Genomic DNA, 49,534 nt, shown 5'->3' with positions numbered 1-49,534 from the left:
TGGAGAAACCATCGCCATAAACGATATTTGAGTCAATTCACACAAAAACCTCTTCTAAACTTGTTGTTCAGAAGAGGTTTGTCTGCAGTCTGAAATAATCACCACCCTTAGGATAAGCGGTGGTGATTATTATTCTTAATCTGATTCACATTAGAATGATGAAGAGATTTTAGATGTTTTCATTTGGATTAGATATCCCACACACTCGAATTCGCAACCACAAAATCCCTGAGCGAACGCGGAGCACGACCCGTCACCCGTTCTACCGTATCCGTAACCCGATCTTCCAAGCCATTCCTAATTCCTTCCTCCATACCAGCCAAAATCGAAGCATAATCCTCCGGCATACCAACTCCGACCATCATATCCCGGAGTTTCTCTGTAGAAATATCCACATGTTTGATTTCTCGTGCCACAATAGATCCGATTATATCTGCCACCTCCGAGTAGCTAAGCGCCTCCGGACCCGTAATCACATGACTCGTATTATGAGGCTTTTTATCAGTCAAGGAACACACAGCAACCTCAGCGATATCATCAGCGTCCACAAACCCAACTCGAGCATTTCCTCCTGTAGCTGTAATCATAACTCCATCATGATTGATCATAGCAGCATGTGTCTGGATAAAATTCTGCATGAACCAAGAAGGATGTAAGATCGCCCACTCTGGAGCACGTTCACGTATCGCACGCTGTACCTTACCGAACACAGGACCATCATCCTCTAGCACTGCGGAAGAACTGAGCAGAACCACACGGCGCACTCCTGATTTGAGAGCCAGATCTAAGAAAGCCATCATCTGAGAAGTAGGATCAGCTACTAGAACCGGGGCCACTAGATATACCTTTTCAACATCCTCCAATGCTGGCCCATACGTAGTCTCATCATTCCAATCAAAGCGCACATGTTCGATTGAAGTGCCTTCTAAAGGAATAATCTTTCGGCTAGCGGTACGAACGGGATAACCAAGGTGAGTCAATCTTCTAGCTATACGCTCTCCCGTCTGACCAGTCCCTCCTGTTACAAGAATCATTTTTTGTTTTGTCGTCATCATAAAAATCAGCTCCTTTTCTTTTACAGCTTCTATTCTAGATCAAACAGTCCGATATGATTAAAAGAGAATGGAGCACTTGGTATGCTCCATTAACAATCTACTTTATTACCTTAGCATTTATAGATCGATCAGTCAATAAAGAATTTTGAGATCGGTAAGAAATCCCTAGATCACCTTGGTAAGTATTTCACAAAATCTCGGCATATTCGCAGTGCTAAGACTAGCAATACACATCCGACCGGTATCAAGAAGATAGACTCCATATGCATCTCGGAGCAAACCGATCTTTTCCTCTGATAGATTCAGACAAACAAACATCCCTTGCTGCTTCCGATAAGACAAAACTTGATCCGCTATCCCAATTCGATCTAACTCGGAGAAAAACGCACCACGGCGCCGATGAAGATCATTACACATCCCTGTAAGCTCTTGCTCCCAACGAGAAAAACGAACGGGATCATTTATAATATGACTCACAATAAAACTACCGTGTACCGGCGGCATCGAATAGGTGTTTCGAATCAAGCCTTTCACTGTTTTATGCCAATCTGCTCGTTTCGTTTCATCCTTAAAAACCAGTGTTAGCGCCCCAGTGCGTTCGTCATAAATGCCCATGTTTTTTGAGAATGAATTACACACCATGAACGTATCTAAACGCTCACTAAAGGGAACTAAAAACTCTGCATCCTGTTCGATGGAGTGAGCAAATCCTTGATACGCAAAGTCGAATAAAGGAATAAGCTCTCGTTCTGCACAAAACTCAGCTAGCATCCTCCACCCGGCTAGGTTAGGGTCCATTCCCGTTGGATTGTGGCAACAGGCGTGTAGCAACACAAAGTCGCCGGGTTGCGCAAACTGTAGATCCTCTAGCATGGTATCGATACACAACTCCTCTTGGTTAGCAGGTTGATAACGATAATGGCGAATGTGATCTACGTTACTATTTAAAAGCGCTGTATGATTTTCCCATGTAGGGGAGCTCAGCCAGATACTTGATGTGGGAGCATAGTATTTGATTAATTGCCCCGCTAGATATAAAGCGCCACTACACCCTATAGTTTGGATCACTTCTACATGATCCTCCAAACTATTTCCCGTAGAGGAGAAAAGCACCTTGCGAACGGCTTGATGAAATTCCGGTGCGCCAGCAAGATGAAAGGAGGCTTTATGGGTCTGGTTGCTTACACGGTAATACTCAGCATCTCGCACAGAATCCAGAATCGGGCAACATCCAGACTCATCCGTATAAACACCTACAGTCAAATTAAGCTTATCTGTGCGGGTGTCTTGATTATAACGTTCCAGTAGCTGCATAATGCTGTTTTTCGGCTTGGTTGGGATCATGCTTTTCTCCTCTTCCTTGGATCATATCTGTGGCGATCGCATCCGCATCAATCATGAAGTCGATCCATTTATGCGGCCGGCTACTTCCTGACTGCATGAACCAGCGTGTGTGCTCCGTTGGAATTCCCAGTACATATAGTCTGTCAGCGATCGTTTGATCCGCTCGAATCGGATGGAACGGGGATGCGGTGACGGAAACTCCACCCGTTTCAAAGACAGCATCCCTTTTCCGATTCACAAAAGGGGTATAAATCCCTTTTTCAAGGAGTGACTGGGTTAAGCTTGAGCGGTCTCGGGTAATGTCGGTGGTAGGAATTCGCCCATCAATCACTACTTTCACAGCGACCGTTGAGTCCTCTACGCTCGGGGAGGACATGTAAATACCACTTTCATGTTCGTTGGCAACTGGTTCAAACTTCACGGATGGGCCTATTACCGTCACAATCCCTGCTTTGATCAAGGCTTGTAGTTGAAGGACTCGAAAGGCAGGAGGTCCAGCAGAAAGAAATCCACTGACAGGCGAAAATCTTCTCAAAAACTCATTTTGATGGGAATGGGGATGTAGTCCACCAAAATCAACAAATACACGAATGACGGACCTCGAATTGCGGATCACATCCAATGCCGCCTTAATCGGCGAATCAACATTTCCACGCATCGCTTCTTCATAGTCAGCCGCAAGCAAGGAGGACAAGACTTCATTGAATGAATCTAGAGATGGGAATGTACATCCACGAAATGGATTGGCGAGTTTATAGAGATCAATCGTCATCGGATGGGAGAGTCCGAGTATATGAGCAAAGGTGCTAACTCCTTCTACAGAGTCTACTTGATGGATGATCACATACTCACGTAATTGACGGGCCTGATCCTCACCCTTCTCGTGGCGTAATTTCGTTTCAGCATAAACGAGACCAATTTCTGCTTCTAGTAGAGGGAGGACATCCCGGTCAAAGTGCACCTCTCCCTTTTGAATCATGCAAAAAGCTCGCTCACGAGTGAAGATCGCTGGATGGTACTCGTAATCAGATGGTTTTTGATTGAACCCTCGCGCTGGTACCGGCACCCCACTGCGACTGCCTACAAAGATACGTGGCTCACAGCCTGATGATTCATACCGCATCGAACCATCTTGCTCCGTAATAAATTCTCCACCGCGCCCCATCGTCAGCTCGGCTAATAGATCATAAAAAGTTAAACCCATCCCGATGATGCCTACATGTTGCTGAGGCCCTATTTCAGAGAGATTCATATCTGCTACTGAATCCCCTGACATAAACATGACATCCTCTGTACGAGCAGCATAATCATGAAGAGTCTTCTCAAATCCTTGTAGACGATTATTCGGGTGACCTGTTGCGAGTACCGTTCGATCCACTTCCAAGATTTCACTATTCAAAAAATACAGTAATTGGGTTCTGCATGTTTCCTCCAAACGTTCTACACGTGCAGAACGTTTACATAAAGTAACATGCGAAGGAAGAGAGCTTTCTACCGCCGATAAAACATATAATAAATACTCTCCATAATAAGCCCGAGGACCGTAACCACCGAATTGTTCGTAATCCTCACGGTACAATTGCCACCACTGGGCAAAGGAAGGACCATTTCCAGGACGTGCCTCTGTACCGTCCCATGGCCCAGAAAAAGCAGATATTTCTTGCGCAACCGTGTTCATGAGTAGATGAGGGGATTGTTCGGTAGACCAGACTCTACCAGTACCAACGTATCCATCATCTATTAAATAGATTTCAACGCTCTCTCTACTCTCTGACTCTATTAACCGAGCTACTAATCGTTCTAGAACGGACATCCCCCGCGGACCACTACCGATGATGGCAACTCTCATCGCACTTCAACTCGATTCAACGTAGTGGCCAAGTGTGGACTTCTCGCCGCTTCATAGGTATCAATGTTTCCCACATCTTCAAGGGTCAACGATATATCATCTAGGTTCAAAATATATTTCTTTTTAAAATGCAGGTCCATCATAGCAGGAGACGTCCCACCTTCAAAGCGAATCACTTCATTTTCCAGATCAATGTGAATAGCTGACTTAGGATTATCATGGAGCGCATCCCATAACGATTCAATGCCCTGCTCCGTTGTCTTGAGTGGGAGCAAATCATTGATAATGGCGTTTTTATAAAAAATATCACCAAAGCTCTGGGCAATCACAACCTGAAAGCCATAATCTTTTATCGCCCAAACGGCATACTCTCGTGAGGATCCCGTGGCAAACTCTCTCCCGGCAACCAGTATCGTAGCATCCGAATAGCGCGGATCATGTAATACAAAAGATGGATCCTGGCGCCAATTCCCAAACAATGATTCGCCATGACCAACCCGCTTCGGTTGATAACAAAAACGAGCAGGGATAATCTGATCTGTATCCACATTGTTTTGTACTAAAGGCATGCCATATCCTTGAATCCGTTCCCTTCCCACACTCTTCATCCTCCATTTCTATAAATCCGAAACCCGGCTAATTCTCCCTGTAATGGCACTAGCCGCCGCGATAGAAGGAGATGCAATATGCGTCATCGCTTCTGTACCTTGTCTGCCTTCGTAATTCCGATTACTAGTCGAAACAGAACGCTGCCCTTTTCTCATGCTGTCTTCATTTAGACCGCAACACATCGAACACCCCGGCAAATGGCGAAAATCAGCTCCAGCTTTTTGGAACACTTCATCCAACCCTTCCCGAATCGCAAGATCACGTACTTGTGTAGATCCGGGAACGATCACCATATGAACATCAGGATGAACCGATCGCCCATCCAAAATCCCCGCCACAATACGTAAATCTTCTATACGCCCATTTGTGCACGAACCCACAAATACTTTATTGATCGAGACATCATATAACGATTGCCCCGGCTGTAGATTCATATATTCTAATGCTCGTTTGGCCGCCTGTTTTTGACTCGGATCATCATAATCGGCACAGCTTGGGATCCGTTCATGAAAGCCAATGGTTTGAGATGGATTGGTACCCCATGTCACACTCTCTTGAATCGTGGCTCCATCGATCACGATTTCTTGGTCAAAAATAGCATCCGAATCACTCACATAGGTGCGCCATCTGTCGATTTCTTCTTCAGCAAGGGATTGTCCATTAGACTTGTACACCTTACGCAAATAATCGATCGTGGTCTCATCAACTCCTATAATCCCCGCACTCGCGCCTGCTTCTACTGACATGTTGCACAGAGTCATACGAGCTTCCATGCTAAGAGACTGGATCGCTGATCCTGCATATTCGATGACGTGGCCGATTCCACCACCAGTACCTAGATGGCGGATGATGGAAAGGGCCAAATCTTTAGAAGAAACATGCTCTGGCAAATGATTTTCGACAGTGACACGCATCGATTTAAACTTTTGAAATCGTAACGTTTGGGTTGCAAGCACGTGCTCCACTTGGCTTGTACCAATCCCAAACGCAAGAGCCGCAAACGCACCATGGGTTGTGGTATGTGAATCACAACAGACCAGTGTGGTTCCTGGAAGAACCAAGCCTTGTTCCGGCGCAATGACGTGGGTAATCCCTTGACCGGGTTCACCCAACTGAAATAAAGGAATATCAAACTCCGAGCAATTGCGACGCAATAAATCAACTTGCCGCCTGCGTACCTCGTCCGATTCCAATGTAGCCACAGAACGGGTTGGCGTATTATGATCTTCCGTCGCGATCGTTAAATCGGGTCTTCGTACCGTCCGATTGGTTTCTCGTAATCGATCAAATGCTTGCGGTGTATTGATCTCATGCAATAAATGCATATCAATATAGATTAAATCCTCTGTATCTCCTATCTGCTTCACACAGTGGGAGTCCCAGATTTTATGAAATAAAGTCTTAGCCAACACTGTCACCTTCTTTTGCAACAAGGTTTTTCTTCATAGGCTGAGCAGATTCAAAAATAAGCGGCAGAGCTAGAAGGGAAGCGATACCGACAAAAATCCACACGCCACTCCATGATGACATTTTTAATATAAATGGAATCATATACGGAATCACAAATGAGACCGCAAATACCGTTGCTCCCATCATCCCAAGTGCTCTACCTGCATAGCGAACACCCGCAGCTACCGCAATCTCCGTATATCCCACACCATGCCAAGCATTTCCGGCTAGTCCTGTAATGATGAGTAAGCCCACTACAAGGAATTCGTTTTGTCCAGAAAGCAAGCCGAGCAAGATCCCTGCTATTCCAGCAATGACAGAGATCCAGCGGAGCATGTTACGACGGTTTTGGTACTTATCCGTAATTCGCCCCGTAACGAGTCGCAAAACCCCGCCACCTAGTTGAATCGAGAAGGCAATAATCGAAACAACGAACAAGCTCATATGGTGTTGGTCTGTTAGAAATACCGAAGCAAAGGTAAGAATCGACATCTGTGGAAATGTTAATGCCGCACCAGCTAGTGCAATTTTCCAAACAGACATGCGCTTCAGTGGCGAAACCCCTTCACCAGATACATTTTGCGTGGATGCTTCGGGTATTTCAAGTTCAACCATCCAAATCCACACAACCAACGTTACGATGAGACTTAGGGCCGCGAGAGTAGAGAAGGCAAGCCCGAATCCGTAAGACGATGCGATAAAGGGAATCGTGATCGAACCAATCGCCGCACCAACAGGGATAGCTGTCTGGCGGATACTCATAGCAAAACCACGTTCATGATCCTGGAACCACGTCATGACCGCACGACCGGAGGAAGAGTTAATACTACCTCCTACAGCCCCTGCTAAAATTAATAATGATCCTAACGCTCGATAGTCCGTGATCCCTCCCGGGACAAAGCCATATGCAATAATCGCATACGTAGCGCCCATGGAGGCAAGCCCAATCATCAGAACCACTTTATCCCCCAGCTTATCGGTCAAGATTCCCCATACGATTTCAGAGATCCCGACACCTAGCCCCATACAACCGAGGACAAAGCCTAGCTCACCCATGGAAAGGTGATAATCACTACGCATAATCACTCCGGATAACGGAATACCAGCAAATCCGATTGCAAATACGATTTGTGCAAGAACACCAATGGATAAAATAAACCATCGATATCGTGTTGAAGAAGAATGTGTTGTTGTCATATTACTCTCCCTTTCACTCTTCGATCGGTTGGGGAGGCTTTTCCCAAATAATTAACGCCAAACAGCCTGCTTCACCACTGCGTGAGCTATGTCTACTGCCTGGTGTAAGTAGCATCATTTCATTCTTTTTAACGGAACCTTGACTCGTGATCATCTCGCCTTCCAACACATAAGCAAGCTCAAATCCGGTATGTAGGTGGGGAGGAGATTCTCCACCTGGTTCATAACGAATAATCGCAGCCCCTGTCCCGCCCGTTTGATCAGGACGGAATAACCAATGAACAGCTGATTTAGAACGTTCAATTGCTTGAAAAGGAGTAAAGGTAATTTCGGTTTCAGCTAGGACACCTGACTCGTTCTCTTGGAGAAGGGTCGGCAATGCCTGCATCAGATTTTTTAAGGTAGCTTCCATGTATCACACCTTGCACGATGCTACTTAGTAGCTCATGCTTTCCCTTCTTTTATTTTTGGTTTATCACTCACACAACCATATACACCATTCACCCAGTAGTCCTCATATGTATCCGCTACTGTATGGTCCCTAAATGTATATGTTTTTAACAGCCAACGCTTAGCCGTATCTTCTGGATTATTCACCTCAATGCGTTCACGATTATGAAGCCCAAATTGATTCGCAAAAACTAACAAATCCCCGTACTCCATGCGATGACGAACTTTTTGTGATTTGGTAATCGCATCCTTAAATGCAAGCAGTGCTTTATATGCCTCGATAGGCGCATCGGCTACCGGTTGCGTAAGCGTATCTTGAAAACAAATCATTCCGTCTTTCAAAATAGCATGTGTACTGGATTTCTCCCAATCCTTTACCTTTTCCTTCGTTAAATCATCCACCTCTGTGAAATACCAATCTTCACTTAGAATCTGAATCTGCTCTGGCGTTAGATGTCCCATCATATCTTGACCGTCTACGTATGTCGTATAAACCAGATCATTAGATGGACAACGCACACCTAGGAGGGTAATATAATCCGCCCTCACCGGGTGACTCGACCGGTCATTATGGAAAATCAAGTCGCCATCTGTAAACCCTGTACGTTTTCCCTTAAATCGATTAATACTAACTACATCCGTAAAGAAATCACCATTATTACGGCTTGCATAAGAGAGCAACGGGGTTTGGAGCAGATAAGCAAAAACACCTAAAAATGCTTCGCCCCGAAAGGTTTTCTTCAAACGATATTTATCATTTACCGGATCATCATGATTCAAATCAGGAATCTCCGAATCAATCGGACAATTCTTCAAAACATGGACATGGAGACCATTTGCTCGGTCCAAACGAATCCGTTCACATAACTCGGTAAAGAACGTGGGTAGAAGGCCGTTTTTTACGCTGTGAATCATAGTTTCTTCAAAACGAGAAGCATCTGTATAGGGTGAAATAGTAGAGAAGCTAGAAAGGGATGAGTTAAGCTCACTCAGTTGTTCATCTGTAAAAATATGATATGGTTTCACAGTTTTACGCCCTCCTCAAGGGTTAATTGTTCCAAACTATATACGTCCGCAAGCTTCTCAATGATGGTCATAGCACATTCATGGCTATGAGCGTCACTTGATGAGATGCAATCTACTAACGGTCTAACCGTATATCCTCGGTCATGTCCACTCATTACCGTGCCCAATACAACGAATTCCGTCGAAACTCCGCACAGATAGAGCGTATCAATTTCCATGGAACGTAAAACTGTTTCTAGATTCGTATTATAGAAAGGATCGATCCGATTTTTGGTAATAATCACTTCGCTTGGTAAAGGCCTAAGTTCCTCATGCACCTGCGTAGCCCATGTCCCTAGTAAAACCTGCTGCTTGCTTGGCACATGACGAAACAGTTTTGAACGTTCGCTCCATTCAGGATATCCTGGACTAAAACCAACGATCACGTAGATCACAGGGATATCGACCTTCCGACAGTACTCAATGGCCTGAGCAGTATGGGCAACGGTTCCCCGTTCCTGTGCCTGTTCATAAAAACCGTCTTTCCCTACGCTACCATCTTCATGAACCAAATCATTTATTAAATCAAGCACAAGCAATGCTTTCCTCATATGGCCCCCACCTCGGCTTTTTGAAGTTCTAATTCGTCCTTTAACTTTTGGGTAAAGGTAGTGAGATCATCACAAAAACTAGATTTATTAATAAATTTCTCGTATAGGTGATTAATCTCATCATCTGTAAACAGTACCCCTTGTTCCTTCAGTAGATGGCGAATAATCGTTCTCCCGGAATGGCGGGTTACCAACAACTGCCTTTCTCTACCTAACGTCACAGGCTTTACGTATTCGTAAGTGTCTGGATCATTTAACATGCCTTGCTGATGAATACCAGCTGCCGTGCTAAACACGTACTTACCAAATAAGGGCTGCATACGCGACTCTTCCAATTCAATGCATTCCTGTAACATGAGATATGTTGTATATAGCTTATCAAGCCGAATGCTCGTCGTAAGCCCATAATCATCTCCCTTGTAATAAAGGATTGCTGCGACTTGCTCTAGGGAAGTATTTCCTGCTCGCTCACCAATCCCGCCCAAGGTTGCTTGGATCTCGTCTGCTCCTGCTAAAATTCCCTCTAACGCATTTGCTACCCCAAGACCAAGATCATTATGGCAATGAGTGGACACCTTAATATCTGGGCCAACGATGCTACGGATAAATTGAATTAAGCTTCCAAATGAGGAAGGGGTAGCATATCCCGTTGTATCGGCGAGAATGATTTGGTTGGCTCCTGCCTCGATAGACACTCGAGTCATCGCTTCCATATAGTCATACTCAGCACGACTAGCATCTTCTATGCCTACCGCTATATTGGTAAGACCTTGTTGTTTTGCATACGTTACTGCTTCTCTTATTTCAGCAAGCCCTTGTTCACGCGTGATGTTTCGTTTATTTTTCAGATGCAAATCACTGCCTGTAGCTACTAACATCACCAGATGTCGATCGCTTACGCCTCCAGCTTCGATCGCGATTTGCACATCTTTAACTTGAGCACGTGAAAACGTGGCAAATGATGCCGTTTGTAGTTTTGCACTAATCATCTGCGTTGCTAAAAAATCAGCATGAGAGGATGCAGGGAAACCCGTCTCAATCGTATCTACTCCCGCCTCTTCTAGCATTAACGCTAGCTCTAATTTCTGATCTGGTGTCATAGCATTCCCAGGTGCTTGTTCTCCGTCTCTAAGCGTAGTATCAAGAAACGTAATCCGCTTTTTCACCCAATAACATCCCCCAATAAAAACATTTTTAAAAATAGAATAATATACATATTTTATAAAATGCAATTATTTTAGAAAATATGCACCCTAGCATTCCCATTCAAGCGTTAAGTCAGACACTCGTATATGGGGGCGTCCGATCTTACCCATATGGTAAATGGCATCACAGAATTAAACAATACTACATATGAGTTATTTCTACTTTTCTATATATTATCACTAGAGAAATCAGGGCTTTGTTGTGTGCCACTATAGACTTCAGACATGATTTTAATCAGAGCATTTGTTTTGGAGTGAACACCTAGTTTCGAATGGATATTTTGGATGTGTTTACGCACGGTATTATTAGACACACCCACTCTTAATGCAATTTCTTTGTAATTGTAGCCTGCAATCCATAAGACCGTTATCTCCTTTTCCCGATGAGTTAGTCCAAAAGAGATAATCGTAGTATGTATTTTCTCTTGTAAAGAGCCCGAAATATTCAAAACCAAACCCCTCCCATACCTTTTCACAATCGGAATTTATGAATACAATTCATTTCATTCTATGAAATAAAAATACTTTTACATTATATCATAGACAAACAAAAAACCCCCTAGCCTAAAAAGACAGGAGATTTTTCACTTATTTCTGCTCTGTATTCGTTGTATGAGAAGAATTCGTTGTCGTTGGTTGTGTTTGTACAGGCGCTGAAGTCTCAGAGGACCCCGACACCTCAGGTTTCTTCTCCTCATCTAACATCCCACTCGTTGCCTTCTTAAATTCACGAATTCCTTTACCAATTGATTTTCCTAGCTCAGGAAGCTTCTTAGGCCCAAACAGTAGTAATGCCGCTACAAAGATGAGAACCCATTCTAAACCAGAAATATTCATCAACAGTCCCTCCTTTTCTCGAGACTAGTCATCATCGCACCTAATTATACACGAGACTAATTTGTTTTCCTTCTCTTATTTATAAACCATTTAATACCAAAGTATAGACCAAGTATAATCACGATTGCAATCATCGCCGTCTGTACATAAGGTCCTGCTACTTCCTTGATCTTCTCTTGATTATCCCCAAGCTTGTAACCTAAGTAGAGGAAAAAAATCGACCACGGAATAGCTGCAAGGGTTGTCAAAATCGTAAAACGCTTCCAAGACATCTTCGCAATTCCCGCTGGAATCGAGATCGCATGCCGGACAACCGGAATAAATCGTGCTCCAAATATCACTCCAGCACCATACTTCTCAAACCATCTCTCTGCTAGATCAAGATGCGAAGGTTTGATCAGCACATATTTTCCGTATTTCTCGATTAATGGACGACCACCGTAGTATCCAGCCCAATATAAAAATAATTGTGCCAGCACACCGCCCACGACACCTGCTATAAGCGCACCAATTGGTTCCACTTTCCCAATTGAAATCAGATAACCACCGTAGGCAAGAACAATTTCACTAGGGATCACTTCAACCATGAGTCCAAGTGCAATGCCAAAGTAGCCAAGCCCTGCTAGCCACTCTAAGAAAGAATGAATAATTTCTGCCATGTTTGCCCTACCTTCGTATACCAGTTTACCTCATCGTATCAATCTATTATCTAGTAAGTCTAGTTCCATAGTCTGATTGTCACACAAATATGCGATTCATGTGAAAAAGATTCTAACAAAATGCATAAAGTCCTCTTCTTTACATAGCTAGAGGTTGGTCCAGAAACTCAGACCAACCTCTATTCGCGTCCTCTATCTCATTTAACCAGCTAGTTTCTTTTCTAGTTGGCGACTTAATAGAGATAAACTATAGTTCACCACAAAGTAAATCACTGCTACCAGTAATAGAATTGGGATCGTAGCATTTACATAGCTTGGGTTAGAGTAAATAAGCTTTGCTTCATGTAGTAATTCAGGCAATGTAATCGCTGCGGCAAGCGATGTATCCTTAATCAAGGTAACAAATTGTCCCACAAGCGGTGGAATCATCCGCTTGAGTGCTTGCGGCAAGATAATGTGAATAAGTGTTTGGATATAACTCATCCCTTGAGCGCGGGCCGCTTCAATCTGACCGATTGGAACCGAGTTTAATCCACTTCGGACAATCTCGGCGATAAGCGCGGATGTAAAGACCGTCATCCCGAAGATCACAATCATCACAAGGGAATCCAATTTATCTAATAGCGTGTTAAATGCAAAGAAGATCACAACTAGCAATGGGATATTCCGTACAATTTCAATATACAAAGTAGCAAGTTGTGAAAGAACAGGTAATTTTGAATATCGTAAAATCCCTAGAACAATCCCGATGATAAAGCTTAAGATAATGGCTATAACGGCAACCTCTAGAGTTACCCACAACCCTTTCATTAAAATTCCCCAAGTATTCCCCTCGAGAAGTTTACTAAAATCCATCTGGTTCGCCTCCTAACGTGTACCTTGTTTCGCCCAACGACGCTCTAGCAAGTTTACCCCTTGCGATAACGGAATCGTAATAATGAGATAGAGTGCCGCTACAAAGATCTCTACAGAAAACGGATCATATTCGGCAATCGCTTGCTCACCCACATACAAGATATCTTGAGCGGCGATAACAGAAAGAATCGATGAGTTCTTAACTAAATTGATAAATTGGTTACACATAGGGGGAATAACCAATTTAAATGCCTGAGGCAATACGACATAGAACATGGTCTGCAAAAAGCTTAAGCCAGATGCCCGAGCCGCCTCCGTTTGACCATGTGGCACAGTTTGAATTCCTGCACGGATAATCTCGGCAATAAAGGCCGCCGTATAAATCGAAAGGGCCAACGCACCGATCCAAAACTCAGTTAATTTATAGCCAATAGAAGCAAGGCCGAAGTAGAAGAAAAAGACTTGTACCATCAAAGGAGTATTTCGGAAAAATTCTACATACGAAGTCCCAAAAGCTCGTAATGCTTTATTACTGGATATTCGAAAGATCGCGATAATCGTCCCGATAATGAGACTCAAGATAAGTGCCGCCATACTTACTTTTAGAGTTAGAAAAAAACCATCGATAAATTCAGTTCTATATTCTTGAATAAATCCAAAATCCCAATTCATATCGCTAAGCTCCTTTACTCATGAAAAAAGAAGGATGGTGCCAAATAGCTCATCCATCCCTCTCCTTTACTAAAATGGTATGAAATTAGCCCTCAACACCTGGTTGCAGTTCAAGTACTGCATCTTTCGGCAGATCTTTTGGTGCATCCTGTCCAAACCACTTCTTGTATAACTGATTGTATGTTCCATCTTGCATCGTCGCATCTAAAAACTTATTCATCGCTTCCAATAAGTCTTTGTTCTTTTTATCAACTGCAACACCGTAAGGCTCTTTACTAAAACGGTTTCCGATTACTTCATAATTTGGATCTTGCTTGGCCATACCCGCTAAGATTCCATCGTCTGTCGTAACCGCATCGATGATTCCACTACGAAGTGCCTGAAATGCTTCCGCATAGTTGCTGTACTCTTTTACAACCGCATCTTTATTGATTGCTTTCAAGTTTTTACCACTTACTGCGCCCTTAGCGGTACCTACTTGTTTTCCATTTAGATCTTTTACATCTTTGATCGGGCTACCTTTTTTCACTAATAGCGCCTGCCCTGCGAGGAAATAAACGCGAGAGAAGTCAGCCGTTTCTTTTCTCTTAGGCGTAATGGTCATCGTTGCCGCAATTACATCGATCTCACCTGATGTCAGCATTTTTTCACGTGTTTTAGAAGTAACTTCCTTCAGTTCAAGCATGTTTACATCGCCAAAAGTACGCTTCGTAAACTCCTTCATCAAGTCTACTTCAAAGCCTTTCACTGTCTGATCGGCAGGATCTTTGAAACCAAATAAATTCGAATCGAATTTTACACCAGCAATAAACTTGCCTCTCTTTTCGATCTTTTCTTTAAATCCAACACCTTTTGCATCCGTAGCAGTACCTTTGTCACTACTACAAGCAGCTAACGAGACAGCGGTAACAATCGATAGGGCCACGATAGCCCATTTTTTCAATCTCATTCCATTCGCCTCCAATTTTAGTGTTTTAGAATACGAGACAAGAAAAGCTTGGTACGTTCATTTTTTGGATTGTTGAAAAACACATCTGGTTCCGCAGCCTCTAGAATTTTTCCTTCATCCATAAAAATGATTCGATCTGCCACTTCTCTTGCAAAGCCCATCTCATGCGTTACAACAACCATCGTCATGCCTTCCTTAGCTAACGTTCTCATGACGTCTAACACTTCGCCAATCATCTCTGGATCTAAAGCCGAAGTAGGTTCATCAAACAACATAATCTGTGGCTTCATCGCGAGTCCTCTAGCAATCGCCACCCTTTGTTGTTGCCCGCCTGATAATTGATTCGGGTAGGAGCCGGCCTTTTCCGGAATTCCTACTTTTTCTAAATATTCAAGGGCCAATTTCTTAGCCTGCTCGCGTTCCAGTTTACGAACCTTTGTCGGTGCTAGTGTAATGTTTTCAAGAGCTGTCTTATGAGGATATAAATTAAAGTGCTGGAATACCATTCCAATCTCTTGACGTAATTGGTTGATATTCGTCTTGCGATCATTCACTTTGACACCGTTTACAACTAACTCGCCTTTTGTAATCGTTTCCAATCGATTGATGCATCGTAGAAGGGTACTTTTACCCGACCCTGAAGGACCCAAGATGACCACAACTTCGCCCTGCTTAATTTCTAAGTCTATCTCTTGGAGAACATGAAAATTTCCATACCACTTATTTACTTTCGAAAAACTGATTATCTTAACCACTCCCTAAGCTATTCCAATCAACGAGTACTTACAAACTTCCTACAAGAAAACCTAAGATCGTTAGGCCAGCTCCTCATCGTATGTAGTAGAAAGTGACACATAAATCTCAGTATTAATCAAACTTCAAATTTTCAACTAACATTTTATAGTAAATATATGATGAACGCCGTAACATGTCAAGGATTCTATTGCATAACAGAATAAATTACTCTATAACAATGAAAAAAATCGAGTGGATGAGGGAGATAGTTCGGCTTTTTTCTAATCAGTTTAGTAATGGGGAGGGAAAGGAGGGTCGGTTAAAATTGATGAACGTAAATGGAATGCAAGTACAGGTATGTACACCTTTCATCTTCGATCCCACAATCACTGCTGGTTAATCAATAAGTGGTCATGGCATAGGAATCATGTACATCTTTCACCTTCGATCCACAACTACACTGTTGATTACTCAATAAGTGGTCATGGGATAGGGGTATATGTGTTTGCTCTCAGCGATGTTAGTGAGCCTACTTAGCGTAGTTGTTCGCAGCTAGGGCGTTTTGTGGCAAATGTTTGAGCGGTTTTTGCGAGTTTTTGCCACTTGCCCGTAGTGGAGAACGACGGAGCGGACTTTCTTTTCACATCTTCGCAGGCTCACTATTTGAGCTGTGAGCAGACACATATACCCCGAGCCATCTATCATCTATTAGACTAATCAACAAAAACCTCCTCCAGCCAACCAGCATACAAAAAACCTCTAGCAAACAATCACTAGAGGTTTAACCAATCAATACCCTATTCATCTAACTCCTTACAAAGCTTCCGAAACCATTTTCGCCTGTGTAAAGAGCAACAAGTAGTCACGTCCACCTGCTTTGGAGTCTGTACCAGACATGTTAAATCCGCCGAATGGATGAACCCCTACAAGAGCTCCTGTACACTTACGGTTAAAGTATAGATTCCCTACATGAAACTCTTCACGAGCTTTTTCTAAGTTCGCACGGCTTCTTGTAAGCACTGCACCTGTTAAACCGTAGTCTGTGTTGTTTGCAATTTCAAGCGCATGATCGAAATCGTTTGCTTTATGGAATGCAACAACGGGTCCAAAGATTTCTTCTTGAGATATACGAGCTTGTGGGTCCACATCTGCAAATACAGTTGGTTGGATGTAGTATCCATTACCTTCTGCTTTGCCGCCGCCTGCCATAAGACGACCTTCTTGCTTCCCAATCTCAATGTATTCCAAGATTTTATTATACGCTTTATCATCTACTACTGGACCTAGATCAACTCCGAGGTCAGTGGTATTCCCTACTTTTAGTTCCTTCGCTTTCGCTACAACACCTTCAAGAACTTGATCATAAACGTCTTGATGGATAATCGCACGAGAACATGCAGAGCATTTTTGTCCAGCAAAGCTAAATGCTGCTTTCACGATGGAATCAACCGCGAGATCTAAATCTGCATCGTTGTTTACGACGATTGCATCTTTACCGCCCATCTCTGCAACCACACGTTTAATCCATTTTTGGCCTGGTACCGTTTTCGCCGCAAGTTCGTTAATACGAAGACCAACTGCACGAGAACCAGTGAAGGAGATGAAACGAGTTTTCGGATGTGTCACCAAGTACTCGCCCACTTCAGCGCCTGGGCCTGGTAGGTAGCTAACTACGCCTGATGGACAGCCAGCTTCTTCGAGGATCTCCATAAATTTAGCCGCAATCACGTTCGTTGGGCTTGCTGGTTTTAGGACAACCGTATTACCTGATACGATCGCCGCTGTGGTCATTCCGACTGTAATCGCAAGTGGGAAGTTCCAAGGCGGGATCACTACACCTACGCCAAGAGGGATATAAGTAAGCTCATTATCTTCACCCGGGATGCGTGTTAACGGTTGGCTTTCGCTAATGCGAATCATTTCACGGCCATAGAACTCCATAAAATCGATTGCTTCTGCTGTATCCGCATCCGCCTCTGCCCAACTTTTTCCTGCTTCTAATACCATCCATGCTGAAAACTCATGTTTTCTACGACGCATGATAGCTGATGTTTTAAATAAAATGCGAGCGCGTGCCGCTGGGCTATATTTTTTCCAAGTATCGAAAGTGGATAAAGCTACTTGCATTGCTTTTTCAGCTAACTCTACGTTTGCTTCATAAGCCACGCCGACTACTTGATCTAGATTAGATGGGTTAAGCGATTTCATAGTACGATCTGTTTTAATACGCTCGTCCCCAATAATAATTTCATATTCTTTACCAAGCTCACTTTGTACTTTATCAAGTGCAGCTTGAAATGCTTTGTAATTTTCTTCCTTCGAGAAGTCTGTGAAAGGTTCATTGCGGTATTCTTGTAACATGAATATTATCCCCCTCAAAAAATCATATTTGCCCCTTTGTCATTGTAACGTAGGTAACAAAGGCATGCAATCGTTTCCATTGATAAGATTTACCAGCTGTTTTCTTAAGAAAAAATGGAGCTTAAAAGCATTTCTTTCCTTTTGTCATTTGAAACATCATTGTATAATGATTATGTAAAGCACTAATTTTATCATTTTATCTATCATTAAAAATTATCATGACACTTGTGGTTGTTGTCGAAAGTGAGGAAATTGTTATGTCTATCAGTCGTAGCCTAGTGCTTACCTTAGCAGGCAATCGAGTTGTTACTTCTTTTGTATCCAAATATGGGATGAAGCTAGGAGCTTCCCGCTTCGTTGCTGGTGAATCGCTGGAAGAGGCCGTTCGTTTCGTCTCGGAGATTAATAAAGAAGGCCTTATTGTTACTCTTGATCACCTCGGGGAAAGCGTTTACACCAAAGAAGAAGCGATCGCGGCTACTGATGAATCGGTTCGTATCTTTGAAGCGATTGCTGAAAGCGGTGTCAACTCCAACGTATCCGTTAAGCTCACTCAACTGGGTCTGGATATCGATCCTGAATTCTGCTTTGAAAACATGGATCGGATTGCCGCTAAAGCCAAAGAGTGTAATAACTTTGTCCGCATTGATATGGAAGACACACCTCGACTTGAGGTTACCATCGATATTTTTAACCGTTTACTTGCTAAGTATGGCAAAGCGCATATTGGATTGGTTATTCAATCTTATCTATATCGGGCTGTCGATGATGTCGCGAAGTTAGGCGAGAATCAAGTCAATCTACGTATCGTAAAAGGGGCTTATAAGGAGCCTGCGGCAGTCGCATTTCCAGAGAAATCCGAAGTAGATGACAACTATGTTCGTCTCGTACAAAATCATCTTCTCAGCGGTTGTTACACGGCAATTGCCACACATGACGAGACAATCATTCATATACTAAAGAAATGGATCAAAGAGAACCACATTGACGACAATCTGTATGAATTCCAGATGTTATACGGAGTGCGTAATGGGTTACAACGCGATCTAGTAAAAGAAGGTTACAAAGTACGCGTTTACACTCCATATGGAAAAGATTGGTATCCATACTTCACACGCAGAATTGCAGAGCGTCCTGCAAATGCACTATTTATCTTAAAGAACTTCTTCAAAAATTAGATCGGGTCCACCACTTTAAAGGAGAGATGGGAGCGAACCATAAGTGATTATCCAGTTTCTATATGAAGATGGTCGTAGCCAAGTTCATGATTTTCTTCAGTCGATTCGCTTTCAAGCAGAGGCTGATTCTGATTATGCTCATACATTTGAGGGCATGATGAAAGTAATTGCTCATCTCCACCAAATGAAATGGCTTCCTTATAATTTGAAGAATTATTGGATCTCGTTGAAAACAACGAATGGATATAAGAAGTTTCATCCACTCCAGTCCATTCCCAGTCCATCCTATCATTTGAAACTGTACGAAATTCGCTATAATCACATTTACTCCACAGACCCTCGCACTTTGCATTGGGGCGCGCGTATTTTTTTCTTTCGGGAGCGGGTTAATAAACAACAAGTCCTCTTCCTTACACGTGCCCTGATGGTATATGATACACTTGACTTAGAACTAAATCGAAAATCCGAAGAACTGTATGAAGTCTGCCGTCAGCTCTCATTTGAAATCTATATCGATTTTCTCGAAAACCCAAGTAAATATTTATTAAGGGGGAAGGACTCGTGAAAGATGAAAAAGAGCTTGATTTAACAGATCATTATGATGAAATACGAAGCATTCTCCAACAGATTCCCAGAATCCGAGAAGCGACCGAATCGTATCGTTTCCAGTCAGGATTAAAATTGCTGGCTTATCGTCAAGAGCAAGATCTTACCTATCTGCAACTGGCAGAAAAAGTAAACGATCAATTAAGCTCTGAGTTAAACGAAAATACCATTGCAATGATGGAATTTGGGGATTCAGCTATAGACGAAACAAAGTATCAAGAGGTTATGAAAGTACTCGGATTAAAAGCAGAGTTAGAGCGAACAGGCAAGGCCATTTAATCCCTTGCGTTATACCGCGCAAAGCAGCTTCAAACTAGCTGCTTTTTTGTTTGGCCAAAAAGATGATATAATAGCGGGCAATAGAGATAATTGATAGAAAAGAATTCGACATTAGGAGGCATAGGATGACTGACTTGCACTTGGAAATACTCTCTTTATTTGAAGAGAATGCACGACTTACCCTCGAGCAGATCGCTCATCTTGTAAACGAGCCTTTAGAAAAAGTCGAAGCGATCGTTCGTCAGCTTGAAGATGAGCAAATCATTTTAAAGCACCGTACGATCATTGATTGGAAAAAAACAGGCAGACCACGGGTCACCGCTCTCATTGATGTAAAAGTTACTCCACAGCATGGATACGGCTTTGATGCTCTCGCACAGAGGATTTATCATTATCCGGAAGTAAAAGATGTGTATCTCATGTCTGGAGCGTATGATCTATCTGTCTCATTAGAAGTTTCTTCCATGGAAGCCGTGGGACAATTTGTAACAGAAAAATTAGCACCTCTTGAATTTGTCGTTAGTACCACAACCCATTTTGTGCTAAAGAAATTTAAAGAAGATGGCGTTATCTTAGATAAACCAAATCAAGACCGTAGGATTTCCATTATTCCTTAGTCGTTTCACAGAAAAAAGGAGGACGGTGCCTTCATCAGTGCACCCAATCAAACACCATGAACCTAGAAGACAAACTATCACCTATCGTACGAAATCTAAAACCGTCAGGAATTCGTCGTTTCTTTGATCTATTAAGCAATGCACCTGATGCGATCAGTCTCGCCGTCGGAGAGCCAGATTTTGTTACCCCATGGCATATTCGCGAGGCCTCAGTCACTTCCCTTGATCTAGGAATGACAGCTTATACTTCTAACCAAGGAACACCCGAGTTACGGAAAGCAGTTAGCCAGTATCTCGAGCAACGTTTTCAGCTTCATTATCAACCTTCTTCAGAAATATTAATTACCTTCGGAGCAAGTGAAGCGATTGATTTAGCATTTCGTGCCCTGTTATCTCCGGGTGATGAAGTCCTCATCCCAGAGCCTTGCTATGTCTCCTATGCTCCTTGTGTGGAGTTAGCCGGCGGAGTTCCTGTAGCGGTTCCAACTCATGCCCGATATGGATTTAAGCTACAGGCAGACGATGTAAAAAAAGCGATTACAACGCGTACCAAGCTCGTAATCCTCTGTTATCCTAACAATCCGACGGGTGCTATTATGACCGAAGAGGAATTAAAACCGGTAGCAGACATGATCAAACGACATGATTTATTAGTTATTTCAGATGAAATTTATGCCGAACTCACTTATCAAGGACAGCATTTCTCGATCGGCGCACTTCCAGAGATGAAAAACCATACCATTCTCATTAGTGGATTCTCAAAAGCATTTGCGATGACAGGGTGGCGTGTTGGTTATGTATGTGCTCCTTCTGCATTGCTTACTGGGATGCTGAAAATCCATCAATACGCGGCTTTATGCGCTCCGATCACGAGCCAAGTAGCAGCACTCGAAGCCCTAGAAAATGGTATACTCGAATGTAGAGCGATGGTATCTCAGTATGATCGTCGACGCCGCTTCATGGTGAAGGCTCTGAACGACGTAGGACTTACTTGTCATGATCCACAGGGCTCATTCTATGTATTTCCATCTATTGAATCCACAGGGATGGACGCTACCACTTTTGCAGAAGAGCTTTTAAAAGAGGAGCAGGTAGCCGTGGTACCTGGAGATGCATTTGGGCCTAGTGGTGCTGGTCATATTCGTTGCTCGTATGCTAGCTCCCTGGAGCAATTAGGCGAAGCGATGATTCGGATCACCCGCTTCGTGAAAAGGAAACAAGCTTCGGTTCCTGTGCTAACGACAAACCAAGTTGGATAGACTTACCAAATAGTGTGTATAAATGGAGGGTATGCAATGAAATTCTTACGGATGCGAGAACCTGTTAATACATGGACTCATTTTGCTTCATTCCTTGCGGGGATTGTGGGTCTTGTCTTTCTCATCGTATTAACCTATCAAAACCCAACCAAACTATTAACCATGATTATCTATGGAGTTAGTCTCATCGTTCTGTTTGGAGCTAGTGCTCTCTATCACTGGTTGCATGTGAAGCCCAAAACTAAGCTAGCCCTGCGTAAATTTGATCATATTGCCATCTACTTCTTTATCGCTGGAACCTACACACCCGTTGTATATGTTGGGCTTGAAGGTGCTTGGCGCTTAACCATGCTCATCTGCGTATGGAGCTTGGCCATTGTTGGCATGGTGATGAAGCTTTGGTTTATGAACGTACCTCGGATGGTTTCGACTATTTTCTATGTCACACTAGGATGGCTAGCCATCTTACCTTTTGGTCAATTTATCGATCACCTGCCTAGTAAAGCGATTATGTTACTCATTGCAGGCGGTGTCGCTTATACCGTCGGTGCTGTCATCTACGCCACCAAGATCTTTGACTTCATCCCAAACAAGTTCGGTTTCCATGAGATCTTTCACATTTTCATTATGCTCGGCTCTCTGGCACACTTCTTGATGATTTCAATGTATATCGTACCTCTATAATAATGCGTAAAGAAAATCCTTCTCCCTATTCGATATCGGGAAGAAGGATTTTTTCTTATTTGAAGGCAATATCAATGAACCATTACACATTGTTGTTTATCTGTGTTATCGGTTCCAAGCAAATAGATTGATTTCTTCAGAGTCACTGGATAGCTGGATAAATTGTTCAAACTTCATCCCTAGCTTCTCGAGGAGCTTGATTGAGTGGACGTTATCCTGTGCAGTGATAGCCACGATACGATCTAATCCTAATGTACCTCTTCCATATGACATGACGGCTGTGGTAGCTTCATAGGCATATCCTTGGCCACGATATTGAGGAAGGAAGGCAAACCCAACGTCGATATCGTCTAAGGATGCTCTTTTCACGAGTCCACAAATCCCTATTGAAGCATGATCTTCTTTACGCTCTACTAAAAGAAATCCCAAACCAAGCTCCTCATACATTCGGATTGGTCCATTTAATATATGATTCTTGGCGTCCTCGATAGTCCGAATGCCTCGGTCCCCTATAAACTTCAACCAAGAGGGATCATTCACAAGTTCTAATATAAAAGTAGCATCATCAAGGGTTTGAAAGCGAAGGATAAGGCGTTCTGTTTCGAGAGTTTTCAATGTAGTTACACCTTCCTTTATGATATTTTTTATATCATAAATTATATCATTACAATATCAGAAGATGGATCAACGTAAAATGAGAGATGGCTTCTATTTAAGAAGGCATCTCTCATTTTACCTAGACTGGAATCCTACGAACCCTTTGGCTTTCTAGGCCAAATAAAGTTGCTAATCGTAATGCTCAAATCAATACCTAGAACTACAGACCAACCTCTCAAAATACCATTAAATGCCTTAGTCTGGGATGGTTCATTTATCCAATAAATCATGCCTACCAATAATCCAGCACCAATCCCATATGCGATAACATGTCTAAACCAGCCTTTTAGATAATGCCTTGCATACTCCATACCAAATCGTTCTACTGGCTTATCTCCTTGTTTCAACACATAATACTGAAAACGCTCATCCGTCCACTGAACCATACTTTTTCCAAATGCGATAGAGATCCCAATATAAACAGCGGCAATCCCATGCGCTACGGTCGCAGTGGCTCCATTGTATAAATCAATCCCCGTAATGACTAGCAAAGCTAGATCAATAACAATCGTTAAGGATAATAAAAATAGACCAAGGCGCTTCATCTTAAGTACGTAACGCGTAACCAATCCTAACCCAATAACAACCCAAAACATCACTTCACATGCGACAATCATCCAAGCAATAAAGTTCAACAGAAATTCCTCTCCTAATGACTATATAATCCTGTTGAGTATATCATATGTGACTTAGTTCATTTCTTCGTATCTCGCAAAAGCCTCATTCGTCTCTTCTACTTCTACCCACTTCATGATCGGACAATTTTCCTTCTTCTCACACAACTGCTTGATACGCTCAAAGAAAACTTCTGCTACTTTTTCCGTTGAAGGAGCGGCACCACCTAGCTCTGGCGAGAACTCAGGGAAATCATTTAAGTAATGATGATCAAATTGCTTTTCGATTGCATGTTTCACTTCTCTAAAGTCAATCAGCATATGGGAAGAGTCTAAACTATTTCCTTGAACACAAAAAGTCACTTTATAGTTATGACCGTGGATCCGCTCACATTTCCCAGCACCTGGAACGCTATGGGCACAGGATATCCAGAAATGCTTCACTAGAGTATACATTCCCTGGCTCAAAGGGATCCTCTCCAATCAATCGGAATTTGATATTCAATCGGATCAGAGGCTTGATTTTTCTTAAACCCTTCGATTCGCAGTAAACAACTATCACATTCACCACAAGCTTTTTCCATTCCCTGATAGCAAGAAGTGGTTAAATGATAAGGGACTCCCAGCTTCATCCCCATCTCCACAATCTCCGCTTTCGTCTTGTGAATAATCGGCGTTTGAATCGATAATTTGTTATCTGTTACACCCGTTTTGGTTGCTAACAAAATCGTTTCATTCATGGATTGGATAAATTCAGGGCGACAATCTGGATATCCACTGTAGTCCAGGGCATTTACTCCTGTAAAGATCGCTTCTGCTCCAATCACCTCTGCATATGCAGTAGCTAACGAGAGAAAAATTAAGTTTCTACCAGGCACATACGTATTGGGGATATCATCTGTTAGACCACTAGTAGGGACGTCAATGGAATGATTCGTTAATGAACTTCCTCCAATGTCTCCTAGAAATTGGACATCTACGATTTTATGATCAGATATCCCGTAGTGTTGTGCGATTAGGCGAGCTTTTTCTACTTCATGTTGATGTCTTTGACCATATAGAAAGGTGATCGGGTATATGTCCCACCCTTCTTTTTTAGCAATTCCTACGCATGTAGCACTATCCAATCCTCCACTAAGAACGACAACGGCTTTCTTCATAAGTATTCTCCTCCTAGACTAGACCCCTCTTTTTTCCGGGTGCCAAATAAATTTATGTGTTTGCAAACTCAACTTAACCGAAGATAACTTATGTTCTAGCATCTTCTCTACCAATTGAGCGGGTTGCATGGTTTCAAATACAGGACTAAACAAGGGAGTACCTTGGTCTACTTTTTTCTCTACCATTTCCTTAGCAACCTCAAAATCCACATCATTTCCAATCACAAACTTGATTTCATCCTGCTTTTCTAGTAGGGCGAAATTGGAATGAATCATTTTATCAAGCTCACCACTAGTAGGAAGTTTAAAATCTAGAACAAAGCGTGTTTTCGCCTTCACGAATGGATTCGTTTCTCTTAGATCTTGAAAAGGTTGTAAGTCAATTGCTCCATTGGTTTCAATATGAATATCTTTGATATAGTCAATCTCAGCTAGCGCAGAAATAAGTTGGCGTGATTTTTCACCATGAATAAGGGGCTCCCCACCGGTCAAGCAGATATATTCATTCGGATATTTCCTTACTTCTTGAACAATTTCTGCTATCGTGGCCTCAAATACAGGCTTGGCAGGAGCATAGCTATACGGAGTATCACACCAAACACAGCGCAGATTACAATGAAATAAACGAATAAACGTCGTAGGAAAGCCAGCAGCAGCCCCTTCTCCTTCTACGGTTGAGAAGATTTCAACCATAGGGAGACGAATTTCATCCCGATCCATTTCTCTTTCCTCCTTACGCACTTTCGACCTTACTTTCTTCGCTTTCTCGTTCCTCACCTAATCCGATTTTTCGTAGTTTCGGATAGTAGGCAAATGTGAGAACGAGAATCGTCACTCCACAAAGAATCAGAGCATAATTAAGATTGAGGTCTGATACATAGCCAATCGCTGGGTTGAGTAAAACGGTAAATAACGTGCCGATTAGGGTTAATAGGGATAACGTAGTGGCTCGTATTTCTGAAGGAACTAACGCATTAGACGCACTCGACATAATAGGTGCACGCAGGGCCACACTTCCTAATAAAATACCAATCGCAATCGTTAATAACACGACATTATGAATCCAAACCATTGCGAAGAAACTACCGGCTAACAATACAGAACATAATAAAATAGATCGAATACTCCCTAGTTTCTTTTGTGAGTACTCAGCACCCCAAGATCCTAACAACGAAATCAAGGTTGCAATCGCCATAATCAAACCGAAATACGTAACAGCCACATCTAAACGTTTAAACAAAATTTGATTTAAATAGTGGATGCTATTGGAAATCACCCATACCGCTGGACCACTTAATGCGAAGAAGATGAGGGATGGCGTTTTCCATATGTGAATCGCGCTCTTCTTCAAGATTTTCCAGCCTGTAGCCGTCATCGATTCACCCTCTTGCACCTCGTCCGGTTTAGCTGGAAATTGACTCGGTAGAAAGAAAGTAAACACCCAGCCAATGGTTAGTGCAAAAGCACTGATCCAAATCGGAAGTGCATAATCCATTTTGGTAGAGGCGATATAGCTACCCATAATGGGGGCCACTAGGGCCGCTAATGTAGTTGCGATATGGAATCGGCTATATATTCTAGTTGCATCCTGATCACGGCCACTCTTCACTAGTTCATCATAGACATAAGCAGACTGGACTCCTGACAGCATTGCGATACTAATCCCATCAAAGGTAAAGGATAAGATGAAATGCCAGTAATCTGACGCTAAAGCCATGGTAAATGCACCCGCTACAGCTAGTCCATTTCCGATAATCAATACTATCTTTCGATTAATCTGATCTGCCCAGATGCTAGCCGGGATATCGCAAAGAAATAACACAATCGCTAGTACTGACTCTAATGCAAAAATCTGTGTTAAATTAAGTCCCTTTGATTGCATGAAAAACGTAGAAATAGAGGTATAAAATAATAAACTCATAAACACAGAGTTCATTAACAGGAATAGATAGACGCGATTCCAACGCTTCTCCATCTGTACTCCCCTTTCGATCTATCAGTCTAAAGCCCAAATACTTCTGCAAACAGAAGGTTCGTTTGCATTCCTCGGTACGAATTCAATCCATATATGCCTTCTTTTAATTTCAATAACTTGAGCTGAGAAGAATAACATTCTAATGACTTTAACTTTAAATCCATAAAGTCTGTAACGTTATTTACCACTTGAAAACTCTTCATCGGTGTCCATACTTCATACTTCAAACAGCATCGTATCGTATCCACCTTCTCACCTAAGAAGCCTGATTGGCAAAGTAAGAGAGACTCCTTCATCAACTCATTTACCACTTGGTGCTCCCGATCCGATTCCTCTCGGTGAGGATAGTAGACAACGGTGGGTTGAAACTGTTGAATCAAGTAAACTAATTGCTCTACTAATCTTCTGCTGTAGACGAGAGAACGATCTGGTTCATCTAAAAAAATCACGTCGTGTACTCCTAAAACCTTACACGCTTCTATACATTCTTGCTTTCGGAGCGCACTCGATTCATCAGGAGAACCGGGTATGCCACTAAAGTCACCTTTTGTTAATATGACGACTTGTACATGCTCTCCGTTTTGAACTGCTTTTGCCATCGTTCCTCCACATCCTAATATTTCATCATCATGATGTGGAGCAATTACCAAGTGACGCGCTTTTTTGCTCATTTTTACGTCTCCTTGCTGTCCGAGTGGGATGCGACGACGATCATAAATTCACTGCCATTTCGGAAGATAGCACGGTTGTAGTTGCCATAGAAATCATTTACACGGTAACCACAGTTTTCTAAAAGATGGTACATTTCCGATGGCATGATGTAGCGGGATAGGAAGCGGAAATTATATTTATCTTGCAACTTTCCTGCTTGATCATAAGCTTCAAAGAAAGAGGAAGTAAAGACAACTTGGCGATAATGATCAAACTTAACTTCATTCCAAGAATGAACCAATTCTTCCGTTGCATTAGGCGTTTTTCCACCGCCATCACCTTGTCTGCTACTGTAAGGGCAGATTTGAGGAGGAGAAATGATATCCATTACGAACTTTCCATTTGGTTTCAATAACGATTTCACTTTATCCAATACTTTTCTCTGTTCTTTGATTGTGAGCAAATACTCAAAAACGCCACCTGTAATAAAGATGAAATCAAACTCATCCTGAATTTGTAGTTCTCGTATATCACTAACTCCAAAAGTCAATTTTCCTGTGAGGTCAGTTCGCTCGTCCAACTTTTTCTGAGCACGCCCAATCATCCCTGGAGAAATATCAAACGCGTGAACTTCATGTCCTTGTTCAGCTAACGCAAACGCTAATCTACCAGATCCACAACCTAGGTCCAAGATTTTACTCTTCTCCTTAGGAATATCTAGGTAAAATTCAATCATACCTGCTGGTTCTGGAATGAACTGATCATATAATTGGGAAATATCATCATATTGTTGTTTGATTGTCAACGTAATCCCCTACCTTATCTAATTAGATTGATTCTGAAACTGTTTTATCTTATTTTGATAGCCTTTATAAAACGACCGTTGCCAAAACATCATATAAATAGCCGTCCATGTTCCATACTTCTTTTTGATCAGTTGAAACATCTGCTTTTTTTGTTTCCAACTATAGGGTAGTACAGGCTTGTACCACTGAATGTTCAGATGTACCCCTTCGGCATGACCTTGCCCATAGTGAAATGAACTTCTTAGGTCTTCTTGAACCGCTAGTTCCGGATGTACAATGCGGGCTGAATCATCATACGCAATCGGTAGCTTCGCCTTTTTGACCCGCGCATCGAAATCAAAGTCCTCTGTCCAAGATAAATAAGAATGGAAAAAATATCCGTCAATATCAGATAAAATTGATTTTCGAAAAGCTAACGGGGGGGAATATGCTTTTTTTCCAGCTGTATGGATATGTCTTACCCGAGCCACGATTTTATGAATAGAAGACTTAAAGTTAAATAACACACGTCCCTTTGCTAAAGGCGCCTCTTCTAGTTTTTCGTATAACTTTCGAATGGTCCCCGGTAAAAACACACAGTCCGAATCCATAATCAACACATTCGGATGACTAGCAAGCTCGATGCCGTGATTATATGCTTGTGGCAGACCTGGTTCAGACAGTCTACCAATAACCACATTCGGATGCTTCTCTGCGATTTCTTCCACTTCTCGAGTTGCTCCATTTAGAACTACGACTACTTCTACCTGTTCGTCTATACTACTTAGGCATTGCTTCAATCTGGGATCACGATATGCTGGTATGATGATTGATATCGGTAACATGTGAACTCACCTGACTTAATAGCATTTTTAAGTCTTCCAACACAGCAGGGTTTGTGAAAAATTCACCTATATCCTGCAATTGTAGGATTTCCTCTTTTAAATTACGGTAAGTAGCTGCGCGTGGAGCAACCATAAATGGCATGCCCAGCTGATTACAAATTTCTTTATATTGAGGGCTCATCATATTGAGACTAGGAATTCCTAGTAATATAACTGCTTGATACGTATCTTTATGAGCGGTCAGGTAATTTTGAAGACGTTGCGTTAATACCTTCCTGTACTCTGCTATAATCTCTTGCTGTTCTTGCTCATCTTGGGTATAATCAAACTTCCAGTCATAAGCACAAAAAGTAGGATTCAATTGGTACTCATAGGGAATAATCCCAGCATTAGATAATACAATCCGATGAACGAGTGGAAATTGATCCGTAATTCCTTTGATTTTATGACCAATATAAGATTGATCATAAGGTTTGCCCCACGTGCAAGTATGGAGAAGTGCAATCTTCTTTCCAACAGGTGGTTGATAACTTTCGCTACAAAAATACTGGTGCCAAGCCGCAAATTCTTCGTGGTGAATATATTCTCGGTTGGCTCCTCGTTTATAAACAACCTTGTCGGAGGGAACGATTTCTTTCAAAATATACTCAGAATAGCCAGGGTACGTTTGTTCACTCATTTCTGACTCCTCCATATATATCTTATTTTCGAACTAAAATAGGTCCTAAAATCAAAGCATCAATACCCGAAGCATAAAATGATTTCAAAGCATGAACGGGCGTACAAACAATAGGTTCTGAGCCTATGTTAAACGACGTATTCATCACAGTAGGGACTCCGCTCATATCCGCAAATGTGGTCAATAAATTCCAGTATCCTTCATTCATACGTTTGTCTACTACTTGGGCACGTGTAGAGTAATCTACATGTACGATTGCTGGCACATGATCTCTTTGTTCAGATCTCACCTCTGAACTGAGAAGCATATGAGGGGAGGCTTCCTGCTCCACTAACACTTGGCCCTTTAATTCCACAGTCATACTCGGAGCGAGTGGACGCCATTGCTCACGCAGTTTGATATGATTCACCCTTTTTAGCATCTCTTTACTACGGGGATTTGATAGAATACTACGGTTTCCAAGAGCTCTTGGGCCCATTTCCATTCTGCCATCAAAGCGAGCAACTACCTTATCATCCATCAGTAGCTTAGCTACTTCCTCTTCTAAGTGGTTCGGTTTCTGATAGGAAAGGCTAAATTGATTCAGTACATCCATAATCTGTTCTTCTGAGAAAGAAGGACCCGAATATACATGGTCAAGCGGTACAGTCACATCAAGTCCACATTGCGCTGAAAGCCATGCCGCCGCACCGATGGAAACTCCTGAATCAGAAGAAGCTGGTTGAATATACAGTCCATTTACTTCAGGCAAGTTGGCAACTTTACGATTCGCCACGCAGTTTAACGCTACGCCACCTGTTAAACAAACCTGATTCATACCCGTTAACTGGATCGCTTCTTTCACAATTTGAACCAAGCCGTCTTCCAAAGATTGTTGTGCTGAAGCTGCGATTGAAGCGTACGATAAGGAATGATCATGCTTCTGTAATGTTCCATAAAGTGGATCAAAGTCATATCCAGGAACTTTCGTTTGCGATTGAAAATGGCTTTGTAAGTAGGTGAGCCATGACTTTAGTACCACATCATCTCGATTTTGATCATCAGTTAGTTGCGGTGGTCCTTCCAAGATAGTAGGAAATTTGTGTACAGGCTCCGCATAAGAAGCAAGTCCCATCGTTTTCCCTTCCCCAAATTTACCCAATCCACAAAAGAGTGTCACTGCTTCATAAAATATACCCAACGAACTACGTAATGGATACGTTTTCAGTATTTCTACAGACTTACTGCTTCGATCGCCACGTGCAATCGAAATCGATTCATTTTCACCTGATCCATCTACCACCACGATCGTAGCCTGATCAAAACCCGATTCATAAAACGCGGCTGATGCATGGGACACATGGTGCGGGATCAAATGGAAATCAGGATCTTTCACTCTAGGAAACATCTGCTGAGGAAATACGATATCTAGCATTTCCTTCTGCTTCATGCCCTCTTTACCGTAATATTGATCTAATTCTGCTAAATCCCAGCCTACTGCGATATGGTCAATATCATCTGCTGTAATCCCTGCTTCCTGTAAACAATAGTTCATCGCCGCGTACGGTAATGAGTTAAACGCATGCTTTCTTCTACTAAAACGTTCCTCCTCTGCTGCCGCAATGAGCTTTCCATTGTAAAACAAAGCAGCACTCGCATCATGTATGCCACGAATCCATCCGTTCACACCTAAAATATACACATCGCTGCACTCCTTAGATGAAGCATCTATTCTGACCTAGTTACACTATAACTGTCTACGGAAATCAATATAATCTTGTGGCCAGAGCCTTTGGCGATCCTGTACCCGTTTAAAAATAAGGAGATCGGTATAGATGACAAGTTTGTCCAATTCAGCCTTATCTACATTTAGTTCTCCTAAACGGTCCGTTAATGGATCCACTTGAAGGTACGGTTCGTCAATCACTGGATATTTGCTAAGCCCATGATGGATATAAGTTAAAGCAAAACCATTTGAAAGCAAGAATTGCTGAAGATCACTTATTCGAGGCCCTAATCTATCCATACTCACATTAAGAAAGATTTGATCTCCAATCTGTCCGGTAAGTAATTCAAATGCACGGGTAAGCCAAGCATCAAGTCCTGACCCATTATCTAACGGATCACAATGAAATGCATGAAAGCGATTTCGTAGTTCAGCGGGGGTTTCCTTTCTAACATCAAAAGAAGTAGATTCAATTGGAAAATGAAATTTTTCGGCTATTTTTTGTATCGTTTGTAGTACTTGCTCATCTACATCACCAACTGTGATCCTTCTCCCATGTTCTGCTGTAGCCAGACTCGTAAAATCATCATCCCCACAAAAAAAGAGTTCCGATTGCCATGGAGATAGTGAATCATGTAGAATTTGTGCTCGATTTAAGGAGCTTTCCCACGTACATCGAAACTGACCAAACTCTCTTTTATTGATAAACGCTTGAATTTCACTTTGCATCAAAGCAGGGTCGAGCGTTTCCTGTTCAGTATGTCCGAGCGGTTGAAGCCAATTCCAACTTCCGTTATCATTCATTTCAATCAAGTCATTCCGTTTTAAAACATGTAAAAAGCGGAGTGTCATATGTAAAGTTCCTATCACACGGATGATATCTTGGATAGTACCGCAGTTCTTCATTTGCCAAATCCAGCTAGAGAATTTGGAAAGATGAATTCGATTCCAAGTCAACCAAATGTTATGGGTAGGAGAATTCCTTTTAAACGGGAGTTTTTTTTGTTCTTCTAATTCATCTAATAGAATAAATTCTTCATACAATTGGGTTATATTCAATTAGAATGACACCTCCACATATTAAAGTGATTTAAAAATGTTCTGCGACATTAAGCCGCAGAACATTTTTTGGTATTAGGAATGCTTTCCACCTTGGATGTCGATAAAGTTAACAACGTCTTGATCTGCCAACTCTAAATCTTCCCAACATAGGTTTTCCAATTCTACTAGGTTGTTTGCTTGCATGTTTTCATCTCCTTTCTGTATTTTGTAATTTGAATTTAACATAAAAAATTTTCTAAGTCAAATATTTTATTTTGTTTATTATCCTTTATACAATATGAAATATACATAAATTAAATATAAGTATTTTATTTGCAAATATATAGTTATATCACTTTCCGACTACCTTTGTCTATAACTATTTCAACTAACTATTCAAAATAGGCGGCAAAAACCCCGGAAAACCCAGATAAATTAATTGAACAATCACATTCATGCAAATAGAGAAAAGATTGCTCCTATAACGAGAAATGAAAAAGCCCTCTGCATTTGGCAGAGGGCTTTTTCATCATGTGTATGAAATTAAACAGTATATTTTTCGGCGTCAAGCACACGTTTTGCGATACGGCGTTTGAGTGCCACTTCGTTTAGTGGTTGAACACGGGTAAACTTTTTCAACATAGAAAGAGTTGTACGGAGTACGTCGCCTTCTTCCATCGCAGCCAAAGTATGGCGTGCAAATGCATCTACTTTCTGGAATGATTCATAAACAAAACCGACAGTAAGGTCGATCTTTGCTTGTTCTTTTTCTTCTCCATTTTTTGCGATCGCTTTTTGAGTACGAAGAAGAGCAGATTCCATCGCAAAAATTTCAATTGCGATATCAGCTAGGTCACGTAAGATTTCTTGTTCACGCTCCAATGCTTGTTCATACTTCTGAACCGCAAGACCTGCTACCATGAGGAAGATTTTCTTCGCATGCGAGACAAGTTTTGTTTCTTCTTCCAGTACAGCTGCATCTTCATCAGGAAGAGATGGCATATATTCAAGAAGTTCTTCTTGTAGTGCCATAGCCGCTTGTAACAGTGGCAGTTCACCCTTCATCGCCATTTTGATGAGCGTACCTGGGATTAAGAGACGATTGATTTCGTTGGTACCTTCAAAGATTCGGTTAATACGGGAATCACGGTATAGATTTTCGATTTCGTACTCACTCATAAAGCCATAGCCACCATGAATTTGCACGCCTTCATCTACTGCATAATCAAGCACTTCGGAGCCAAATACTTTTGCAGCAGAACACTCAATTGCCAAACCGCGTACTGCATCCGCCACGACCGCTCCTTCAGCTTCCTCTACTCCATCTAAGCCAGCATCAAACATACCACCAATACGATATACCAATGATTCATTGGCATATGCTTTGATTGCCATATTTGCTAATTTTTCTTGGATCAAGCCAAATTTTGCGATTGGGATGTTAAATTGCTTCCGTTGATTTGCATATTTCGCTGAAAGCTCAATCGCACGCTTCGAAGAACCAACTGTACCCACTGCCAATTTGTAACGACCAATGTTCAAGATATTGAACGCGATATGATGCCCTTTACCAACTTCGTAAAGAAGGTTTTCAACGGGTACTTTTGCATCTTCTAAAATGAGCGTACGAGTAGAAGATCCTTTGATTCCCATTTTCTTTTCTTCTGGCCCTGTCGATACACCTTCAAATCCTTTTTCTACGATGAAAGCAGAGAATTTATCGCCATCTACTTTTGCGTATACGACAAACACTTCAGCAAAACCAGAGTTCGTGATCCATTGTTTTTCTCCGTTTAAGACATAATGGGTACCATCTGCGGACAATACAGCCGTTGTTTTCGCGCCTAATGCATCGGAACCAGAGCTTGGCTCGGTGAGTGCATATGCAGCAAATTTACGACCTGTAGCGAGGTCTGGTAGATATTTTTTCTTTTGATCATCGTTACCAAATAAAACGATTGGTAGGCAACCGATTCCTACATGTGCACCGTGGGAAAGAGCAAAAGAACGACCTAAAGCCATTTTCTCAGTGATTAAAGAAGAGCTGACTTTATCCAAAGCACTTCCTTCGTACTTTTCAGGTACATCTGCTCCAAGAAGCCCTAGATCCCCTGCTTCTTTTAGCAAACGAACGCTATGTTCAAATTCGTGATTCTCAATTTTTTCAAGTTCTGGCATTACTTTTTCTTTTACAAATTCCTCTGTCATGTTGCCAATCATAATCTGTTCTTCTGTGAAATCCTCAGGAGTGAAAACTTGTTCAGGCTTCACTTCCTCGATTAGGTAAGAACCGCCTTTTACTTTATAAGGGTTGCTTGCGATCATTATTACACTCTCCCTTTTTATATGTTATAGATACTTAAACTCGCTCAATCAATCCTGCGGCGCCCATTCCGCCACCGATACACATCGTGATCACGCCGTATCGTTTTTCTTGGCGAATGAGTTCGTTGATCATAGACACGGTAAGTTTCGCACCTGTACATCCTAGCGGATGCCCTAGAGCGACTGCGCCTCCGTTTACATTTACCTTGGACGGATCAATGCCAAGTTCACGAATAACCGCTACCGCTTGAGAAGCGAATGCCTCGTTTAGCTCAAACAAGTCTACATCTTCCACGTTAAGATTTAACTTGCTAAGAAGCTTTGGAATTGCCTCTACTGGCCCGATTCCCATCACTTCTGGAGCCACTCCGCCCAGCATAAATCCACGGAATACAGCAAGTGGTTTCACACCAAGCTCTTCTGCTTTTTCACGGGACATAATCATGACAGCCGCCGCACCGTCACTGGTTTGAGATGAGTTTCCGGCAGTTACGGTCCCATTTAACTTGAAAGCAGGACGTAATTTTCCTAGAGCTTCCGCATTGGTACCTGCACGTACTCCTTCATCCGTATCAAAGACGACTTCTTTCTTTTGCAACTTGCCTTTTTCATCCACAAAGTGCTCGACTACGGTAACCGGAACGATTTCATCCTTAAACTTTCCAGATTGAATCGCTTCAAATGCTTTGCGATGAGACTCAACCGCAAATGCATCTTGATCTTCACGGGTTACATTGTAGCGTTTGGACACTTCTTCCGCTGTGTGTCCCATCGACATGTACACTTCAGGGGCACTGTCCATTAGAGTCGGGTTTGGAGATGGCTTGTAGCCACCCATTGGCACCATACTCATGCTCTCGACGCCGCCTGCGATAATGATATCCGCAAAGCCGGACATGATACGCTCTGCCGCCATGGAAATGGTTTGTAGGCCAGAGGAACAATACCGGTTTACGGTCATACCTGGCACTTCATGTGGGAGCCCTGCACGGATTCCGATAATCCGTGCAATGTTCATCCCTTGTTCACCTTCTGGAAAAGCACAGCCCATAATCAAATCTTCTACTTGTTTTGGGTCCACTTGTGGTACACGCTTCAATACATCGGAAACCACAGCAGCTCCCAAATCATCTGGACGCGTATTACGGAATGAACCTTTTTTCGCTTTACCGACAGCAGTACGGCTAGCGGCTACAATTACTGCTTCACGCATATGTTCTCCTCCTTAAACGCTTAGTTGCGTAATGGTTTCCCTTTAGCAAGCATGTATTGCATACGTTGTTGAGTTTTCGGTTCACCGATTAGGCTTAAGAATGCTTCACGCTCGAGGTCTAAGAGATATTGCTGGCTAACAAGTGTTCCTTCGGCAACAAGACCACCCGCAAGTACATAGGCCAATTTGCTCGCAATCTTGTAATCATGCTCTGAGATATATCCACCCCACATGAGGTCTTTTGCTCCCAAACGGAGCACGTTGTATCCTGTTTCACCCACCACTGGGATTTTGCGCTCTTTTGGCGCTTTATAGCCTGCGTTATATAGCCCGAGTGCCACTTGTTTCGCATCATGGATGAGGAAATCATTATTCGCTGTAATTCCATCCATTTCTCGCACAAACTTGTATTGACGTGCTTCTTCGCCGCTCGTAGACACTTTTGCCTGAGCAACGGTCATAAACACATGGTTTACAAGCGGTTGCAAGGAAACTTTATCTCCTGGATTTACACCCTCTGTCCAGCGGAGCAACATTTCTTTGTTACCACCACCACCAGGGATGAGTCCAACTCCTACTTCTACTAGACCCATATAGGTTTCCGCAGAAGCTTGAATGCGGTCAGCTGGCAAGGAAACCTCTACCCCACCGCCAAGTGTCATGCCAAATGGAGCTGCGACGACTGGTCGATCCAAGGTACGAAGGGAGCCCATCGCTTTTTGGAATTGACGAACCATCATGTCTAACTCTGGCCAGTTATGATCTTGTGCTTCCATCAACATCAGCATCAAGTTCGCACCAACACAGAAGTTTTGCGATTGATTCCCAATGACAAGCCCTTTATAGTTCGCGCCCACTTCTTTCACCGAGTGATTAATCATGTTAATGATATCTGCACCAATGGCTTGTTTCGGTGAGTGGAACTCTAAAACAGCGATATCATCTCCGATATCAATCAAGCTCGCACCTTTGTTCCCTTTGATCAACTTACCTTCTGCTTTCAACTTAGCTAGGTTGATTTTCTTGACATCTTCTTCAATCGCCGTGAATTTGCCACCAATGCTAAATTGATAATCCGTACTCGCTTCCTGTTTATAGAAAGTTTGATTACCCGTTGCAAGCATCTCTTCGATCCAAGCTGGGATTGTGTCGCCTTCTGCTTTCATCATCGCAATGGACTTCTCAACACCAATCGCATCCCATAGCTCAAATGGACCTAAATCCCAGTTGAAACCCCACTTCATCGCTTGGTCAACGGCTACGATATCGTCGGCAATTTCACCTAGCTTATTAGCGGAGTAGAGCAATACCTTCTTGGTAATCGTCCATGCTAATTCTCCAGCGGTATCTTTCCCATACACAAGCGCCTGTAGACCTTCTGCCTTACTTTTCGCACGCTTAGAAGCTTCCAAAGAGGCAGATTTAAACTTACTCTTTGGCTTATATTCGAATGTCTTTGTATCCAGAACGAGGATTTCTTTTCCTACTTTCTTATAGAAACCTTGCCCCGTTTTTGAACCTAGCCATTTGTTTTCTACCATTTTGACTAGCGTATTGGATACCGTAAATGCATCTTTATCCACAGCATCTGTAGCCGTTGCATGAACATTGTTTGCTACATGAACAAACGTATCAAGACCTACTATATCAAGCGTCCGGAAAGTAGCACTCTTAGGTCTTCCCATAGCACGACCTGTAACAGCATCTACTTCGTCTGCATTTAAGCCCATTTGCTCCATCGCTTGAAGCGTAATCTGCAAGCCATAGGTTCCAATGCGATTGGCAATAAAGTTTGGTGTGTCTTTCGCAATTACAACACCTTTACCTAACACCGTTTCCGCAAACGCTTTCATTTCTTGAACCAGATTCATATCTGTATACTTCGTTGGGATAATTTCAAGAAGCTTCATATAGCGTGGTGGGTTGAAGAAATGCGTACCCAATACATGCTTCTTAAACTCATCCGAGCGCCCTTCAACCATTTCATGAACGGAAATGCCCGAAGTGTTCGAACTGACAACTGTTCCTGGTTTCCATACACCCTCAATTTTCGCAAATAAATCTTGTTTAATTTTCAAGTTTTCTACTACTACTTCAATAATCCAATCCACTTCTGATAAGACGTTAAAGTCATCTTCTAAGTTACCTACTTCGATTAGATCAAGGACATCTTTGGTATATAGTGGAGAAGGCTTCTCTTTGGTTAAGCGCTCTTTCCCCGTTTGCGCAAAGCGGTTACGTACTGCTTTGTGCTCTAGAGATAGACCTAACTTTTCTTCTTTGTCAGATAATTGACTTGGCACGATATCTAGGAGATAGGCCTTGATACCTACGTTCGCCAAATGACCTGCGATCGATGCACCCATCACTCCTGAGCCTAGAACGGCAACTTTTTTCATGCGTAACAAAATAACTCCTCCTCTCGGGATGAAGAGACAATTGAATGTGAATGAACAATCATTCATTGTCAGGGTAGAAAAAAACACCTTCCTCAGTTAGGTGAACAACAAACATATTTCATATAGGGTCCTATGTGAAAACCACACAGAATTTTTCCCCGTTTGCAATTGCTTTCAATACTATTATTTATCTGTTTTCTTTCGTCGTCAAGAGGGAAAGTACCGATTCAGCACGTTTTTTTCATATAAAAAAATAGATTTAATCCGATAAAAATCAGATTTTTACAGGGTTTATCTCGCCTCGCAAACGATTGCTATTCTCTTTCTTCGTATAATAAAGTATTATGACGAAGTGTAACAAAATGTTCTTCGTCTTCTGCTTCATTAGATTGATATAATCATCTCAGATGTCAAATAACTTGATTCAATTGATAAGAGGTGCTTTCAGATGAAGAAAAAAGTGATAGTAGCCACCTGCGGTGTACTTTTTATGGCTCTCATCACAGTGGGAGTACTAAAACCAGGAACAATCCGTTCTCTTTTTCCTGCCGAACGGTCTATCCCTCCAATGGCATCGGCTAAGGAAGAGAGCTTTCATATACTACCATTGAAAAAGAAGCCTAGTCCACAAAAGCCGACTGTATTTTATTTCGTACCACATGCCGATGATGAAGTCCTCACCTTTGGAGTTCCTATCATTCAAGATTTGAAACAAAACAAAGAAGTATATGTCATTCTGATGTCTCACGGTGATATTACAGGTGCAAGGGCCCGAATTAATAAACGAGTCGATCCTGATTTAACCTCTAGAGAGTTAGGGCAAGCCCGGGTGAATGAGTTTACAGAAGCGACTAACCGAATGGGACTCGATGACGATCATCGATTAGTGTATGACTTATTTGTCGAAGGCGGAAATAGAGACCTAGATTATGAACGAGCCAAAACCATCGTCGCGGCTTACGTAAAAGAATATCCACAAGCTGAATTTAAAAGTATGAGTGTATTTGATGTACATCCGGAGCATGCAATCCTTGGGAAAGCCATCCAAGAATTAAAAAACAGTAACAGTATACAAAACTCACAAACGTTTGCTTCGATCAATATCATGCGCACATGTAAGAAGTCGCCTCGTTGTTCTGGCAGACAAGAAAAAATTGGAATGCCTGTTGTTGAACAAGAAATTAAATTAACAGAACCCAAGGATAAACACGTTTTATCGAAGGCCGCAGATGCCTATCGAGTCTGGGATCCTAAAAAAGGTTGGTATTCGATTGGTGAAATTAGTGTACCAGGGCAATTTAGAGAACTAAAAAGAGATCCAACTACTATCATTGTAAAAGAATAACAGGAAATGTCGACTGATACCTTATGTATCAGTTGACATTTCCTGTTATTTATTTGACTTTTCAAAAATCTATCCTGGTTTTTTGGTCATGATCTGCATCCATTGATAGGTAGCATACACCAACCCTTGCTTGTTGCGATACGCTTGATTATATAGTTTCATCATCCTAATCAATATTTTCCTAGCCTCAAATATACTTTGACGATTCGATCGGTAATTAGCTCCTGTTGCCTTTATAGACTGCAGTAGCTCCCGACAATCCGTGTACACTTGTCGTAACCAATGATCCTCTATCTCCGTTCCTTGAAATCCTGACTCCTCTAGCCGGACTGCCCAATCCTCCATAGAGGTTAGCGGAACAAGATGTTCTGTAGGCTGAACCCCTAATTTCTTTTCCACATATTGAAAGCTAGATCTCAATTCTAGAAAAGTATCCGGTCCAAGGGCTGTAGAAAGATAGCTACCACCTGGCTTTAGCAATCTCATAATGCCACTTAAAAAACAACCAGGACGTTGTAACCAATGGACAGCTGCATTTGAAACGATCAAATCATAAGACTCTGAAGAGAATTCACTTAGCTCTTCTGCATCCGCCAGTACAAATTCTACATTTCTCTCTTCCATCTGTTCTTGTGCTTTTTGAATCATATTTTCAGCCAAGTCGATTGCGGTAATCCGTGCATCTGGATAGGTTTCCGCTAATAATTGGGTAAAATATCCTGTTCCACACCCGATTTCTAGAATTCGATCTACATACTCATTCTTTTGATGAAGAGTTTGAATCAAATGATGAGCCATTTTCTGTTGAACCTGAGAATATTCATCATAAGTGTGAGCTGCTTTATTAAAATTCTTCTCTAAAATATGTTTATGTATAATCATTTTAACGCAACCTCCTACATAGCCGGTTGCCATTCCCTCCCTTAAAAAAAGTTTGTATCCAAAGGGGTAACTAGTCGAATTTTGTCGTTTTATATCAATAAAAGCAATCTGTTTCTTTTTGAATTTTTATTTATATATAAGTTATTCTATCCGTCACAATATTTCCTTCTTTGTTCATTGTTTGTTCACTTTTTTGTCACAATTCGACTAAGAGAAGTGAAATAGAAAAACCATCCTCCTCCGTAGAAGATGATGGCTTCACTTATACAAGATTTACTTGCGAAGTTGTGGATAGATCATACTAAATTTATTTTGTAGGTATTCAACATATGGATCAATCGAGAGAGCCTGTCCCGTTACCCGTTTTACCAATTCATCAGTTGTATACTTTCTACCATGGGTATAGATGTTGTTTTGTAAGAACGTGTGAAGTTGCGTGAAATCACCTTGTTTCATCAATTCGCGGACGTTTGGAATCTCCTTCTCAGCCGCGGCAAAGAATTGGCTACTCAAGATATTCCCTAATGTGTAGCCTTGGAATAGACCCCCAATATGATCGAAATACCAATGGATATCTTGCAAGACTCCATTTGCATTTGTAGGAGATGAAATCCCTAAATCAGATTGATATCGCGCACGCCATGCCTCTGGAAGGTCTTTTACTTTTAAATTACCTTCAAGCATCTGTGTTTCTAAATCAAAGCGAATAATGACATGTAGGTTATAAGTAACTTCGTCCGCGTCCGTACGAATCAGCGAGCGGGACACTTTGTTCGTCTCACAATAAAACTCATCTAGCGAAACATCTTTCAGTTGTTCAGGGAAAGTAGCTTGTAGCTGTGGATAAAAGAACGTCCAGAATTCATAGCTACGACCTACTATGTTCTCCCAAAGTCGTGATTGACTCTCATGTACTCCAGAAGAGGTTCCATGATGCAGAGGAGTTCCTTCATAAGCTTCATTAATCCCAAACTCGTATAATGCATGTCCGGTTTCATGGATGCTACTAAAAAGAGCTTCCCCTAGATAGTTTTCATTTACCCGAGTCGTAATTCGAATATCATTATGCGCAAACTTGGTCATAAAAGGGTGTGGAGCGTAATCCTGACGACCACGTTCCCAATCAAATCCTAAGCGAGTGATCACTTTTTTACCAAATTCAATTTGCTTATCTGCTGGATAATGTTTCTTTATCGTAAATGCGCCTGTAGGCTCTTTAGACGTGATTGCTTCCACCATAGGGACCAATGCATCGCGCAATTGGCTAAACAAAGGACGAATCGTACCTACAGTCATCCCATAATCATTTCGTGCAATCAACGGATCGGCTACATGCTCATACTCGAAGAACTCCGCGTAACGACGACTTAATTCCAATGTCTTTTCGAGATAGGGTTGCACAATAGAAAAATCATCTTGTTTACGTGCCTTCACCCACGCACTATAGGTTTTCGCTGTATGAGAGACAAACTCAGCGACAAACTCTGGGGAAACCTTCGTCTCTGTATCATAGTCTTGTTTTGCCACACGAATCAGTGCTGCTTCGTCAGAGTCATAAGATAAGCTCTCCGCCTCAGCAGATAATTCCTCTAACAGACGACCTAACTCCGGGTCGGTCTGTCTGTGATGATGCAATCCCGCCAATACTGATAATTGATTCCCACGAGATTCCGCCCCTAAATTCGGCATAAACGTACCTTGATCCCACTCTAGGATCGCTTTTGCCGAATGTAGATGGTATATCTCTTGTAATCTAGCTCTTAGGACTTGTAATTTTTCATTCATTCGCAAAATGCCTCCTATTCAAAATTACAGATATAAATAATGCCTGTACTCCTTTTTATTTTGACATATTATCAAGCAAAAAAGCAAAAATAATTAGGGTAACGTAATGGTAGAAAGATCCTTCTTACATAGGGAAATCTTTTTAGGTTATGATAAAAAAGATTACATATAGAAGGGAATTTTTTTCATGACAGAGAAGACAGTTGTGATTCAGAATCCAACAGGACTACATGCACGCCCTGCGGCACTCCTTATTCAAAAAGCAGGTAGCTTTAAAAGCTCCATTAAAATAGTCAAAGACGGACGAGAAGCCGATGCGAAGAGCTTACTAGGCGTTATGTCCTTAGCGATAAAAGGAAATGAGTCGATCACAGTTCGTGCAGAGGGAGAAGACGAGGTTGCTGCAATCGAAGCAATGACTCAATTCCTCGAGAGCCATCAAGAGTAATGAAGTAATTTGGAGGGAATGATCTTGGAACAAAACGGAAAAGGAATTGGCGCTGCTACCGGTCTAGCCATTGGTACAGCTGTCATTTGGAAAAAAGAAGAAGTGAGTGTCCAAGAAAGAAGCATAACAGACCTCTCTTCCGAGTTACAACGTTTTAAGCAAGCCATTCAAGCAACCAAAGACCAAGTACAAATTCTACGGAAACAAACAGCAGATCGGATGGGGGAATCTGAAGCTGCTATTTTTGATGCTCACTTAGCCTTTTTAGACGATCCAGGATTTATAGGCGAAATGGAACAACGCATCAATACAAAAAAGCAAGCCGCCGATTGGGCATGTCAGTCTGTAACAGGCGAATTTAGTTCCTTATTCTCTAATATGGAAGACGAGTATATGCGGGCTAGAGCCGATGATATCCGTGATGTTGGGAATCGACTGTTGCAAAACATTATAGGGAAACCTCCTCTTGATCTTGGCTCGGTAAAACCTGAGAGTATCATGATTGCGGAGGAACTTACTCCTTCCGAGACAGCACAATTCTCAGAAGCTATTATCGGCATGATCACAGCGCGCGGTAGCAAAACGGCCCATGCGGCTATCATGGCTCGAACGCTTGGGATTCCTGCAGTACTCGGGTTAGGAAGCTTTATGCAGCAAATCAAAGATGGAGATACGATCATCCTCGATGGAAGCTCCGGGGAAGTTATTGTCAATCCAAATGATTCCTTACTCTCCGAGGTCAAACAAAAGATTGTAGAGCAAAATCAACTTCAAGCATCGGCTCTACAAGAAGCGGCTGGGGATGCCTATACTTCCGATCGGAAACGGATCCAGGTATTAGCTAATATAGGTAGCCCTCAAGATGTACCAGATGCGTTAGCCAACCATGCGGAGGGAATCGGACTATTCCGCACAGAGTTTCTCTATTTAGAAAACACAAAGTGGCCTACAGAGGAAGAACAGTTCTCCTCCTATAAACAAGTCTTAGAAGCATTTCCATCAAAGCCCGTCATCATCCGAACATTAGATATTGGTGGAGATAAGCATTTACCCTATGCGGAACTTCCAAAAGAAGAGAATCCATTCCTCGGTCTCCGTGCGGTTCGTTACTGTCTCGCAAATCCAGACGTATTTAAAACACAACTCCGTGCACTCCTACGTGCCAGCGTACATGGATCACTCTGGATCATGTTTCCTATGATAGGAAGTGTATCGGAAATTCTGCAGGTGAAACAGGTTCTAGAGGAATGCAAACAAGAATTAGCAACGAAAAAAATTCCTTACTCCGATCAAATCAAAGTAGGAATTATGGTAGAGATCCCAGCAGCAGTAATCCACGCTGATGAACTGGCCAAAGAAGTGGACTTCATGAGTATTGGTACCAATGATCTCACGCAATACACTCTTGCCGCAGATCGTGGAAACGAACAAGTGGCCCATCTCTATGACCCGACCCATCCAGCCGTATTAAAACTCGTTAAAATGACGTGTGAAGCCTGCCACCGCGCTGGAATCCCAGCCGGAATGTGTGGCGAGCTAGCAGGTGATGCACGCATGACTGAAATCTTAGTCGGTCTCGGTTTGGACGAACTATCTATGAGTGCCAAAGCGATTCCGCAAGTAAAACAACAGATTCGTAAGATTGAATCCTCGCAGGCATCCAGTTTAGCACTCGAAGCACTTCATCAAAGATAAGAGAAGCAAGACTACTAATCATAGATTTGAATAAAATATAATAAACCCCCTCTCCAACGATGTTAGAGAGGGGGTTTGTATTCGTTTAGTCAAGTTTAGACGACCGCTAATTTCTTTGAACCAACGTGCTCTGGTTGTACAACCTCGATTGGTCCATCCCCACGTCTGAGGACTTTTGAAATAGCTTGGGTTGGTTGTAACACTTCCAGCATGTGCTCAATAGCAACCATGGGATCAACCGTATGACCACAAGTATAGCAATCAAGTGCGGCAAAGCCTTTTTCTGGATACGTATGAATCGAGAGATGACTCTCCGATAACATAACAAGTACCGTCGCACCTTGAGGATCAAATTGTTGAGATTGAACGGATAAGATTGTCGCACCACAAGCAACTGCTGCCTGCTCCATCCTTTCGCGTAAAAACTCCGCATCGTTCAAAAGATCAAAATTTACACCCCATGCGTCCATGGCTACATGCCTTCCGAAAGTAGAAAATTCCATCTCTTTCGGCCCCCTTCCTAGCAAAAAGTTGGTGTGAGCCAAATTCCGCTAGGATCAGCTTGTTCACCACAGGGGGAGGTTAGTCCAGTGAGGTCCCAACCCTTTAAGTGAATCTGGATCCTACTAGCTCAGTTAATATCACGAAATATAACATATCACATTATATCTAGTACATCAACCAATAATTTTTATGGACTTTCTCCAAATAGGTTAGTTACTCCAATCAAGCCGTTATCATTACCAATTTGTCTTTTGTTGTTGAATGCTATCCGTCGTTTTATCAATATCGGCCATCATCTGTTTCAAATGTTGTAAGCCTTGCATTAATTGTTGCTGTTGGGCATCGATTCGAAAAGAAAAGGCTCGCAATCCTTCCCGGGTGATGGGAGTGGTAGCATTAGAAGCATCCATAATCTCTTTTTCTATGGAGTCAAATGCTTTTACTGAGGACTCTAGCACTTGAATAGCAAAAGTTGCTTTATCAGCTATGTGATCAATATTTAAAGCCGCTGTTTTCGTGTGTAACTGTCCCCAGTCTGATGACATGTAGTTCGGTGTGGGTTTTGGTGAATAATCACTCACATGAAATCCTCCTCTTATTAGTTCTGGTAGCGATCCGTTATATTATCAATTTTATCTGTCAGTTCATCGATTTTATCTGTTAAACCATCAATTTGATCCGTATATTTATCAACATCTTTTACGTTCTTTTGGACTTCTAATAGGTTGGTACTAATACCTGTCACCTTAGACATAATTTCGGTACAAATCGAGCCAACAAGCACTTGTACATGATCAGGAGCATTCCCACCTACTTGTTGTACGAGGCGATCTACGAGCGGTTTAATTTGGCCTAATGTGTTTTGAGCATTGGTCAACTCACGCGCACAAGAGTTTAATTCTGCATCAATTTTATCTGATGTGCGGTCAATGTGAGATTGTGTAATCTGATCAATCTCACGAACTACTTTATCAACTTCATTACATAGGCTACGTACTGCACTTTTTCCAACTATCATGTTATCTTCTCCCTATAAACTATTTTAGTAGAATAACTCTCTAAGCTACTTCCCATTTCTTTGTATCGAATAACATACCATTACCTTTCAATACATAGTTTAACGATTTTTCATGTAAAAGTAATCCATTTTCTATTATAAGTTAAGTAATGATTATAATATAATTTATTTATTTTTCCGAATATAAAAGGTGTTTAGTATATCTTTACATAAAATAACTCGAGATGAGCACAATTAGGGAATGCAACATCATTGCGATGTTTTTTAGGTATGGACGTTTCTCTCAATTACAGAGGCAATCTTGGCTCCCTATAGCCAAGATTGCCTAAAAGCAACTGAATGTAGCCTAACCAAAGTCTGTCCTATTGAGGCTGGATATTTCTCATCTCGAGTTTATAAGCCAGTTTAAACCAATTAATAAATAACCCCCCTCTAAATCTATCAAAGGAGGTTTTGTTTCACAGTCTGAGAAATCAGACCGATAATCTAGTTCACACATGGGTGGAAATGAATTTTACTTTTGCATATACTCTCTACCACCATTTCCCACAACCATCCTTTATACACACTCGGAACACACGATAAGCGCTAGAGGGTGCTGTTGTCGCAGAAGTGTAACTCCCTTTACCAGTTCGAGAACTGGTATCCGCAACAGTCTTCCCACCATCTATACTTACCTCGAATCGAACATATTCCCCGTTTCTAGCTAAGCCCCAAGCATACCGTTTTCCTTTATACATTCCTTTCCGTAGTTCTACACCATTGTAGGTGTAAACTTCTTCATGATTAGTCGTAATTCCAGCATCCATCCAATCATTTTGATGGATATAGCCCTTCGCGTAACTCCCACTATCGTTTGCTGTGTTTATCACAATTCGGTATTCTTCATCCTCAGATAAACCAGCAACATAAAAGGAAGCCACACTGCCACCTGCCAACCCCTTTTTGGTTTCAATGACAGTTCCATCAAGTTTTTCAAGCCTTACTGTTACATTTTTGCTACCTTCTGTTAAATGTACATCTAGAGATAAACTACCCCAAGTCGGGGTATAGTGTTTTGAATTTACATAATTTTCATTTCCCATACTAAACACAAAATTCCCTGACTCATCAATACCACTACTACTTCCACCAGGGACTGGAGCTCCATCTGGAGGGAGTACTAAATTATATTTCCACTCATGTTTTTTAGCCAACGGAAATAGTGCATTAAAGTCTGTGTGTTCGGATAGCATAATATCAAATCCTATGTCTCCGGGGTGCTCATACATATAGAACTCATGAGAAGGCGCTTTATCGTGGACACCATAAAACTGTCCCTTCCAATCACTGTAAACCTTTGTATAATAGAATGCGTCAATGTCAGGAGCTACATTACGGTCTGCAATTTTTAATAGCGGGATAGCGGACTGTACCTGCACTTGATGAGAAATCCAATCATCTCCCTTGTCTTGGCCCGCAAGCCTTATATCACTCTTAGGAGCCTTCGCCCGAGCCACTTTTTTTCCATCTTTATATCCAATTGTTATACCTGTATCAGGCTTAAACGCAACATCATTGGGTTTTTTTCGATCATCCCAGGTTACAAACGTATCTGATCTTGTCCGAAAACTTTCTGCAAATGGATCAAAGCCTCTATTGTCGCCATGAAATGAGTCAAAATCACACACAGTACCAATTGGGATACCAAGACAAGCTGGATTTGGAGCTTTATCCATCGGAATAAAGGTAGTGTATCTGAACAGGTAACCAACACCGTTTGGATATTCAAAATCATCTTGCTGCTCTTGAGATAGTTTTGCTTTCTTTCCTGTCGGTTTAGTAGGTTTCGCTTTCTTCGATCTAGATTGAGCAGAAATTATGTTGGTTGAAGACTTCACGATGGTTCCTATTTCTTTGGTTTCATAGAATAGGATTTCTTCATCCTTCTGCGAGAAAGTCACCTTATTCTTCGCTAAAAACTCTTTCTTCTTTTGGATTTCACTATCCGGGATTCTCTTTGAACCCATAATCTTGTACTTATATTTCGTATTCGTCTTAACGTCGGCATCTACAAATTCGTTCCCGTTCACTTTCTCTATAAGCTTTCCATCCCGATACACATCATAGATCCCATCTTGGTCTGGCACGTTTACCCATTGCAATTTGATTTTATCGTTTTTTACAGTGGAGTTGATTTGTGCATTTATCATAGGATAATTGAGTTTTTCCTCGTTGAGTTTATCGTCTTGAGTTGTACCCATCAGTTGTAATGGCTTCTTATTCGTTTTTACTTTACTCGTAGATTGATTGAATAACTTCTCATTGTATCGCTCAGTCTCAGATACTTGTTCCTTCGTTTTTAAAGTAGAAGTATGGACGACCTCTTCATCGATCAACTGATCGTTCTTATACGCTATTATTTTATAACTATAGGCGTGATCAGCTTCAAGTCCTGTCTGCTTATAATGTAAATCTCCCCCAGACCAAATAAGGGACTCCTTTCCATCTCGGTAGGCATATACCTTATAAACATCACCTACGGTAGTCCATGAAAAATCAACTGAATCAGTACTTTGGGTAATACGAACATCTAAGTCCTTCCTACTAGTAGCACTAGCTGATGAAGAAATAACCATCGACGATAGGAGGCATATAGACAAACCACCTGATAAAACTCGATTAAACTTATTCATGTTAAGTCTCCTTTTGGCTTTATTTTTTATAACACGTAAGAAGCTTAGAGCGAGCTAATCTTTATTCCTTCTAAAAAACATCCATCTTATCAAAATATCGATAACCCAATAAATAGACGAAAAGAAAACTCCTGCCATCGTGGTCTGATTAAACAATATATCTAATGGATTAGTCTTCCATAAACTAGACATCATACCTTCCGGCTTAGCTACTAACAAAATGACAATAGGTGCTAATAAACCGCCTAACAAATGAAAACACAGTGAGCTGAAGTAATATGGATATTGCCGCTTAATGATGAGATAGTCAGACAGAAAGGAAACCAATCCTCCGTAAAAGAATACTATCGGAAAAACAATGTAGAAAACAATGAAAGATGACGATAACAATGATTCTGGTTCTAATGTTATCCTCAACATTAGATAATAACCACAAAAGAAAATACTACTTACAATGGCTTTCTGTTTTAAAATTGATTGATACATCTAGAATCCTCCTTCCTATTTCTTTTATTGAGAGCAAACTATTTTACTACCAACGTATAGTTTAACAATTTTTCTTATAAAAGCAATTAATCGAGTAGGAGGGGGTGATTAACCCCCGACCTCTCACACCACCTAGCATGCGGTTCCGCACTAGGCGGTTCACTTAAGTCTGACGAATCCAA

The 49,534-nt window shown here is 41.8% G+C and carries 49 protein-coding genes; 9 read left to right on the top strand and 40 right to left on the bottom strand.

Annotated elements, in window-relative coordinates; genetic code table 11:
- Nucleotides 1-188 precede the first annotated feature (188 nt).
- The 18 genes from EDD57_RS08435 to pruA all read right to left on the bottom strand — a co-directional run bounded on the left by EDD57_RS08435 (nt 189) and on the right by pruA (nt 17,842).
- Entirely contained in the window at nt 189-1,055 is an 867-nt protein-coding gene (locus EDD57_RS08435) for an ergot alkaloid biosynthesis protein (RefSeq protein ID WP_243649497.1), read from the bottom strand.
- A 165-nt stretch (nt 1,056-1,220) separates the two neighbouring features.
- The gene (locus EDD57_RS08430; protein WP_131849014.1) at nt 1,221-2,399 is read right to left on the bottom strand and encodes an aromatic amino acid transaminase; all 1,179 of its coding nucleotides are present in this window, start codon (nt 2,397-2,399) and stop codon (nt 1,221-1,223) included.
- Nucleotides 2,347-4,248, bottom strand: a complete 1,902-nt coding sequence (locus tag EDD57_RS08425; RefSeq protein ID WP_131849013.1) for an FAD/NAD(P)-binding protein — start codon at nt 4,246-4,248, stop codon at nt 2,347-2,349. Before EDD57_RS08425 ends, EDD57_RS08430 begins: the two co-directional genes overlap by 53 nt.
- On the bottom strand, nt 4,245-4,847 hold the full coding sequence (leuD, locus tag EDD57_RS08420; protein ID WP_165873725.1) for a 3-isopropylmalate dehydratase small subunit: 603 nt from the start codon (nt 4,845-4,847) through the stop codon (nt 4,245-4,247). Before leuD ends, EDD57_RS08425 begins: the two co-directional genes overlap by 4 nt.
- A gap of 18 nt (nt 4,848-4,865) precedes the next feature.
- A complete protein-coding gene (gene leuC / locus EDD57_RS08415) occupies nt 4,866-6,266 on the bottom strand; it encodes a 3-isopropylmalate dehydratase large subunit (RefSeq protein ID WP_131849011.1) in 1,401 nt (466 codons plus the stop codon).
- Complete coding sequence (locus EDD57_RS08410) at nt 6,259-7,503, bottom strand: MFS transporter (protein WP_131849010.1); 1,245 nt, start codon at nt 7,501-7,503, stop codon at nt 6,259-6,261. Before EDD57_RS08410 ends, leuC begins: the two co-directional genes overlap by 8 nt.
- Before the next feature lie 13 nt (nt 7,504-7,516).
- A complete protein-coding gene (locus EDD57_RS08405) occupies nt 7,517-7,915 on the bottom strand; it encodes a cupin domain-containing protein (RefSeq protein WP_131849009.1) in 399 nt (132 codons plus the stop codon).
- A 32-nt stretch (nt 7,916-7,947) separates the two neighbouring features.
- A complete protein-coding gene (locus EDD57_RS08400; protein WP_207896812.1) occupies nt 7,948-8,979 on the bottom strand; it encodes a TauD/TfdA family dioxygenase in 1,032 nt (343 codons plus the stop codon).
- A complete protein-coding gene (locus EDD57_RS08395) occupies nt 8,976-9,569 on the bottom strand; it encodes a cysteine hydrolase family protein (protein ID WP_131849008.1) in 594 nt (197 codons plus the stop codon). Before EDD57_RS08395 ends, EDD57_RS08400 begins: the two co-directional genes overlap by 4 nt.
- Nucleotides 9,566-10,735: a LeuA family protein gene (locus EDD57_RS08390; protein WP_165873724.1), complete on the bottom strand. Its 1,170-nt coding sequence runs from the start codon at nt 10,733-10,735 to the stop codon at nt 9,566-9,568. Before EDD57_RS08390 ends, EDD57_RS08395 begins: the two co-directional genes overlap by 4 nt.
- 206 nt (nt 10,736-10,941) lie before the next feature.
- Complete coding sequence (locus EDD57_RS08385; RefSeq protein WP_165873723.1) at nt 10,942-11,223, bottom strand: helix-turn-helix transcriptional regulator; 282 nt, start codon at nt 11,221-11,223, stop codon at nt 10,942-10,944.
- A 139-nt stretch (nt 11,224-11,362) separates the two neighbouring features.
- Entirely contained in the window at nt 11,363-11,611 is a 249-nt protein-coding gene (locus EDD57_RS08380; protein WP_131849005.1) for a twin-arginine translocase TatA/TatE family subunit, read from the bottom strand.
- Between the two features lie 56 nt (nt 11,612-11,667).
- The gene (uptA, locus tag EDD57_RS08375; protein WP_131849004.1) at nt 11,668-12,270 is read right to left on the bottom strand and encodes an undecaprenyl phosphate transporter UptA; all 603 of its coding nucleotides are present in this window, start codon (nt 12,268-12,270) and stop codon (nt 11,668-11,670) included.
- Between the two features lie 201 nt (nt 12,271-12,471).
- On the bottom strand, nt 12,472-13,125 hold the full coding sequence (locus EDD57_RS08370; RefSeq protein ID WP_131849003.1) for an amino acid ABC transporter permease: 654 nt from the start codon (nt 13,123-13,125) through the stop codon (nt 12,472-12,474).
- 12 nt (nt 13,126-13,137) lie between these two features.
- Nucleotides 13,138-13,797 carry an amino acid ABC transporter permease gene (locus EDD57_RS08365; RefSeq protein WP_131849002.1) on the bottom strand — a complete coding sequence of 220 codons (660 nt, stop codon included), beginning with the start codon at nt 13,795-13,797 and terminating at the stop codon, nt 13,138-13,140.
- 85 nt (nt 13,798-13,882) lie between these two features.
- Entirely contained in the window at nt 13,883-14,746 is an 864-nt protein-coding gene (locus EDD57_RS08360) for a transporter substrate-binding domain-containing protein (protein WP_131849001.1), read from the bottom strand.
- A gap of 17 nt (nt 14,747-14,763) precedes the next feature.
- Nucleotides 14,764-15,492: an amino acid ABC transporter ATP-binding protein gene (locus EDD57_RS08355; RefSeq protein WP_131849019.1), complete on the bottom strand. Its 729-nt coding sequence runs from the start codon at nt 15,490-15,492 to the stop codon at nt 14,764-14,766.
- A gap of 802 nt (nt 15,493-16,294) precedes the next feature.
- Nucleotides 16,295-17,842, bottom strand: coding sequence for an L-glutamate gamma-semialdehyde dehydrogenase (gene pruA, locus EDD57_RS08350; protein WP_131849000.1), 1,548 nt, complete (start codon nt 17,840-17,842; stop codon nt 16,295-16,297).
- 257 nt (nt 17,843-18,099) lie between these two features.
- Here pruA and EDD57_RS08345 point away from each other — a divergent pair, with 257 nt between their 5' ends.
- The 6 genes from EDD57_RS08345 (at nt 18,100) to trhA (ending at nt 22,465) form a co-directional block, all read left to right on the top strand.
- The gene (locus EDD57_RS08345) at nt 18,100-19,020 is read left to right on the top strand and encodes a proline dehydrogenase family protein (protein WP_207896811.1); all 921 of its coding nucleotides are present in this window, start codon (nt 18,100-18,102) and stop codon (nt 19,018-19,020) included.
- Between the two features lie 43 nt (nt 19,021-19,063).
- Nucleotides 19,064-19,585 carry a hypothetical protein gene (locus EDD57_RS08340; RefSeq protein WP_131848999.1) on the top strand — a complete coding sequence of 174 codons (522 nt, stop codon included), beginning with the start codon at nt 19,064-19,066 and terminating at the stop codon, nt 19,583-19,585.
- Nucleotides 19,582-19,905 (top strand): hypothetical protein, encoded by a 324-nt coding sequence (locus EDD57_RS08335; protein ID WP_131848998.1) that lies wholly within the window; start codon nt 19,582-19,584, stop codon nt 19,903-19,905. The genes EDD57_RS08340 and EDD57_RS08335 overlap by 4 nt, the downstream gene beginning before the upstream one ends.
- 125 nt (nt 19,906-20,030) lie before the next feature.
- Nucleotides 20,031-20,522 (top strand): Lrp/AsnC family transcriptional regulator, encoded by a 492-nt coding sequence (locus tag EDD57_RS08330; RefSeq protein ID WP_131848997.1) that lies wholly within the window; start codon nt 20,031-20,033, stop codon nt 20,520-20,522.
- A gap of 56 nt (nt 20,523-20,578) precedes the next feature.
- Nucleotides 20,579-21,781, top strand: coding sequence for an aminotransferase class I/II-fold pyridoxal phosphate-dependent enzyme (locus EDD57_RS08325; RefSeq protein ID WP_131848996.1), 1,203 nt, complete (start codon nt 20,579-20,581; stop codon nt 21,779-21,781).
- Between the two features lie 36 nt (nt 21,782-21,817).
- Complete coding sequence (gene trhA / locus EDD57_RS08320) at nt 21,818-22,465, top strand: PAQR family membrane homeostasis protein TrhA (protein WP_243649496.1); 648 nt, start codon at nt 21,818-21,820, stop codon at nt 22,463-22,465.
- A gap of 105 nt (nt 22,466-22,570) precedes the next feature.
- On the opposite strand, the gene EDD57_RS08315 is transcribed toward trhA, so the two are convergent.
- From EDD57_RS08315 to EDD57_RS08245, 15 genes are all read right to left on the bottom strand, one after another.
- The gene (locus EDD57_RS08315; protein WP_131848995.1) at nt 22,571-23,080 is read right to left on the bottom strand and encodes a GNAT family N-acetyltransferase; all 510 of its coding nucleotides are present in this window, start codon (nt 23,078-23,080) and stop codon (nt 22,571-22,573) included.
- Nucleotides 23,081-23,214: 134 nt separating this feature from the next.
- Entirely contained in the window at nt 23,215-23,757 is a 543-nt protein-coding gene (locus EDD57_RS08310) for a hypothetical protein (protein ID WP_131848994.1), read from the bottom strand.
- A gap of 54 nt (nt 23,758-23,811) precedes the next feature.
- Nucleotides 23,812-24,204 carry a 6-pyruvoyl trahydropterin synthase family protein gene (locus EDD57_RS08305; protein ID WP_243649495.1) on the bottom strand — a complete coding sequence of 131 codons (393 nt, stop codon included), beginning with the start codon at nt 24,202-24,204 and terminating at the stop codon, nt 23,812-23,814.
- The gene (gene queC, locus EDD57_RS08300; protein WP_131848993.1) at nt 24,201-24,896 is read right to left on the bottom strand and encodes a 7-cyano-7-deazaguanine synthase QueC; all 696 of its coding nucleotides are present in this window, start codon (nt 24,894-24,896) and stop codon (nt 24,201-24,203) included. Before queC ends, EDD57_RS08305 begins: the two co-directional genes overlap by 4 nt.
- A gap of 18 nt (nt 24,897-24,914) precedes the next feature.
- A complete protein-coding gene (locus EDD57_RS08295; RefSeq protein WP_131848992.1) occupies nt 24,915-25,616 on the bottom strand; it encodes a 7-carboxy-7-deazaguanine synthase QueE in 702 nt (233 codons plus the stop codon).
- A gap of 13 nt (nt 25,617-25,629) precedes the next feature.
- Nucleotides 25,630-26,871, bottom strand: coding sequence for an MFS transporter (locus tag EDD57_RS08290; protein ID WP_131848991.1), 1,242 nt, complete (start codon nt 26,869-26,871; stop codon nt 25,630-25,632).
- 26 nt (nt 26,872-26,897) lie between these two features.
- Nucleotides 26,898-27,542, bottom strand: a complete 645-nt coding sequence (locus tag EDD57_RS08285; protein WP_131848990.1) for a PIG-L deacetylase family protein — start codon at nt 27,540-27,542, stop codon at nt 26,898-26,900.
- Nucleotides 27,543-27,544: 2 nt separating this feature from the next.
- Complete coding sequence (locus tag EDD57_RS08280) at nt 27,545-28,321, bottom strand: class I SAM-dependent methyltransferase (protein ID WP_131849015.1); 777 nt, start codon at nt 28,319-28,321, stop codon at nt 27,545-27,547.
- A gap of 24 nt (nt 28,322-28,345) precedes the next feature.
- The gene (locus EDD57_RS08275) at nt 28,346-29,152 is read right to left on the bottom strand and encodes a glycosyltransferase family 2 protein (protein ID WP_131848989.1); all 807 of its coding nucleotides are present in this window, start codon (nt 29,150-29,152) and stop codon (nt 28,346-28,348) included.
- The gene (locus tag EDD57_RS08270) at nt 29,115-29,831 is read right to left on the bottom strand and encodes a DUF5591 domain-containing protein (protein ID WP_131848988.1); all 717 of its coding nucleotides are present in this window, start codon (nt 29,829-29,831) and stop codon (nt 29,115-29,117) included. The genes EDD57_RS08275 and EDD57_RS08270 overlap by 38 nt, the downstream gene beginning before the upstream one ends.
- A 22-nt stretch (nt 29,832-29,853) precedes the next feature.
- A complete protein-coding gene (locus EDD57_RS08265; protein WP_131848987.1) occupies nt 29,854-31,512 on the bottom strand; it encodes a carbamoyltransferase family protein in 1,659 nt (552 codons plus the stop codon).
- Nucleotides 31,513-31,557: 45 nt separating this feature from the next.
- Nucleotides 31,558-32,595 (bottom strand): bis-aminopropyl spermidine synthase family protein, encoded by a 1,038-nt coding sequence (locus tag EDD57_RS08260; protein WP_131848986.1) that lies wholly within the window; start codon nt 32,593-32,595, stop codon nt 31,558-31,560.
- Between the two features lie 525 nt (nt 32,596-33,120).
- Entirely contained in the window at nt 33,121-34,902 is a 1,782-nt protein-coding gene (locus EDD57_RS08255; RefSeq protein WP_131848985.1) for an acyl-CoA dehydrogenase family protein, read from the bottom strand.
- 34 nt (nt 34,903-34,936) lie between these two features.
- Nucleotides 34,937-36,115 (bottom strand): acetyl-CoA C-acetyltransferase, encoded by a 1,179-nt coding sequence (locus EDD57_RS08250; RefSeq protein ID WP_131848984.1) that lies wholly within the window; start codon nt 36,113-36,115, stop codon nt 34,937-34,939.
- A 20-nt stretch (nt 36,116-36,135) separates the two neighbouring features.
- The gene (locus tag EDD57_RS08245) at nt 36,136-38,523 is read right to left on the bottom strand and encodes a 3-hydroxyacyl-CoA dehydrogenase/enoyl-CoA hydratase family protein (RefSeq protein WP_131848983.1); all 2,388 of its coding nucleotides are present in this window, start codon (nt 38,521-38,523) and stop codon (nt 36,136-36,138) included.
- A gap of 439 nt (nt 38,524-38,962) precedes the next feature.
- Here EDD57_RS08245 and EDD57_RS08240 point away from each other — a divergent pair, with 439 nt between their 5' ends.
- The gene (locus EDD57_RS08240; RefSeq protein ID WP_131848982.1) at nt 38,963-39,859 is read left to right on the top strand and encodes a PIG-L family deacetylase; all 897 of its coding nucleotides are present in this window, start codon (nt 38,963-38,965) and stop codon (nt 39,857-39,859) included.
- A 69-nt stretch (nt 39,860-39,928) separates the two neighbouring features.
- Here the strand turns inward: EDD57_RS08240 and bioC are convergent, their stop codons facing one another.
- Entirely contained in the window at nt 39,929-40,741 is an 813-nt protein-coding gene (gene bioC, locus EDD57_RS08235; protein ID WP_165873722.1) for a malonyl-ACP O-methyltransferase BioC, read from the bottom strand.
- Nucleotides 40,742-41,014: 273 nt separating this feature from the next.
- A complete protein-coding gene (locus EDD57_RS08230; protein WP_131848980.1) occupies nt 41,015-42,526 on the bottom strand; it encodes a carboxypeptidase M32 in 1,512 nt (503 codons plus the stop codon).
- A gap of 187 nt (nt 42,527-42,713) precedes the next feature.
- Between EDD57_RS08230 and EDD57_RS08225 the strand changes: the two genes are divergently transcribed.
- Together EDD57_RS08225 and ptsP are read left to right on the top strand one after the other, a co-directional pair.
- Nucleotides 42,714-42,974 (top strand): HPr family phosphocarrier protein, encoded by a 261-nt coding sequence (locus EDD57_RS08225; protein WP_131848979.1) that lies wholly within the window; start codon nt 42,714-42,716, stop codon nt 42,972-42,974.
- Between the two features lie 24 nt (nt 42,975-42,998).
- A complete protein-coding gene (ptsP, locus tag EDD57_RS08220) occupies nt 42,999-44,669 on the top strand; it encodes a phosphoenolpyruvate--protein phosphotransferase (RefSeq protein WP_165873721.1) in 1,671 nt (556 codons plus the stop codon).
- A 95-nt stretch (nt 44,670-44,764) separates the two neighbouring features.
- On the opposite strand, the gene speD is transcribed toward ptsP, so the two are convergent.
- The 5 genes from speD to EDD57_RS08195 form a co-directional block, all read right to left on the bottom strand.
- Nucleotides 44,765-45,172 (bottom strand): adenosylmethionine decarboxylase, encoded by a 408-nt coding sequence (gene speD / locus EDD57_RS08215; protein WP_131848977.1) that lies wholly within the window; start codon nt 45,170-45,172, stop codon nt 44,765-44,767.
- A gap of 237 nt (nt 45,173-45,409) precedes the next feature.
- A complete protein-coding gene (locus tag EDD57_RS08210) occupies nt 45,410-45,754 on the bottom strand; it encodes a hypothetical protein (RefSeq protein WP_131848976.1) in 345 nt (114 codons plus the stop codon).
- Between the two features lie 17 nt (nt 45,755-45,771).
- Nucleotides 45,772-46,191, bottom strand: coding sequence for a hypothetical protein (locus tag EDD57_RS08205; protein ID WP_131848975.1), 420 nt, complete (start codon nt 46,189-46,191; stop codon nt 45,772-45,774).
- A 533-nt stretch (nt 46,192-46,724) separates the two neighbouring features.
- Nucleotides 46,725-48,866 (bottom strand): hypothetical protein, encoded by a 2,142-nt coding sequence (locus EDD57_RS08200; protein ID WP_131848974.1) that lies wholly within the window; start codon nt 48,864-48,866, stop codon nt 46,725-46,727.
- Between the two features lie 54 nt (nt 48,867-48,920).
- Nucleotides 48,921-49,352: a hypothetical protein gene (locus tag EDD57_RS08195; protein ID WP_131848973.1), complete on the bottom strand. Its 432-nt coding sequence runs from the start codon at nt 49,350-49,352 to the stop codon at nt 48,921-48,923.
- Nucleotides 49,353-49,534: the final 182 nt, after the last annotated feature.

This window comes from Baia soyae, assembly GCF_004341445.1.
Lineage (GTDB): Bacteria > Bacillota > Bacilli > Thermoactinomycetales > Thermoactinomycetaceae > Baia > Baia soyae.
This window is presented reverse-complemented; position numbering and strand designations above follow the sequence as displayed.

What these genes read in the sequence shown, in the direction of transcription:
- EDD57_RS08435 (WP_243649497.1), bottom strand. Translation starts at nt 1,055, where the DNA reads ATGATGACGACAAAACAAAAAATGATTCTTGTAACAGGAGGGACTGGT.
- EDD57_RS08430 (WP_131849014.1), bottom strand. Translation starts at nt 2,399, where the DNA reads ATGATCCCAACCAAGCCGAAAAACAGCATTATGCAGCTACTGGAACGT.
- EDD57_RS08425 (WP_131849013.1), bottom strand. Translation starts at nt 4,248, where the DNA reads ATGAGAGTTGCCATCATCGGTAGTGGTCCGCGGGGGATGTCCGTTCTA.
- EDD57_RS08410 (WP_131849010.1), bottom strand. Translation starts at nt 7,503, where the DNA reads ATGACAACAACACATTCTTCTTCAACACGATATCGATGGTTTATTTTA.
- EDD57_RS08405 (WP_131849009.1), bottom strand. Translation starts at nt 7,915, where the DNA reads ATGGAAGCTACCTTAAAAAATCTGATGCAGGCATTGCCGACCCTTCTC.
- EDD57_RS08395 (WP_131849008.1), bottom strand. Translation starts at nt 9,569, where the DNA reads ATGAGGAAAGCATTGCTTGTGCTTGATTTAATAAATGATTTGGTTCAT.
- EDD57_RS08380 (WP_131849005.1), bottom strand. Translation starts at nt 11,611, where the DNA reads ATGAATATTTCTGGTTTAGAATGGGTTCTCATCTTTGTAGCGGCATTA.
- uptA (WP_131849004.1), bottom strand. Translation starts at nt 12,270, where the DNA reads ATGGCAGAAATTATTCATTCTTTCTTAGAGTGGCTAGCAGGGCTTGGC.
- EDD57_RS08370 (WP_131849003.1), bottom strand. Translation starts at nt 13,125, where the DNA reads ATGGATTTTAGTAAACTTCTCGAGGGGAATACTTGGGGAATTTTAATG.
- EDD57_RS08365 (WP_131849002.1), bottom strand. Translation starts at nt 13,797, where the DNA reads ATGAATTGGGATTTTGGATTTATTCAAGAATATAGAACTGAATTTATC.
- EDD57_RS08360 (WP_131849001.1), bottom strand. Translation starts at nt 14,746, where the DNA reads ATGAGATTGAAAAAATGGGCTATCGTGGCCCTATCGATTGTTACCGCT.
- pruA (WP_131849000.1), bottom strand. Translation starts at nt 17,842, where the DNA reads ATGTTACAAGAATACCGCAATGAACCTTTCACAGACTTCTCGAAGGAA.
- EDD57_RS08345 (WP_207896811.1), top strand. Translation starts at nt 18,100, where the DNA reads ATGTCTATCAGTCGTAGCCTAGTGCTTACCTTAGCAGGCAATCGAGTT.
- EDD57_RS08330 (WP_131848997.1), top strand. Translation starts at nt 20,031, where the DNA reads ATGACTGACTTGCACTTGGAAATACTCTCTTTATTTGAAGAGAATGCA.
- EDD57_RS08325 (WP_131848996.1), top strand. Translation starts at nt 20,579, where the DNA reads ATGAACCTAGAAGACAAACTATCACCTATCGTACGAAATCTAAAACCG.
- trhA (WP_243649496.1), top strand. Translation starts at nt 21,818, where the DNA reads ATGAAATTCTTACGGATGCGAGAACCTGTTAATACATGGACTCATTTT.
- queC (WP_131848993.1), bottom strand. Translation starts at nt 24,896, where the DNA reads ATGAAGAAAGCCGTTGTCGTTCTTAGTGGAGGATTGGATAGTGCTACA.
- EDD57_RS08295 (WP_131848992.1), bottom strand. Translation starts at nt 25,616, where the DNA reads ATGGATCGGGATGAAATTCGTCTCCCTATGGTTGAAATCTTCTCAACC.
- EDD57_RS08290 (WP_131848991.1), bottom strand. Translation starts at nt 26,871, where the DNA reads ATGGAGAAGCGTTGGAATCGCGTCTATCTATTCCTGTTAATGAACTCT.
- EDD57_RS08285 (WP_131848990.1), bottom strand. Translation starts at nt 27,542, where the DNA reads ATGAGCAAAAAAGCGCGTCACTTGGTAATTGCTCCACATCATGATGAT.
- EDD57_RS08275 (WP_131848989.1), bottom strand. Translation starts at nt 29,152, where the DNA reads ATGTTACCGATATCAATCATCATACCAGCATATCGTGATCCCAGATTG.
- EDD57_RS08270 (WP_131848988.1), bottom strand. Translation starts at nt 29,831, where the DNA reads ATGAGTGAACAAACGTACCCTGGCTATTCTGAGTATATTTTGAAAGAA.
- EDD57_RS08255 (WP_131848985.1), bottom strand. Translation starts at nt 34,902, where the DNA reads ATGATCGCAAGCAACCCTTATAAAGTAAAAGGCGGTTCTTACCTAATC.
- EDD57_RS08250 (WP_131848984.1), bottom strand. Translation starts at nt 36,115, where the DNA reads ATGCGTGAAGCAGTAATTGTAGCCGCTAGCCGTACTGCTGTCGGTAAA.
- EDD57_RS08240 (WP_131848982.1), top strand. Translation starts at nt 38,963, where the DNA reads ATGAAGAAAAAAGTGATAGTAGCCACCTGCGGTGTACTTTTTATGGCT.
- bioC (WP_165873722.1), bottom strand. Translation starts at nt 40,741, where the DNA reads ATGATTATACATAAACATATTTTAGAGAAGAATTTTAATAAAGCAGCT.
- EDD57_RS08230 (WP_131848980.1), bottom strand. Translation starts at nt 42,526, where the DNA reads ATGAATGAAAAATTACAAGTCCTAAGAGCTAGATTACAAGAGATATAC.
- EDD57_RS08225 (WP_131848979.1), top strand. Translation starts at nt 42,714, where the DNA reads ATGACAGAGAAGACAGTTGTGATTCAGAATCCAACAGGACTACATGCA.
- speD (WP_131848977.1), bottom strand. Translation starts at nt 45,172, where the DNA reads ATGGAATTTTCTACTTTCGGAAGGCATGTAGCCATGGACGCATGGGGT.
- EDD57_RS08205 (WP_131848975.1), bottom strand. Translation starts at nt 46,191, where the DNA reads ATGATAGTTGGAAAAAGTGCAGTACGTAGCCTATGTAATGAAGTTGAT.
- EDD57_RS08200 (WP_131848974.1), bottom strand. Translation starts at nt 48,866, where the DNA reads ATGAATAAGTTTAATCGAGTTTTATCAGGTGGTTTGTCTATATGCCTC.
- EDD57_RS08195 (WP_131848973.1), bottom strand. Translation starts at nt 49,352, where the DNA reads ATGTATCAATCAATTTTAAAACAGAAAGCCATTGTAAGTAGTATTTTC.